Consider the following 57671-nt stretch of genomic DNA (forward strand, 5'->3'; position numbering starts at 1 on the left):
AGTACGGAGATTCCGTACGGGCCCCGGCGCGTGCAGAAACGTCTCAGCCGCGAGGGCTCAGCCGCGCAGCTCCGCCGCGACCAGCTCCGCGATCTGGACCGCGTTCAGCGCCGCGCCCTTGCGCAGGTTGTCGTTGGAGAGGAACAGCGACAGACCGTGGTCGACCGTCTCGTCCTTGCGGATGCGGCCCACGTACGACGCGTCCTGGCCGGCGGCCTGGAGCGGGGTCGGGATGTGCGAGAGCGCGACGCCGGGGGCGCCGGCCAGCAGCTCGCTCGCGCGCTCCGGGGTGATCTCGCGCTCGAAGCGGGCGTTGACCTGGAGCGAGTGGCCGCTGAAGACCGGGACGCGCACACAGGTGCCGGAGACCTTCAGCTCCGGGATCTCCAGGATCTTGCGGCTCTCGTTGCGGAGCTTCTGCTCCTCGTCGGTCTCGTTCAGACCGTCGTCGACGATCGAGCCGGCCATCGGCAGCACGTTGAAGGCGATCGGGCGGGCGTACTTGTCCGGCTCGGGGAAGTCCACGGCCGAACCGTCGTGGGTGAGCTTGGTCGCGTCCTGCTCGACGGCCTTGCGGACCTGCTCGTCCAGCTCCGCCACGCCTGCCAGACCGCTGCCGGACACCGCCTGGTAGGTGGAGACGATCAGCGAGACCAGCCCGGCCTCGGCGTGCAGCGGGCGCAGCACCGGCATGGCGGCCATGGTCGTGCAGTTCGGGTTGGCGATGATGCCCTTGCGGCGGTCGGAGATCGCCTGCGGGTTGACCTCGGAGACGATCAGCGGCACGTCCGGGTCCATGCGCCAGGCGGAGGAGTTGTCGATCACGACCGGGCCCGCGTCGGCGACCTTCGGCGCCAGCGCCTTGGAGGTCGAGCCGCCCGCGGAGAAGAGCACGATGTCCAGACCGGAGTAGTCCGCGGTGGCCGCGTCCTCGATCGTGATCTCGGTGTCCTGCCACGGGAGCGTACGCCCGGCGGAGCGGGCCGAGGCGAACAGTCGCAGCTGCTCCACCGGGAAGTTCCGCTCGGCGAGAATGCCCCGCATCACGCCGCCGACCTGACCGGTGGCTCCGACGATTCCGATCCTCATGGCACTCCTTGTTCGGTACGTACAGCAGCGGAACGGGTGCCGTGAAGGGCACCCGCCCCGTTACTGTCCACTATCTCAGGCCGCTACGACACGACCTTTTCGATGCGTACGCCGCCGCTGCCGGTGACCGTGCCGGCCCCGTTCAGCAGCTGGACCTCGCCGAAGAACTCGCGTCCGGCGGGGGCCGGGCCCACGACCGAGACCTCGGCCGTGACCTGCGTCGATGCTCCGCTACCCAGCTTCACCGCTTTCGATTCGTCCGTCTTGAGCGAACCGAGCGCGGAGGAGTAATACACATCACGGTAGTCGTAGGCGGTGCTGCCCGCGGGGATCGCGTAGCCGTCCACGACGACGGTGTAGGTGCCGGGCGCGGGCTTGGTGACGCTCGCCGCCTCGTCCGAGCCGCCGGTCGCCGACGACGCGACGACCTTGCCGCCGAGCAGGATGCTCAGGTCCAGGTCGGCCTTGGCGTCGGCGGGCGCGCCGATCGCGGCGTCCAGCCGGGACACCCCGCTGCCCACGGCGATCTCGTACCGCTGCGACTCGCCCTCCTTGATCGTCGGGCGCTGCGTACGGGACGAGCCCAGCTCGCCGCCCTTGAGCGTGCCCTCGACGGCGGCGAAGGCGTTGGCGACCTTCCACTGCACCGGGGCGGGCGTGCCGACCTTGGCCTCCGGCAGGACGCGGACGGCCGGGTCGAAGGTGGTGCCGAGGGTGGCCGCGGTGACCGTGTACGGGTTGTCCAGCAGCGGCGAGGTGCGCCGCGACTCGACCTCGATCTCCCAGACGCCGGGCGCCGGGTCCTTGTAGGTGCGCCGCGTCGGGTCGCAGGTGTTGGCCGGGTTCGGGTAGTTCGGGTAGCAGTTCGGGGTGCCGGTCGGGTCGACCGGGACGCCCTGCGGGCTGAGGGCGATCCAGCGCGTCTGGCTGCTGGCCGCGAGCCCGCTCATCGAGACCTGGAGGGCCTTGGCGCCCTTCGGGACGGTGATGAAGTGCGAGGTGGTGGCGTTGCGCTGGACGGTGCCGGACTTGGCGACCGCGTGGCTGGGCGCGGCCAGCGGCTCGGCGGCCACGACGGTGGCGAGGATCTTGCGGTCGACGCCCTCGGTGCGCGGGTCGTCCAGGTCGATGGTGACGCTGTGGATGCCGGCGGTCCGCGGCTTGGCGGTGATCTCGAAGGTCACCGGCCGGTTCAGCGGCAGCCAGATCGCGCCGTCCTCGTCCGGCAGGTCGAAGGTGCCGTCGTTGTTGATCAGGTCCAGCTCGTGCCGGACGGGGCGGTCGGGGCCGGTGGTACGGGTGATGGTCACCTCGTACGTCCGCGACTGCCGCACCTTCAGGCCGCCCTCGCGGTCGTACACGCCGGTGCCGTACCCGGGCGTCTTCAGGAAGTCGGACAGGGCCGTCTTCACGGGGGCGCGGACGGTGTACTCATGGGCGGCGGCGCCGTGCCGGATCGCGGACCAGGCGGCGCGGATGTCCATCAGGCCGGAGCCCTGCTCGTACGACTGGAAGCCCTTGATCTGCTTGGCGGTCGAGGTCAGCGCGGTGCGCAGCTTCGCCGGGGGCAGCGCGACGCGCTGCTGCTTCGCGGCGGACAGCAGCAGGGCCGAGGCGCCGGTGGCCTGCGGCGAGGCCATCGAGGTGCCCTGGAGCATGGCGTAGCCGGGCGGCAGCGCGTAGCCCGCTTCGGCGGTGGGGCCGCCGGGCTCCCAGGTGGGGATGGTGTTGATGGAGGCGCCGGGCGCGGTGATGATCGGCGTGAAGCCGCCGTCCTCGCGCGGGCCGCGGGAGGAGAACGGGAGCATGGCGTACTTCCGCGTCACGGCCGAGCCGTAGTTCGCCGCCCAGGTCTCCTTCGAGATGGACGCGCCGACGCTGATGACCTTGTCGGCCAGGCCGGGGTCGCCGATGGTGTTGGCGCCGGGGCCGCTGTTGCCCGCCGAGATGACGAGCTGGACGCCGTAGGTGTCGATCAGCCGGGTGTACAGCTCGGCGCGGGCGTTGTTGCCGTCGTTGAGCGCGGGCAGGCCGCCGATCGACATGTTGACGATGTCCACGCCGCGCTTGGTGACGAGGTCGATCATGCCCTCGGTGAGCGCGATGTTGGTGCAGCCGCCGCTCCAGGTGCAGGCGCGCGAGGAGACCAGCTTGGCGCCGGGCGCCGCGCCGTTCATCTTCCCGCCGAACAGGCCGTTCGCCGCGGTGATGCCCGCGACGTGGGTGCCGTGCTCGGACTCGACGACGCCGATGTTGACGAAGTCGGCCTTCTTGCCCGTCCAGTCCCCGCCGTACGGGTCCATCGGGACGTCCTTGCGGATCTCGACCGTGAACGGGATGCGCTCGGCGATCGGGGTGCTCGGGTCGTCCTTGCCGAAGTAGCCGATGTCGAAGCCGTCCTTGTACGGCTTCATGGGCGCGTCGTCGGTGAAGTCGCCGTTGCCGTTGAGGTCCACGCGGACCGTGCCGGCGGCCGGGTCGTACAGCACGCCCCACACGTCGGTGGTGTCGCCGTCCCGGTTCAGGTCGCCCTTCATGTCGCCGCCGGTGGTGGCGGCCTCGGCGAACGTGCTGATCCGGTACGAGCCTTCGGGGGCCTTCCAGGTCCGGCCGCCGTAGGTGAAGGACGGGCCGGAGACGGCGGTGGTCATCGGGCGCCAGGTCTGGTCGCCGTCGCTGATCGGGTCGGTGGCCGTCACCCAGTCGACGATCTTGCGCTCGCCGGTGGTGGTCTTCTGCAGCGCGGGGTGCGCCAGGTCCACGCCGGAGTCGAGGATGCCGATGGTCACGCCGCGGCCGTCGGCCTTCGGGTGGTCGCGCACGAAGTCCACCGCGCCGGTCTCGAAGGACGGCTGGTACGGGTTCTTCGCGGGGGTGTCCTTGCCGGGCGCCGGGTAGTTCCCGGCCTGCGGCCGGCCCTTGGCGGCGCGGTCGGCGCCGGGCCGCGGGTCGGGCAGCTTGATCTCCTGCCGGAGGTCGATGGCGTGCACGGACGACAGCTTCTGCATCTTGGCGATGGCCGCGTCGGCCTGGGCGGTGGGCACGGTGGCGCGTACGTAGCCGAGCTTGTCGTCCGTACGCCCGACGGAGGCGCCCTTCAGGGAGTCCAGCCCGGCGGCCGCCTGCTCGGTGGAGCCCGGCGCGGTGGCCAGCATCATCGAGACGAATCGGGCGCCGCCGGACTTGGCGCGGGCGAGCAGCTCGGCGTCCTGCGAACCGAGCTTGTCGTGCGGGGACTTCACAGCGGGCGTGGTGCCGGCGGATATTCGGGCGTCCGCGTCGGTGCCTGCCGCGAAGGCGGCGCCGGCCGCGGTGAGCGCGGGCCCGGCCGCGGTGGCGACGGCGATGGCCGCGACGGCCGCGATCCGGGCCGTGCGTCTTGCCCGGCCCGCGGGCGGGCGTCCTGTGTCGGGGGTCATGGCACACCTCTTCGGGGTGAAGGGTCCGGAAATCGGACCCGTATAACCGCTCAATATGACGTAAGGGGGTGGTGTTTGGGGAGGTACGTGATCACAAGTTTGTGAACATTCGGGTGGCATGTGCGGGGCGTGAAGCCGGTGCCGTCGCCCGGCACCCCGCCGTCCCGGGGCGCCCTCGGCTACCCCGCGAGATGAACCTCCGGTGGCCGCCGCCCGCACCGGGCCCGAGGGCCCGGTGACCATCGGTGGGAGCCGTGATCCCTGTGCGGCGATCGGCGGCCGGCGTTGCGGCGCGGTTCACCCGGGCGCCATGCCCGCTGCCAACGCTCCCTGGTGAGAGGGCAGTTACGGGCGCTTCGCGCCGCCCTCGCCGCCGTCCCGTCCGTACCAGGGAGCTCGTGCATGTCCCGTACACGGTCCGCCGCCCCGACTGCCCCCGCCGCCTCTGCCGCACCCGCCGTCGACCGCCGTGCCTTCCTCGCCGCCACCGGTGCCGTCGGCGCCACGACCGCGTTCGCGCTGGCGTACGGCGACGGCGGTGCCCGGCCCGCCGTCCGCCCTGACACGGCGACAGCCGCCCTCGCCGCCCCTCTCGTCGCCCCGGAACCGGTCATCGCGCCGCCCGTTCCCCGCGTGCCGTACACCGAGGGCACCACCCTCGCCTCGGTGGCCACCCCGGGCGGCGCCGCGACGGGTTACCGCAGACTCGCCGAAGGCCCCGGCTGGGACCGCGTCGTACGCCGCGACCTCGCCGCCGCGCGCCCCGGCCGGGACGACCGGCGCACCGTGCTGGCGGCCTTCGTGCAACTCACCGACCTGCACGTGGTCGATGTACAGAATCCTCTGCGCCACGAATACCTGCGGGTGCGGTCGGCGGGTGCCTGGCGCCCGCAGGAAGCCCTGTCCGTCGCCGGCGCGGTCTCCCTCGTCGAGCGTGTCAACAGCCTGCCGGGCGGGCCCGCCACCGGAGCGCCGCTGTCCTTCGCGATGACCACCGGCGACAACACCGACAACAACTCCAGCATCGAACTCGACTGGTTCCTGACCGCGATGAGCGGCGGCCGGATCACCCCCAACTCGGGCGACCCCCGGCACTACGAAGGCGTGCAGAACAGTGGCCACCCGCTCTACTGGCAGCCGGACAGCGCCCTGCGCGACGCCGACAAACTGCGCGGTTTCCCCGGCGTGCCCGGCTTCCTGGAGGCGGCGACCCGTACGGTCACCAGCCCGGGGCTGCACCTGCCCTGGTACTCGACCGTCGGCAACCACGACTCGCTGCCCGCGGGCTGCTGCGTGCCCGACGACCCGTTCCTGGCCGAGATCGCGACCGGCGGGCGCAAGCTGGAGCTGCTGCCCGCCGACGAGGCCATCCGCGCCTACCTGGCGGTACGCGGCGGCCCCGGCAGGCGGGAGTTCGCACACCTGCTGAAGGCGCACGGGAAGCAGGCGCGCTCCGTCACCCCGGACGAGCGCCGCGTCCCCTTCACCCGCGCCGCATACCTGCGCGCGCACCTCGACCCCCGGCACACCGGCCCCGGCCCGTACGGCCACGGCTACACGGCGGCCGACCTCGACGCGGACCGCCTCTACTACACCTTCCGCATCGCCGAGGACGTCGTGGGCGTCAGCCTCGACACCACCGACCCCGGCGGCCACCACACCGGCTCCATCGGGTCGGGGCAGCTGCGCTGGCTCGATCGCACCCTGCGGGCGCACGCGTACGAGCACGTCCTCGTCTTCAGCCACCACACCAGTACGTCCATGGACAACGCCCTGCCCGACCCGTCCCGCCCGGCCGAACGGCGGCACGGCGGGCCCGAGCTGGTCGCCCTGCTCTCCCGGCACCGCAACGTGCTGGCCTGGATCAACGGGCACAGTCACCGCAACCTCGTCACCCCGCACGGCACGTTCTGGGAGGTCACCACCGCCTCGCACATCGACTTCCCGCAGCTGGCCCGGGTCGTGGAGGTGACGGACAACCGCGACGGCACGCTGTCCCTGTTCACCACGCTCGTGGAGTCGCACGCCCCGCACCGCACGGATTTCGGCGACCTCTCGCAGCGGGGCCTTGCGGCGCTCTACCGCGAACTGTCCTGCAACGCCCCCGGGGCCCGCGCCGATCTCGCCGGCGAGCCGGGCGACCGCAACACCGAACTGCTGCTGAAGCGGCGCTGAACGGTGCTCACACACATGCCCCGCACCGGCCGGGCGGGGGTCAGCGCGGCAGCACCACCACGTACGTCCCCGGCTCCTGGTCGTCCGCCGCCATCAGGGCCGTACGGACCACCGCCGCCTGCTGCTCCGGAGCGTCCCGCAGCTTGCGCGGGGTGACGTGGACGACCGTGATCCCCAGCCGCTCCAGCTGCTCGCGCTTGCGGGCGTACTGCGTCCAGAGCGCGTCCTCCTCCTGGCGCGGCACCCGCGCGTCGATCTCGACGGCCACCGCCTGCTCCGGCCAGTACGCGTCCACCCCGCCCAGATGCGGGCCGCCGGGCAGCCGCAGGTCCACGTTCCACAGCGGGTCCGGCAGGCCGTACTCCCGCACCAGGTCGTACAGCCGGCCCTCGGCCAGCGCGCGGCCCTCCGCCAGCAGCGCGTCCACGGCGTCCACCACGTGCGGCAGGTTCAGCAGCCGGGCCTGGCTGAACTCCCGCACGACGGCCGTCGCTTCGCAGTGGCCGCCGCGTACCGCCTCGGTCAGCAGGCGGCGCACCGTGCAGGCGTCCGAGAGCCCGCCGACGGCGTCGGCCAGCGCCCGGGGGACGGGGGCGACCGGCACCCCGGTGATCTGCTGCGGGCGCGGCATGACCTGGGCGCGGACGACCTGGGCGAAGCCGGTGGTGCGCAGCCGCCGGGTGCGCGGCACCAGGACCTCGATGCGGTCCAGGGAGAGCAGCGGGGGAGCGGAGGAGAAGCGGTGCAGGGCCAGCGCCGCCAGCCCGGTGATCATCGGCTCCTGGCTGGGGGCCGTGCCGCCCTGGGCGGGGACGGCGGGCAGCCGGTTCGCCGCGTAGAGGAGTACGGCGTGCAGCCGCTCCTCGCTGGTGGGCGGCCCGGGGTGGAGCAGGTGCACGCCCGGCAGCACCTGCTGCCAGGGGCCGCCGGGGCGGCACCGTTCGGCGGCTTCCGCGGCGCCGACGCCGTGTTCGCGCAACTGGCGCGCCGTCAGCACGCGGGGTCCGGCGCCGGGCCGGCTGTGCAGGGGGCGGGGGGAGAGCGGGGTGGAGGACTCCCCGCCGGAGGTTGGGGAAGTGTGGTTCATGTCCCGGCCATTCCCGCCGCCGTCCCGCCTCCTAACGCCTGTTACACGCCCGTCGACAAACCCGGACAACGCCGTCCTAAAGTACGGGCGTTCGACTGCCGAAATTGCCTGGTCCGGCCGGAGTTGGCGGCTGCGTACGCACTCGCGCGGACGTCCGGAGCCCGTACGCGGGTGCCCATGGCCGCCGCATACCGGTGCCGATGCAAAGCGTGCACCGGCGCCGCCGGCGCACCCGCGCGCGGAGCCCGACGGCTTCCACGCGCGGGCGCCGACTACTACCGCCCGGCCTGCGCGTCGCAGGCCTGTGCCCGCAGCGCGCGCGCCAGGTCGTCCCGCGCCTCCGACACCAGCCGCCGCAGCGCGGGCGGCGCCTGGAGGTGCCCGGCCAGCCAGGCGTCCGCCGCGTCCAGCGTCTCCTGGTTGTCCTGGTGGAGGGGGAACAGCCCGCGGACCACGGCCATGCCGATCTCGATCGACCGCTCCCGCCACACCCGCTCGACGGCGTCGAAGTACTTCGGCGCGTACGGGGCCATCAGCTCCCGCTGGTTCGACTGGACGAAGCCGGAGATCGTCGCCTCGACCAGCGCGTTGGACAGCTCGTCGGACTCCACCACGTCCGCCCACGCCCGCGCGTTGACCTCGGGGGAGGGGCGGGCGGCCAGGCACCGTACGTGGTGACGGCGGCCGGAGGCGGTGTCGTCGCGCCGCAGTTCGGTGTCGATCGCGGCCTGGTCGGCGACGCCGTGCGCGGCCAGCGGCTCCAGGAACGTCCAGCGCAGCTCCTGGTCCACCTCCAGGCCGTCGATCTTCGCCGTGCCGTCCAGCAGGCCCTGCAGCAGCTGGAGGTCGGCGGCCGTGGCGGCCACCGAGGCGAAGAACCGGGCCCAGGACAGCTGGTGGCCGCTGCCGGGCTCGGCCAGCCGCAGTTCGTGCAGCGCGCCCTGCGCCAGCTCCTGCCCGGCCCGGTCGCGGTGGTCCGCCGCCGTGTAGTGGGTGAGCGCGTAGCGGGCCTGCGCGTGCAGCGACTGGAGCACGCCGATGTCCGACTCGCGGCCCGCGAAGCGCAGTACGAGGTCGAGGTAGTCGCGGGCGGGCATCAGACCGTCGCGGGTCAGGCCCCATACGGCCGACCAGCACAGCGCGCGCGACAGCGGCTCGGTGATCTCGCCGAGGTGGCCGCGCAGCGTGGCCAGCGACCGCTCGTCGAAGCGGACCTTGCAGTACGTGAGGTCGTCGTCGTTCACCAGGATCAGCTCCGGGCGCTCGGCGCCGGTCAGCTCGGTGACGACCGTGCGCGGACCGGCGACGTCCAGTTCGGCGCGCGCGTAGCGGACCAGCTCGCCGTCCGCGTTCTCCCGCCGGTACAGGCCCACGGCCACCCGGTGCGGGCGCAGTTCGGGGCGCTCCGGCGCGGCCTCCTGGAGGATGCTCAGCTCGGTGACGCGGCCCTCGGCGTCGTACGTGGCCTGCGGTGTGAGGGCGTTGACGCCCGCCGTCTCCAGCCAGGCGCGCGACCAGGTCGCCAGGTCGCGTCCCGAGGTCTCCTCCAGGACGGACAGCAGGTCGGTGAGGCGCGTGTTCCCGTACGCGTGCCGCTTGAAGTAGCGCCGCGCGCCCTCCAGGAACGCGTCCCGCCCCACGTACGCCACGAGCTGCTTGAGGACGGCCGCGCCCTTGGCGTACGTGATGCCGTCGAAGTTGAGCTTGGCGTCCTCCAGGTCACGGATGTCGGCCGTGACCGGGTGGGTGGAGGGCAGCTGGTCGGCGCGGTACGCCCAGGCCTTGCGGCCGTTGGCGAAGGTGATCCAGCCGTTGGTGAAGCGGGTGGCCTCCACCAGCGACAGCGCGCCCATGAAGTCGGCGAACGACTCCTTGAGCCACAGGTCGTCCCACCACTGCATGGTGACCAGGTCGCCGAACCACATGTGCGCCATCTCGTGCAGGATGACGTTGGCGCGGCGCTCGTAGGACGCCCCGGTCACCTTGCCGCGGAAGACGAACTCCTCGCGGAAGGTCACGCAGCCGGGGTTCTCCATCGCGCCGATGTTGTACTCGGGCACGAACGCCTGGTCGTACTTCCCGAACGGGTACGGGTAGTCGAAGTGCTCGTGGAAGAAGTCCAGGCCCTGCTTGGTGACGGTGAAGATGTCCGCGGGGTCGAAGTGCCGCGACAGTCCCCTGCGGCACAGCGCGCCGAGCGGGATCTCCAGCTCGGTACCGTCGTCGAGGGTGCGCCGGTAGGTGTCGCGGACGTAGTGGTACGGGCCGGCGACGACGGCCGTGATGTACGTCGAGATCGGCTGCGTCTCGGCGAAGCGGAACGTGCCCGCCTCCGGCTCGCCCTCCTGGGCGCCGTTGCTGAGCACCACCCAGCCCTCGGGCGCCGTCACCTCGAAGCGGAACGGGGCCTTCAGGTCGGGCTGCTCGAAGTTGGCGAACACCCGGCGGGCGTCGGCCGGCTCGTACTGCGTGTAGAGGTAGACCTCGCCGTCTTCCGGGTCGACGAAGCGGTGCAGGCCCTCGCCGGTCCGGCTGTACGCGCACTGCGCGTCGACCACCAGGGTGTTCTGCGCCGCCAGGTCCGCCAGGGCGACCCGGGTGCCGTCGAAGACCTCCGCCGGGTCCAGCTCGCGCCCGTTGAGGGTGACGGCGGTGACCGACGGCGCCACCAGGTCCGCGAAGGTGGCGGCACCGGGCTCGGCGCAGCCGAAGCGCACGGTGGTGCGCGAGCGGAAGGTCCGCGCGGCCTCGCCCTCGCCGACCGCGGAGCGCAGGTCCAGCGCCACGTCGTACCCGTCGACGCTCAGCAGTCCGGCCCGCTCCCGGGCCTCGTCTCGGGTCAGATTCTCACCGGGCACGACGTGACTCCCTCGTCCTCGTCTCGTATATCGAACACTGGGAATCATGGCACGCCGCGTCCCGGTTGAAGCCGGTGACCGATCCTCCGATCGGCCACCGACCCGTACGTCCGAGGAGCAACCGTGTCCGAGACCGCTGCCGGGACCGACAGGACCCCGGCCGACTTCTGGTTCGATCCGTCCTGCCCGTGGGCCTGGCTGACCTCCCGCTGGATGCTTGAGGTGGAGAAGGTGCGCCCGGTGGAGGTGCGCTGGCACGTCATGAGCCTGGGGGTGCTGAACGAGAACAAGCTCGACGAACTGCCCGAGGAGTACCGCGAGAAGAACCGCCCCGGCGGCCCGGCCTGGGCCCCGGTGCGGGTGTGCATCGCCGCCGAGCAGCAGTACGGCCCCGACGCCCTCGCCCGCCTCTACACCGCGCTCGGCATCCGCTTCCACAACCAGGGCCTGCCGCGCACCAAGGAGACGATCACCGCCGCCCTGGAGGAGGCCGGGCTGCCCGCCGCGCTGGTGGACGCCGCGGACACCGACGAGTACGACAAGCAGCTGCGCGCCTCCCACAAGGCGGGCATCGACCTGGTGGGCCAGGACGTCGGCACCCCGGTCATCGCCGTCCCCGGCCCCGACGGCGCGCCGATCGCCTTCTTCGGCCCGGTCGTCACCCCGGCCCCCAAGGGCGAACAGGCCGCCCAGCTGTGGGACGGCACCCTGATGGTCGCCGCCATCCCCGGCTTCTACGAGATCAAGCGGACCCGGACGCAGGGCCCGCTCTTCGACTGACCCGGCGCGGCGCGCCCCGGCACGCCGCCGGATACAGAACGACCCCCGCGAGTCATGTCCTCGCGGGGGTCCTTCCTTGATCCGCCCGCCGGGTGAAGGTTGAGAAGACGATCACGAGGCAGGACGTTCAGCGGGCGCGGCGGGGCGCGCCGGGGGCCGGGCTCAGGGAGCGAGCAGCAGGACGTTGGCGCGCTCCTTGGCGGCCGTGTAGCGCTTGGCCACGTCCTGCCAGTTGACGACGCGCCACATCGCCTCGATGAAGTCGACCTTCTGGTTCTTGTACTGGAGGTAGAAGGCGTGCTCCCAGGCGTCGAAGACCAGGATCGGGACCGAGCCCTGGCCGACGTTGCCCTGGTGGTCGTAGATCTGCTCGACGATCAGGCGGCCGGTGATCGGCTCGTAGGCGAGGACGCCCCAGCCGGAGCCCTGCGTGGTGGCGGCGGCCTTGGTCAGCTGGGCCTTGAACTTGGCGAACGAGCCGAAGTTCTCCGCGATCGCGTCCGCCAGCTCGCCCACGCCGTCCTTGTCCAGCGGCTCGCCGCCGCCGTCACCGGTCATGTTGTGCCAGTAGATGCTGTGCAGGATGTGGCCGGAGAGGTGGAACGCGAGGTTCTTCTCCAGGCCGTTGATCGAGCCCCACTGGTCCTTGTCGCGCGCCTCGGCGAGCTGCTCCAGGGTGTCGTTGGCGCCCTTGACGTACGCGGCGTGGTGCTTGTCGTGATGCAGCTCGATGATCTCGGGGCTGATGACGGGTTCGAGCGCCGCGTAGTCGTACGGAAGTTCCGGAAGATTGTAGGTGGCCATGCCGAGCCCTCCAGCTGCTTACGACCTTTAATTGCAATCGACTTGCAACTGCACGCTACCAGCATGAGTGATCGCGAAGAGGCCATGGGGAGGGGTCTGGGCCAAAAGAAGGAGGCGGTGCCCGACCCCGGTCCGAGGTCCGGCACCGCCTGGAGGAAAAGAGCGGCGCATTCTGGTGAGGTAAGCCTTACCGCACTTCTGCTTTAGGTGAGGTAAGCCTTACTTCCGCTTACCCGGCTTCCTTTTGACGCGCCATTCGCTGCTTGACGAGACCGATCACGATGAGCACCACCGCGAATCCACCGGTGAAGTACAGCTGGACGCGCTGGTTCTCGTCCCGCAGCATCAGCAGCAGCACCGCCACCACACCGGCCAGCGCCACCCACGTCAGCACCGGGAAGAGCCACATCCGTACGACCAGGCGCTCGGGCGCCTCGCGCTCCAGGCGGCGGCGCATCCGCAGCTGCGCGACGGCGATGAAGCCCCATACGACCAGGATCGCCGCGCCCACCATGTTGAGCAGCCACTGGAAGACGGTCTCCGGCCACCAGTAGCTGAACAGCACCGCGAGGAAGCCGAAGGCGGAGCAGAGGACGACCGCGCGGCGCGGCACGCCACCGCTGACGGTGCGCAGGAAGGCGGGGCCCTGGCCGCGGGCGGACAGGGAGTGCGCCATCCGGGAGGAGCCGTAGATGTTGGCGTTCATCGCGGACAGCAGCGCGACCAGGATGACGACGTTCATGATCTGGCCGGCCGCGGGGATGTTCAGGTAGTCCAGCACCGCCACGTACGGGCCGTTCTTGGCGATGTCCGCGTTGTCCCACGGGATGACGGTGACGATGACCGCCATGGAACCGACGTAGAACAGCGCGATGCGCCACATCGCGGTGCGCACGGCGCGGGCCACGCCGCGGACCGGGTCCTTGGACTCGGCGGCGGCGATCGTCACGGTCTCCAGGCCGCCGTAGGCGAAGACGGAGGCCAGCAGGCCGATGACCAGGCCGTCCGAGCCGTTGGGGAGGAAGCCGCCGTCGCCGGTCAGATGCGCGGCGCCGGGGGCGGAGGTGCCGGGCAGCACGCCGAAGATGGCGAGCAGGCCCAGGACGAGGAAGACGCCGATCGCGGTGATCTTCAGCGCGGCGAACCAGAACTCGAACTCGCCGAAATTGCTGACCGCGGCCAGGTTCGCGCCGCAGAAGACCACCATGAACAGCAGCACCCACATCCAGGGCTGCGTGTCCGGGAACCAGCCGGTCATGATCCCGGCGGCGCCGATCGCCTCGGCGGCCACCGCCACGCACAGCTGCGCGGTGAACATCCAGCCGGTGGTCAGGCCCGCCCACGGGCCGATCGAGCGCCCGGCGTGCACGGAGAACGAGCCGGAGGCGGGGCTCGCCGCCGCCATCTCGCCGAGCATCCGCATCACCAGCATGACCAGGCAGCCGGAGACGGCGTAGGCCAGCACGATCGACGGGCCGGCCGCCGCGATGCCTTCCTTGGAGCCGACGAACAGGCCGGCGCCGATCACGCCGCCGAGCGCGATCATCGACAGATGCCGCTGCTTGAGTCCGTTGGACAGCGGGGTGCCGGTTTCCGGAGCCGCCGTGGCGCCGGTGCCCGGCACCTGGCCCGTTTGCTCGCGCTCGGGCGTGGTGGACGAAGGTGTCCGATTCATGGTCGTACCTGTCCCATTTAAGTGAGAGCGGAGCGAGACGATCGACGGAAAACGCGCTCAGTTTGAGTGTCCGTGTCCGCTCAGGGCAACAGTCGTGCAGCAGTTGTTCGGTATTCAGACGTGATCGTGACCGGCCGCATCCACACCGTTGTGACACGTGACCCTGAGTGTTTCCGGAGCGGAAGTGGGGCGGCCGGTTCCGGCCGCGCGCCCCTACCGCGCGGTTCCCGTACGGTCAGCCGCGGGACCGCCGCAGCCGCAGCTCCCGTACGCCCGCGACCGCCAGCACCGCGCCGGTCGCGGCGGCCGACCACAGCAGCTGCGGCCGGGCCCCGTCGTCGGTCAGCATCAGCACCAGCACCGCCGCCATGGCCGCCAGCGCCGTCCACGTCAGATACGGGAACGCCCACATGCGCAGGGTCAGCTTCTCCGGCGCGGTCCGCTCGATCTGCCGCCGCAGCCGCAGCTGCGAGACCGCGATCAGGCCCCAGACGAACAGCAGCACCGCGCCGACCGCGTTGAGCATGTAGAGGAAGACCGTGTCCGGCCACAGCAGATTGAGCAGGACGGACACGAAGCCGAACGCCACCGACGCCAGCACCGCCCGGCGCGGCACCCCGCCGCCCGTCACCTTCAGCAGCGAGCGCGGCGCCTCGCCCCGCTCGGCCAGCGAGAAGACCATCCGCGAGGACCCGTAGAGGTTGGCGTTGAGCGCCGACAGCAGCGCCACGAAGACCACCACGTTCATGATCTGGCCCGCGCCCGGCACGCCGATGGCGTCCAGTACCGCGACGTACGGGCTCTTGCCCGGCTGCATCGACGACCAGGGCAGCAGGGTCACGATGACCAGCATCGAGCCCACGTAGAAGAAGAGGATGCGCCACACCGCGCTGCGCACCGCGCGCGCCACGTTGCGCGCCGGGTCGTCGGACTCGGCCGCGGCGATGGTGACGACCTCCAGGCCGCCGAAGGCGAACGCGACGGCGAGGACACCGGAGACCACGCCCTGCCAGCCGTTGGGCAAGAAGCCGCCCTGACCGGTGAGGTTGGTCAGCCCGACCGGGTCGGTGTCCGGCAGCACGCCGAAGATCGCGAGCAGGCTGAGCACCAGGAACAGCACGATCGCCGCGACCTTCAGCGTCGCGAACCAGAACTCGAACTCGCCGAAGCTCTTGACCGCGGTGAGGTTGGCGGCCGTGAACACCAGCATGAAGATCAGCACCCAGCCCCACTGCGGGACCGCGGGCACCCATCCGCCCGCGATCTGCGCCGCACCGGTGGCCTCCACCGCCAGCACCACCACCAGCAGGAACCAGTACAGCCAGCCCACGCTGAACCCCGCCCAGCGGCCCAGCGCGCGCTCCGCGTGCACCGAGAACGCGCCGGAGGCGGGCATCGCCGAGGACATCTCGCCCAGCATCCGCATGATCAGCATGGCCAGCGCGCCCGCGATCAGATACGACAGCACGATGCCGGGGCCGGCCACCGCGATACCGGCGCCGGAGCCCACGAACAGGCCCGCGCCGATCACCCCGCCCAGCCCGAGCATGGTCAGGTGGCGCTGTTTGAGCCCGGCGGACAGCGGTTCTCGCTCGCCGGCGCCCTCGCCCGGCGGAGGCGTTCCGGTGGCGTTGGGTGCGTCGTGCATGGGCTCGTACTCTCGCAGAGGGTCTTTGGGGGAACCCCACAGGGTCCCGCGTTGTCCCCTCAGTTTCCCGGCCGCCGCGCGCTACCACAAAATGCACACCCGTCCCGGGCGCGGTCCGTGACGAGCATCACGTGACCTGCGAAGACCGCTGACGAGGCGGTTCGGCCCGGAGCTTCGGACGTTGCACGGAACTCTCCAAGCAGACCATTGCGCCTTTGTCGCCGCCACACGATGATCGGCCGTGGGGCGCTGGACTAACGTCAAGGCGTCCTTGGTCTGTCCCCGCTCCACCTCACACCCCGCGGAGTTCCGATGAGCACTGCCGACGCAACCACCAGGCCCGGTGCGGTCCTCGCCGATCTGCTGCCCGCAGCGGACGCCACCCGCGCCCGTGTCCGCGACGCCGCACTGGTCGTCGGCGGCGCCGCGCTCACCGGCATCGCCGCGCAGATCGCCGTCCCGGTCCCCGGCTCCCCGGTCCCGGTCACCGGCCAGACCTTCGCCGCCCTGCTCGTCGGCGCCTCGCTCGGCGCGGGCCGTGGTTTCGTCTCGCTCGCGCTGTACGCGCTGCTCGGCATGGCGGGCCTGCCGTGGTTCGCGAACGGCGCCTCCGGCGCGGGCGGCGCGACCTTCGGATACGTCCTCGGCATGCTGCTCGCCGCGACCGCGGTGGGCGCGCTGGCCCGCCGCGGCGGCGACCGCGGCGCGCTGCGCACGGCCGGCACGATGGCGGTGGGCACCGGCCTGATCTACGCGGTCGGCGTGCCCGTCCTCGCGCTGAGCACCGGTATGTCGCTCGGCCAGGCCGTCGTGGCCGGTGTCGTCCCCTTCCTGATCGGCGACGCCCTCAAGGCCGCGCTGGCGATGGGCGCGCTGCCCACCGCGTGGAAGCTGCTCGGCCGCCGCGGCTGACCCCGCGCGCGTCCCTCCGTACGGACCGGGCCCCGCACCACCACCTCGCGTGGCGGTACGGGGCCCGGACGCGTTCCGTATCCGTACGCTCCCGGCTCACCTGCGGTTCGACCGGCGGGTGGTGACCCACACCCCGGCACCGCCGAGGAGCAGCAGGCCCGCGGCGGCGCCCGCCAGCGGGAGGACCGACGGGGTGCCCGTCTCGGGCAGCCGCTCCTCAGGAGCCGCGGACGCCGACTCCGACGGCGCGGAGGTGGAGGTCGACGAGCCGGCCGGCACGTTCACCGTGTTCAGCATCAGCGGGGTGTCGGGTGCGTCGGACACCGGATTCCGGGTGCCGAAATTCACCGGTCCCTGCTGCCACAGCAGCGTTTCGGTATTGCCCAGCGTCACCGGCAGACAGATCTGCCCCTGCTTCTTCAGATCGAAATGCGCGGTGACGTCGAACGTACGGCTCTTTCCGCTCGCCAGGGAGTCGATCGCACAGGAGTACGCGCTGTTCGCCCCTTCCGGCAGACGCGCCTCGGGGACCTTCGTGCACCCGGCGACGTTCTTGACCGTCAGCCCCTGGAAACCGGCGACCGTCAGCCGGATGGCGCCGGTGGCCGCGCTCCCCTTGTTGGTGACCTCGGCGGCCAGCTTCGTCGCCCCGGTGCTGTTGCTGACGGAAATCCGTTCCGGCAGTTCGGTGGTGATCCGATATCCGGCCGGAGCGCTCGGACCGGCCTTGCCGCCCGCACTGCTGCCCGGTACGGGATCGGCCGCCAGGGCCGAGGAACCGACCGGCAGCGCCACCGCGGCCGCCACCGCGGCCACCGCGAACGCGCGTTTTCCCTGTCGGGCTGTGTACATTCTTGAACCCCCCTTTTCCACATCCTCGGCTGAGGTATTTGATGGGTACCACAAGATTCCGCGGGTGCTGTGGGGGCTGGGCATGGTGGGGAATGCGAGCGAGGTGGGGCCCGGGCGTTTGGCGGCCGGCCGGTACCGCCTGCTGGAATTGATCGGACGGGGCGGAATGGGCCGGGTCTGGCGGGCCCGGGACGAAATTCTCGACCGGTGTGTCGCGGTCAAGGAAATACGTATCGACGAACACGCGGGCGAGGAAAGTGTGGTGCAGCGCGAACGCAGTCTGCGCGAGGCCCGCGCCACCGCCCGGATCGACCATCCGAACGTGGTGCGGGTTCACGACGTGGCCGAGGAGGGCGACCGGCTGTGGATCGTCATGCAGCTGGTACTGTCCCGCTCCCTGGAGCAGATCCTCGCCCAGGACGGCCCGCTGGCCCCGGCCGCGGCGGCCCGGGTCGGCGCCGGACTGGCCCGCGCCCTGCGCGAGGTGCACGCGGTCGGCGTGCTCCACCGGGACATCAAGCCCGGCAACGTCCTGATCGACGAGCGCGGCGCGGTGGTGCTCACCGACTTCGGGATCGCGGCGATGCAGGACGCCACCGCGCTGACCATGGCCGGGATGCTCATCGGCTCCCCGGACTACATGGCGCCCGAGCGGGTGGCGGGCCAGGAGCAGGGGCCGCCCTCGGACCTGTGGTCGCTGGGCGCCACCCTGTGCGCCGCGGTGGCGGGGCAGTCACCGTTCACTCGCGCCACGACCCTCGCCACGCTGCACGCGGTGCTCCACGAGGAGCCCACCATCCCGCCCGCCGCGGGCCCGCTGCGCGAGGTGCTGGTCGCGCTGCTGAACAAGGCGCCCGAGGCGCGCCCCACGCTCGACGAGGTCGAGGCGCGGCTCGAACCGCTGGTGCGGCAGGCCGCGGCGGCGGCGCCGACGGCCCCGATGAGCGCGGCGGAGGCCGTGGACGTCCGTACGCCCACCGTGGCCGACCCGGCGCCGGACCGCGCCGAGGTGGTGGACGTCGCCACCTTTCCCACCCGTCTGCCGCCGGGGGAGGAGCGGGAGGGCGGGGAACGGGAGGAGTCGGGGCGGAAAGTGCCCGAGTGGGAGGAACCGGAGCAGAAGGAGCCGGAGCGGGAGCAGGAGCAGAAGGAGCCCGAGCGGGAGGAACCGGCGAAGGGCGCCGGTGTCCGCGCGGAGCCGGGCACCGAGGCGGCCTCTCCCGGCGCCCCGGCCGTGGAGCCCGTCGGCACCCCGCCCGTGGAACCCGTCGCCGGCCCGCCCACGGGCCCCCTAGGCACCCCGGCCCCGTCCGGCCGCCGCCCCCGCCGCAGGCGCACCACCCTGCTCGCCTCCGCCGGAGCCCTCGCGTCGGCCGCGGCGGTGGTGGTGGTCATCGTGGTGACGCAGGGCGCGGACCCCGGTGGCACGGCCGGTAGCGGTAGCGGGGGCCCCGCCACCGCCGGCGCGAGCACCGGTACGGGGTCCTGGAGCGACGGCCCGGCCGCCACGGCCGGTCCCCGCCGTACCGAGAACGGCTTCAGCTGGGTCCCGCCCGCGGGCTGGAACCGCACCGAGGAGTCCACCAGCGACGTCACGTACAGCACGAAGGACGGGTCCACGCTCGTCTCGGCGCGGCAGGACCCGTCCTCCGGCGGTGATCTGCTGACGGTCTGGCGGCAGTACGAGGCGCAGCAGCACGACGTGCCGGGCTACCGCCGGACCAGGCTGGAGCGCACCACCTTCCAGGGGCACCCCGCCGTCGTCTGGGAGTTCGCCTACACCCGGGACGGCAAACCGGCGCACGGGCGACAGCTCGGCTTCCGTGCCGGGAACCGGACCTACCAGCTCAACCTCTGGTACCTGGACACGGCCGAGGCCGCCGCCCTGCGCGCCTACGACCGGGTCAAGGAGTCCTTCCGCGCGTCGCCCTGACCCTCCGGGCCGCCGTCCACGCCGCCGGCACCGTCCGCGGCCCGCCGCCGGCGGTCCAGCACCAGCCCGACGGCCAGCACGACCACGGCCGCGACCACCGACAGGACCATCTGCTTGCGCCCGTCGGGGTTGTAGAACATGTAGCCGACGACGAAGAGGATCAGTGCGATCGTCGCGTACGTCAGATACGGGTACAGCCACATCCGTACGGTCAGCCGCTCCGGCATGTCCCGCTCGATGACCTTGCGCATCCGCAGCTGCGAGAAGCAGATGACCAGCCAGACGAAGAGCGCGACCGCGCCGGAGGAGTTCAGCAGGAACTCGAAGACGGTGTCCTTCGAGGTGTAGCTGAAGATCGTCGCGACGAAGCCGAAGGCGACCGAGGCCCAGATGGCGGTCGCCGGGACGCCGCCCTTGTTCACCCGGGCGAAGGACTTCGGCGCGTCGCCGCGCTCGCCGAGCGAGAACGCCATCCGGGAGGCCGTGTAGAGGCCGGAGTTCAGACAGGACAGCACGGCGGTGAGCACCACGACGTCCATGACGGTGCCGGCCGCCGGGATGTCCAGCGACTTCAGCACGGCGACGTAGGGGCTCTTGTCGAGCGCCGGGTCGTTCCACGGCAGCAGCGTCACGATCACCGCGATCGAGCCGATGTAGAAGAGCGCGATCCGCCAGATGACGCTGTTGACGGCCTTGCGGACGGCCTGCACCGGGTTCGGCGACTCGCTGGCCGCCAGGGTGACGATCTCGCTGCCCATGAAGGAGAAGACCACCAGCAGCATGCCGGAGAGGATCGCGCCGGGGCCGTTCGGCAGGAAGCCGCCGTGGCCGGTCAGGTTCGACAGGCCCACCGCGTGGTCGCCGGGCGGCAGCCCGAAGATCGCCAGCGCGCCGATCACGATGAACACCACGATCGCCACGACCTTGATCCCGGCGAACCAGAACTCGAACTCGCCGAACGAGCCGACGGAGATCAGGTTGGTGCCGGTCAGCACGATCATCACCAGCAGCGCCCACGCCCACTGCGGGACGGCGGGGACCCAGCCGGTCAGGATGGAGGCGGCGGCGGTCGCCTCGACGGCCAGCACGACCGACCAGAAGAACCAGTACAGCCAGCCGATGGTGAAGCCCGCCCAGCGGCCCAGCGCCCGGTCCGCGTACGCGGAGAACGAGCCGGAGGTGGGGGAGGCGGCGGCCATCTCGCCCAGCATCCGCATCACCAGGACGACCAGCAGACCGGTCAGCGCGTACGAGAGCAGGATGCCGGGGCCGGCGGCGGCGATGCCCGCGCCGGAGCCCACGAACAGGCCCGCGCCGATCACGCCGCCGATGGCGATCATCGACAGATGGCGGTTCTTGAGTCCTGCCTGAAGACCGTCGGGAGACTGGCCTCCGCCGGGGCCGCCACCGGGGCCACCGGCGGCCTTGCCCGCTTTCATGGTCGGCGGATGCGCGCCCATGTGCACCGTCCTTGTGTGGTTCTCGCCGTCGAGTCCCCGCATTAGAACCGTGTTAACGGCCGTTTTGGAAGATCTGAATCCGGATCGTTGCGTGGATCTCATTTCCGCACGTCGCCGCGTGTACACCGCACGTATGCCGGTGCAGGGGCCCGGCGACACCTACCCCGGGCCCGGCGGACCACACGCTCGTGCAACACTCAGCACATGCGCGTGTATCTCGGCTCCGACCATGCCGGTTTCGAACTGAAGAACCACCTCGTGGAGTGGCTCAAGGCCAACGGCCACGAGCCCGTCGACTGCGGTCCGCACATCTACGACGCCGTGGACGACTATCCGCCGTTCTGCCTGCGCGCCGCCGAGCGGACCGCGGCCGACCCGGAGAGCCTGGGCGTCGTCATCGGCGGTTCCGGCAACGGCGAGCAGATCGCCGCCAACAAGGTCAAGGGCGTACGGGCGGTGCTCGCCTGGAGCGAGGAGACCGCCAAGCTGGGCCGCGAGCACAACAACGCCAACGTGATCTCGGTCGGCGGCCGGATGCACACCCAGGACGAGGCGACGCGGTTCATCGCGGCGTTCCTGGCCACGCCGTACTCCGGCGAGGAGCGGCACACCCGCCGCATCGACATGCTCTCCCACTACGAGAGCACCGGCGAGCTCCCGCCCATCCCGGCCCACCACCCCCAGGGCTGAGCCCACCCGCCGCACCGCCCGCGCCGCCACCGGCGCGGGCGGACGCCGTACGGATTCGACCCACCCCGCCCGAGGAGGCACCGGCCCATGCCCGAGGGGCACACGATCCACCGCCTCGCGCTGGACCACCGTGCGCTCTTCGAGGGCGCCCCGGTCCGGGCGAGCAGCCCGCAGGGCAAGTTCTCCGACAGCGCCGCGCTCGTCGACGGCCTGGTGATGACCACCGCCGAGGCGCACGGCAAGCACCTCTTCCTCGGCTTCGGCCCCGCCGGGTGGGTCCACATCCACCTCGGCCTCTTCGGCAAGCTGGCCTTCGGCGACGCCCCGGCGCCGCCGCCCACCGACACCGTCCGGCTGCGGCTGGCCAACGACACGGCCTACGCGGACCTGCGCGGGCCCACCGCGTGCGCGCTGCTCACCGACGCCGAGAAGCAGGCGGTACACGAGCGGCTCGGCCCCGACCCGCTGCGTGCCGAGGACGACGGCGAGCGCGCCTGGGCGCGGATCTCGCGCAGCCGTACGTCGGTCGCCGCGCTGCTGATGGACCAGAAGGTGATCGCGGGCGTGGGCAACGTCTACCGCGCCGAGGTCCTCTTCCGGCACGGCATCGACCCGTACCGGACCGGACGTGATCTGCTCCGCTCCGAATGGGACGCCATCTGGGCGGACTTGGTCGCTCTGATGCGCGAAGGCGTCCGGCACAACCGCATCGACACGGTGCGCCCCGAACACCTCCCCGAGGCCATGGGCCGCCCGCCCCGCGTCGACGACCACGGCGGCGAGGTCTACGTCTACCGCCGCGCCCGCCAGGAGTGCCACATCTGCCGCTCCGAGATCCGCACCGCGGCGCTGGCCAACCGCAACCTCTTCTGGTGCCCCACCTGCCAGCCGAAGTAGGGCCCGATGGCACGAGAGGGCCCGGTGACACGCGGGCCCGGTGACACGCGGGTCCTAGCCCGAACCACCCTCAGAACCCGTGCGGCAGCCACGGCTTCACGTGCGACCCGAACGCCACCGACGCCTCCCGCAGCGCGCCGGGCCGCAGTTCCCGCACCCGTCCCGCCGCCGCCAGCGCCTCCAGCGTGAAGCCGCCCAGATACGCGGCGCCCAACTCCCGTACGGACAAAGCCAAATCGGCCGGACCCGTGGTCCGCCCGCAGACGGCGCCCTTCCCGTCGCCGGTGAGCCGCCACCGGCCCTCGTTCCACGGGCAGAAGGGGTCGGCCACGTCGAGGACCACGTCCAGCGGCGTCGCGTACGTCCGCGCCGCGAGCGCCTCGCCGACCTCCACCAGCCGCACGAACAGCGACTCGCGCACCGCGATCCGGCAGCGCCGCATGTCCCCGACCAGGTGCAGCAGCGGATCGTCGGCCGGGCGGTTGCGCACCGTCAGCCGCGACGTCAGGTCGATGCCGAACAGATAGCGCCACAGGGCCGCGTAGACGACCGGGTCCAGCGCCTCGACGTCGCGCAGGACCACCGTCCCGTCCGGCCCGCCCCCGTCCCAGCCGGCCTTGACCGCGTAGCGCGCGTAGCCGCGCACCTCGCCGTCCACCTCGGCCAGGACGCACAGCAGCGGGCCGGCGCCGTCCCGGTCGGCCTCCGGGTCCAGCAACGGCAGCCGCTCCCAGCCGGGCTGCCGTACGAGCATCCCGGGGCGGCCGGTGACCAGCTGTTCGTACACCTTCTCGCAGTCCGTCAGCCCGGATTCCGGGTCGACCAAGCGCAGCCGTACGGCGTCGGCGCCGGCCGGGGCGGCGACGGACAGCCGCAGCGTGTCCAGCGACAGGCTCACCGCCTCGGACGCCGTGCCGTACCCGAAGCGCCCGTAGATGGCCGGTTCGGAGGCGGTCAGCACGGCCAGCGGCTCGTGGCGCGCCCGCACGTCCGCGAGCTGACGGCGCATCATCTCGCGCAGGATGCCGCGCCGCCGGTGCGTGGGCTGCACGCTGACCAGCGTCACACCGGCCGCCGGGACGACGGCGCCGCCGGGCACCGACAGCCGGAAGGTGAACGCCCCCGCCGTGCCGACGACCTCGTTCCCGTCCCGGACGGTCAGGGCGCGTCCGGGCTCCCCGAGGTCCCGCCACAGGGCGCGTTCCTCAGGGGCCTCCGGCGTGCCGCCGAACGCCCGTTCCAGCTTGTCGTACCAGTCGTCCCACTCGTCCGGGCGCAGCTGCCGCAGCTCGGTCGTCATAGGCCATGGGTAGCAGGACGCGTTCCGGCCGCGCGACCGCTTTTCGAACGCGGTTGCCCGGTGATTGCGCCAGGCGGCGTGCCGCGAATCGACGCGCCGCCGAACGGGTGGATAAGGTCCCAGAACAATGGCGAGCAGCTCGGGAGCGGAGTCCCTGACGGCCCGGTGGCGCAAGGCGGTGCACCGGACCCGCATCAGCGTGCGCAAGGCCGGGGTCGACTACTTCCGCGGCGACGGCTCGGACTGGATCGCCCTGGTCGCCCTTCTGATCGCCGTCCCCGCCATCGCCTGCGGCACCATCTGGCGGCCGGACTGGATCGCGCCCACCGCGCTGGTCCTGCCGGTCATCGCCGGCGGGCTGCTGCTGCGTCCGGCCAACCTGCTCGCACTGTACGGCACGTCCGCCGCCGCGCTGATCGTCGAGGCGTCGCTGCTCGGCCCGTACGACCAGGGACGCGACCGGATCACTCCGGGCACGGTCCTGGTGGTCGCGGCGGTCGGCCTGTCCGGGCTGCTGATCGCGCAGTTCCGCAGCCGGGTCGGTGTGCCGTGGCGGCGCGGCGGCACGATGCTCTTCGACCTGCGCGAACGCATCCGCGTCCAGAGCAAGCTGCCCAAACTGCCGAGCGGCTGGCACCGGGAGATGGCGCTGCGCCCGGCCGGCGGACAGTCCTTCTCCGGCGACTTCGTCGTCGCCTCCCGCACCCACGGCGGCAACATCCTCGAAGTGGTGCTGACCGACGTGTCCGGCAAGGGCATGGACGCGGCCTCCCGCGCGCTGCTGCTGTCCGGCGCCTTCGGCGGCCTGCTCGGCTCGCTGCCGCCGCACGGCTTCCTGCCCGCCGCCAACGGCTATCTGCTGCGCCAGGACTGGGACGAGGGCTTCGCCACCTCCATCCACCTCGTGCTGGACCTGGAGTCCGGCGACTACGAGCTGCTGTCCGCCGGGCACCTGCCCGCGCTCCAGCTCAGCGCCGGTACCGGCCGCTGGGAGGAGAAGGCGGCGGAGGGGCCGCTGCTCGGTGTGTACGACGGGGCCCAGTTCGACCCCGTCAAAGGGACGCTGCGCCCCGGCGACGTGCTGATGCTCTTCACGGACGGCCTGGTCGAGGCCGCCGACCGGGACATCGCCGAGGGCATCGACCGGCTGACCGGCGAGGCCGACCGCTACGTGGCCCGCGGCTTCGCCGGTGCCGCCTGGCATCTGATCGAGGCCGTGGCCAAGGACGTCAACGACGACCGCGCGCTGCTGCTGATCTGCCGCGACTGAACCGTACGGTGGTCCCGACGCCCGGACCGGCACACGGAGGACCCATGGCAGACACCCTCACCTTCCGCTACGCCACCTACCTCGCCAGTGCGCCGGACAAGGTCTGGCACGCCCTGACGGACCCCGGTCTGACGGCCGCGTACTGGGGACACAGCAACGTCTCCGACTGGCGGCCCGGCTCCCGCTGGGAGCACCGGCGCACCGACGGGTCGGGCGTCGCCGACGTCGAGGGGACGGTCGTGGCGAGCACGCCGCCCACGCGGCTGGTGACCACGTGGGCGGAGCCCGGCAAGGGCGCGGACCCCGCCGGGCCCGGCGTCTCCACGGTGACGTTCGGCATCGAGCCGTACGAGGAGATCGTCCGGCTGACCCTGACGCACGAGGGCCTGGCCGACGAGGGCGAGCGGGAGGCGGCGGCCCAGGGCTGGTACGCGGTGCTGGCCAACCTCAAGACACTCCTGGAGACGGGCCGACCGCTGCCGAGCGCGCCCTGGACGATGCCGTGACCGTCCAGGGCCCGCGCGAGAGGCGCCGCGCGGCGGGCCCGGCCGGCGGCGCCGCGCGTCAGGCCTGACCGGCGGCCGACGTGGCGGGCCGCCCGTCGGCCGGTGGCGCGTCGGGAGTCTGCTGTCCGCTGCCCGGCAGGAGCCGCGCCAGCCACGCGGACCGGCCGGCCGCCAGCGGCCCCAGGACGGCCAGGATCAGGACGTATCCGGCGATGAACGGCGCCAGCCGCTCGTCCAGTCCGGCGCCCGCCGCCATCGTCGCCAGGATCAGGGCGAACTCGCCGCGGGCGAGCAGCGCGGTGGCGATGTTCGCGGCCGGGCCGGGGCCGAAGCCGAAGATCCGGGCGGCGACCACGCCCGCGACCACGTTCATCAGCAGCGTCAGCGCCACCGCGATGAGCACCGGCCACACCACCGAGGGCAGGTCGCCGGGGTCGATGGACAGCCCGAAGGCGAAGAAGAAGATCGCGCCGAAGGCGTCCCGCAGCGGGTGCACCAGTTCCATGATCCGTTTGCCGGAGCTGGTGCTGCCCAGCATCAGGCCGACCATGAACGCGCCGATCGCGTCCGCGACGCCGAACCACTCCGAGATGCCCGCCACGAAGACGGCGGCCCCGAGGAAGGAGATGACCAGCAGCTCGTTGTCCTTGGTGGCGATCAGCTTGCCGATCGCCGCCGTGCCCCAGCGGGCGACCACGGCGAGCAGCAGCAGGAAGCCGAAGGCCTTGCCCGCGTCGAGGGCCGCCGAGGCCATCGAGTCGGCGCCGGAGATCACCGGCTGGAGGGCGGCCAGGTACAGCGCGAGGAAGATGTCCTCGACCACGATGATGCCGAGGATCGGTTTGGTCTCGGGGTTGCCGAGGCGGCCGGTGTCCATCAGGACCTTGGTGACGATCGCCGACGACGAGATGCCGAGCACACCGGCCAGGACGAGCGCCTCGGAGGTGCCCCAGCCGAGCGCGAAGCCGAAGCCGAGGCCGGCGCCGACGTTCAGCGCCAGGTAGGCGGCCCCGGCGAGGGCCATGTTGCGGCCGCCCTCTTTGAGGTCGTCCATGTGGAATTCGAGGCCGAGGTAGAAGAGCAGCAGCACCAGGCCGAGCAGGGAGAGCATCTCCAGCTCGTGGGGGTCGTCGACCAGCGCGATGCCGGGGGTGTGCGGGCCGAGCAGTATTCCGGCCAGGATGAACAGGGGGATCGTGGGCAGTCCGATGCGGCTGCCCAGGCGGGCGAGGACGGCGGCGGCCAGAAAGGCCCCGCCCATCGCGAGGAGGGTTTCTGCGTGTCCGATGGCTCCTCCAGAGGTTCGGCCGGACGGTGTTCGGTCAAGGGGGAGTCAAGAAAGCGTTAGTAGTTAGTTTACCAAACGACTTTTCCGGTCCGGCGCCCCCGTGCTCGCCCACTGCCTCGCCGGCTCCTGCCCACGTCTTCACCGACCCGCCTCCGGGACCTTCCCGGGCCTCCCGTCGAGAGCCCTGCCGGGGGTTTTCCCCACCCCGGAGCCACCGGCAGCCGCCATGGCCCAGGTTCACCCCCGCTCCGTACGGTCGAGGGGTTGACCGGACGTACGAGACGAGGGACGGCGCCATGGGCCGGCGGGACCAGCACGGGGACGGGCGGGGGCAGGAGGGCGGCGGCCACGCCGTCGAGCTGCGCGGCGTCCGGCGGCAGTACGGGCGCGGAGCGGGCGCCGTACACGCCCTGCGCGGCATCGACCTCGACCTGCCGCACGGCACCTTCACCGCCGTGATGGGCCCCTCCGGCTCCGGCAAGTCCACGTTCCTGCAGTGCGCGGCGGGCCTGGACCGCCCGACCGGCGGCACGGTCCGCGTCGGCGGCACGGACCTCACCCGGATGCGGGAGAACCGGCTCACCGCGCTGCGCCGCGAACGCCTCGGCTTCGTCTTCCAGGCGTTCAACCTGCTGCCGTCGCTGACCGTCGAGCAGAACGTCTCGCTGCCGATGCGGCTCGCGGGCCGGCGCCCCGACCCGCGGCGTACGGCGCGGGCACTCGCCCAGGTGGGCCTCGGCGCGCACGCGGGGCGGCGCCCCGGCCAGCTCTCCGGCGGTCAGCAGCAGCGCGTCGCCATCGCCCGCGCGCTGGTCACCGGGCCGGACGTGGTCTTCGCCGACGAGCCGACCGGCGCGCTCGACGCCGGCACCGCCGCCGAGGTCCTCGGCCTCCTGCGGCACGCGGTCGACGGCCTCGGCACCACGCTCGTCATGGTCACCCACGACCCGGTGGCGGCCTCCTGGGCCGACCGGGTCCTCTTCCTCGCCGACGGCGCGCTCGCCGGCGACCTGGAGCGGCCCTCGGCCGGACAGGTCGCCGCCCGGATGGCGGCCCTCACCGGCGCCGCCCGGCGGACGGCCGCGGCCTGAGGGCGGGCGGCGTCGGGCGTCAGCCCCGGCCCGCGGCCTCCTTCCTGAACGCCCACGCCATCCTGGGCTCCACCACGCACCGCAGGGCCCTGCGGACCGGCGGCGTGCACAGCGCGGTCACCACGGCCGCCGCCGTCAGGCTCACCACGACCTCGCCGAGCGGCGAGTGCGGCCACGCGTAGTCGTCGAACCAGCCCCAGAAGCGCGAGCCCTTGGTGAGGAAGCCGTGCAGCAGGTAGCCGTACAGGGTGCCGGCGCCCAGCACCGTGAACCACGTACGGCGGGCCGGCACCCAGGCGAGGAAGCAGCCGACCAGGACCACCGAGCAGCCGAACATCGCGAGCGTCATCACCACCCCGGCCCCCCAGGAGGCCCCCAGCTCCTGCGCGCTCTCCCGGTGGTAGAACCACGCCGACGTCATCCGCGGCACCGCCCAGTACGCCAGCACCAGGGCGCAGGCGAAGACCGGCACCGCCGCGATCCGTACGGCCCGCCGCCGCACCAGCGCGAAGTGCTCGGGCCGCAGGTTCAGGCCCAGGACGAAGAACGGCAGGAACTGCAGCAGCCGTTGCATGTCCAGGTCGTTGCCGACCTCCGGCGACACGGACGCCATCGCGGCCACGGCCAGGGCCAGCGGAACCGGCCACCGCACGATCCGCCACAGGGGAGTGGTCAGCCGCCACACGAACAACGCGGCCAGGAACCAGGTCAGATACCAGGGGTCCAGGAGGCTCAGCGGCATATCCGGTTCGTGGCCCGCCCAGCGCGCGAAGAGCGTATAGGCGGTCTCGAAGACGATGTACGGCACCACCACACCGGTGATCAGCCGTTGCAGGCGGTCCGGGCGCAGGTCGAAAGTGCGCGAGAAATAGCCGGAGATGATGATGAACGCCGGCATGTGGAAGGCGTACACCGTCATGTAGAGCGCCCCGGCGGCGCGGCTCTGGCCGGTCAGCGGTTCCCAGGAATGTCCCATGGCGACCAGCACGATCGCCAGGTACTTCGCATTGTCGAAGAAGGCGTCCCGGCCGCCCCCGGCGGGCTGCCCGGTCTCCGCCGCGTTCCGCCCGGCGCTGCGCCGGGCCCGCTCCGGTGCGCCCGTGGCGGAGGGCGCCGGGGCCGGACCGGGGGGTTCGGCGGCCGGGGGAAGCACACGTCGCGGGGTCGGCGCAGCGGGAAACATCTGACGCACCATAGTGGCGGCAAGGGAATGCGTAAAACCATCTCCGCCGAATGCGCAATACCGGCGTGGCGCGGCGGGGAATTCCCTTCCGGAGATGGGGCCGCGGGCGCTTTCGGCGCACTTTCGTGCATTTTCCGGAGGGCCGGTGAATATCTGTCGCGGGGTGCGTCATCCGCTTATGCGAGGGCATATGCCCCGCCGCGGACCCGGGGGTGTTGTCCGCTTCGCGACTGGTATGTCGGTGCCGCGGACGTCCGGCGGCCCACTCGCGTCACGCGAATTCACGTACGCACAAAAGGCGTCCGGCCGGTGCGGCGAGATCCGGCCAGGCGCCGCGCACGGTTCCGGCGGCGCCGAGGAATACGGCCCGCGGCCCCAATTCCCGGGCGGCGGACCGCCGTCCGTCCGCGCCCGGCCGCGCGGTCGTCCGGTTCGCAGGCAAAGCCTTGGCCGATGATTCGCCACCCGCCTCCACTGGGCAAGGACTTGGTGGCACGATGGTGCCGAGCGGGGCGTGCGCGGCTGCACGCTTCCATGGCCGGCCAGGCGTTCCGACCGAGGGTGTGATCAGTTGTGGCTCTTTCGCTGTCCGTCGTGCTGTTGTTGGGCATCATCATGATCGTGTTGATACGCGGCAAGTCACTCAAGGCGGGACCGGCGCTCGTGGCCATCCTCTTCGGCTTCTTCCTCGCCTCCACCGGCATCGCGCCGTCCATCAACCGGTTCCTGAACTCGGTGGCCGAGACGATCAACAACATCAGCTTCTAGCGCATCGCGGGCCCGCGCCCCGGCACCCGCAGTGCACGGGCCCGACCGGCACGTCAGCGGTCGTCGCGTCCGCTCCGCGCGACCGCCTCACGTACGGCCTCCTCGCTGCGCCCGACCAGCGCCGTGCCGTCGTCCGCCGTGATGATCGGCCGCTGGATCAGCCGGGGGTGGCCGGCCAGGGCCTCGATCCACCGCTCCCGCTCGGCGTCCGTACGCCCCCAGTCGCCGATCCCCAGCTCCTTCGCCTCGGCCTCCTGCGTACGCGTGATGTCCCACGGCTCCAGCCCCAGCCGGTCCAGGACGTCCCGTAACTCGGCGGCGGTCGGCGGCTGTTCGAGGTAGCGCCGCACCGTGTACCGCGCCCCTTCCCCGTCGAGCAGGTCGACGGCGGAACGGCACTTGGAACACGCGGGATTGAGCCAGATCTCCATGCCGTCACCTTAGTGACGCGCACCCCGGGCCGTCCCTCCTCGATTGCGGGACGACCGGAAACGCGGGGCCCGTGCAGGGCCGGGAACGACCGCGGGCCCGGTCCGGAGGTGATCCTCACGGCCGGGCCCGGGGCTCGGAGCGGGCGACGGGAATCGAACCCGCGTAGCCAGTTTGGAAGACTGGGGCTCTACCATTGAGCTACGCCCGCGTGCGCCGCCGGTCGGGTGACCTCGGCACGCAGTGCATCGTAGCGGGTCACCCGGGTCCGCCGCACACCCCGCCCCGATCCCGCCCGCCGCGGCCCGCCGTCCCGGCCGCCCGAGCACCCCTTTCGCGCCCCATGCGCCCCGTCTGTGCGGCTCGCGCCCCTGGATACCCGGCAGCCGTACCCCCCAGGGCCATGTACCCTACGTGTCGCACCGACGGGGTGTGGCGCAGCTTGGTAGCGCGTCCGCTTTGGGAGCGGAAGGTCGTCGGTTCGAATCCGGCCACCCCGACCAGCAGATTTCTGCGCGTTTTTCAGCCGTACGGCGTCCCGGCCCGTTCTTCCGGCCGGTCCGCGGCGTTCCCGGGGCCGTGTGCCCCGGCCGCACGGCCCCGCTCCGGGCCCCGTGCCGACGGGCCCGTAAGGGCTCCATCAAGATCACATTGCGGCTGCCAACCCGCTTGCGGTTACTATGCAAGCTGCGTGCCCGTGTGTCTTTCTCCCGGGCGCGGTCCGCAGGGCGCCTGGGCTCCAGGCGCCGGCAGATCTCAAGCAGAACCCCAGAAGTCAGCCCCAAGGAGACCGAACCGTGAAGAGCGCCGTGGAGACCCTGAACCCGACCCGGGTTCGGCTCACTGTCGAGGTGCCCTTCGAGGAGCTCAAGCCCAGCCTCGACGCGGCGTACAAGAAGATCAACCAGCAGGTCACGGTGAAGGGCTTCCGCCAGGGCAAGATCCCGGCCCGAGTCATCGACCAGCGGTTCGGTCGCGGCGCCGTGCTGGAGGAGGCCGTCAACGACGCGCTCCCGAAGTTCTACACCGAGGCGGTCAACGAGGGTGAGCTCAACGTCCTCGGGCAGCCCGAGGTCGACATCACCGAGCTGAAGGACGGCGAGCTGCTGGCCTTCACCGCCGAGGTCGACATCCGCCCGGCCATCGAGATCCCGGACTACTCCGGCATCGAGGTCGAGGTCGACGCCATCGAGGTGTCGGACGAGGACATCGACAAGTCCGTCGAGCAGCTGCGCGAGCGCTTCGCCTCGACCTCCCCGGTCGAGCGCGCCGCCGAGGACGGCGACGTGCTCACCGTCGACCTGGAGGCCAAGGTCGACGGCGAGGTGCTGGAGGACGGCGTCGCCCAGGGCGTCAGCTACACCATCGGCTCGGGCGAGCTGCTGGACGGCATCGACGACGCCGTCAAGGGCCTGAAGGCCGGCGAGTCCGGCACCTTCACCTCCGAGCTGAAGGGCGGCTCGGCCGCCGGCAAGGAGGCCGAGGTCAAGGTCGACGTCACCGCCGTCGCGGCCCGTGAGCTGCCCGCGCTGGACGACGACTTCGCCCAGCTGGCGAGCGAGTTCGACACGCTGGAGGAGCTGCGCGCCGACAGCGCCAAGCGGCTCGCCCAGATGAAGAAGTACGACCAGGCCACCCAGGCGCAGGAGAAGGTCCTCGACGAGCTGCTGAAGCTGGCCGAGGTCCCGATGCCGGAGAAGCTGCTCGCGGACGAGATCGAGACCCGCAAGCACAACCTGGTCAACCACCAGCTCGGCCAGATGGGCCTGGACCTCGCGAAGTACCTGGAGATCCAGGGCAAGACCGAGGAAGAGTTCGACGCCGAGACCAAGGAGCAGGCGGAGAAGGGCATCAAGACCCAGTTCATCCTGGACGAGCTGGTCAACAAGGAGAAGCTGAACGTCAGCCAGGAGGAGCTCACCGAGCACCTCATGCGCCGCGCGCAGTCCTCCGGCATGTCCCCCGACCAGTTCGCGCAGGCCGTCGTCGAGGGCGGCCAGGTGCCGATGCTCGTCGGCGAGGTCGCCCGCGGCAAGGCCCTCGCGGTCGTCGTCGAGGCCGCCACGGTCAAGGACACCAACGGTGAGGTCGTCGACCTGGACGACGAGGACGAGACGGCCGAGACCGTCGAGGCCTCCGAGGCCGAGGGCACCGACGCCGAGCAGGCGGAGAAGGCCGAGAAGACCGAGGGCTGAGCCCCGGCCGTCCCGGTGGCACGGGCGGCTCCGGCCGCCCCGTAGCGCCAGTAGTACGTACGGGCCCGAACACGCCACGCCCGCGTGTTCGGGCCCGTACGTCGTCAGGGCCCGCGCACGCCGGTGAGCCTGCGCTCACAGCGAACAGTTGACAATGCGGGATGGCGCCCGCCGACCAGCGCGTTAGGGTCCGTAGATACGAGGGCAGGGGAGTAGCCGAAACGGCGCCGGCGCAAGCACGCCGCGCCCTCCCCGCGCCCCAGAAGACGACGCTGAGACGGCCCCGAGCCGTCCGACAACGAGCAGGTGGACACGTGACGATCCCGATGCCTTCCGCCGCCGCTGAGCCGACCATCGGTGGCCTCGGCGACCAGGTCTACAACCGGCTGCTCGGCGAGCGGATCATCTTCCTCGGCCAGCCGGTCGACGACGACATCGCCAACAAGATCACCGCGCAGCTGCTGCTCCTCGCCGCTGACCCGGACAAGGACATCTTCCTTTACATCAACAGCCCGGGCGGCTCGATCTCGGCCGGCATGGCGATCTACGACACCATGCAGTACATCAAGAACGACGTGGTCACCATCGCCATGGGCCTCGCCGCTTCGATGGGCCAGTTCCTGCTGAGCGCCGGCACCCCGGGCAAGCGCTTCGCGCTGCCGAACGCCGAGATCCTCATCCACCAGCCCTCCGCGGGCCTGGCGGGCTCCGCGTCGGACATCAAGATCCACGCCGAGCGGCTGCTGCACACCAAGAAGCGCATGGCCGAGCTGACCGCCCAGCACACCGGTCAGACCGTCGAGCAGATCACCCGCGACTCGGACCGGGACCGCTGGTTCGACCCGCAGGAGGCCAAGGCGTACGGCCTCATCGACGACGTCATGACCACCGCGGCGGGCGTTCCGGGCGGGGGCGGCACCGGGGCCTGAGCCCCGTACCACTCGCCGAGCAGCCGACCCCAGCCCCTTTGACCGCCACCAGGACGGTGAACCTCCAGATGAACAACTTCCCCGGCCGTAGCCTCTACGAGCGCCACGACGCCCCGCAGGCAGAGTTCCAGGGCCAGCCCGCCGAGTCCCGTTACATCGTTCCGCGCTTCGTCGAGCGCACCTCGCAGGGCGTGCGCGAGTACGACCCGTACGCGAAGCTCTTCGAGGAGCGCGTGATCTTCCTCGGCGTGCAGATCGACGACGCGTCGGCCAACGACGTCATGGCGCAGCTGCTGTGCCTGGAGTCGATGGACCCCGACCGGGACATCTCGATCTACATCAACTCGCCCGGCGGCTCCTTCACGGCGCTGACCGCGATCTACGACACGATGCAGTTCGTCAAGCCGGACATCCAGACGGTCTGCATGGGCCAGGCGGCGTCCGCCGCGGCCGTGCTGCTCGCCGCCGGCACCCCCGGCAAGCGGATGGCGCTGCCCAACGCCCGCGTGCTGATCCACCAGCCGTACAGCGAGACCGGCCGCGGTCAGGTCTCCGACCTGGAGATCGCCGCCAACGAGATCCTGCGGATGCGCACGCAGCTGGAGGAGATGCTCGCCAAGCACTCCACCACGCCGATCGAGAAGATCCGCGACGACATCGAGCGCGACAAGATCCTGACCGCCGAGGAGTCCCTGGCGTACGGTCTCGTCGACCAGATCGTCTCGACCCGTAAGACGGCCGCGTCGGTCTGATCGCGTACCGTCGCGAAGTGAGCCGGTGACACGCCCCCTTGGACCGGGTTGACCGAGTCGGTCCAAGGGGGGCCCGTACGGGGGGCCCGGCAAGGTACCGTCGATAGGCAAGCACCCGGGTCCGCGGAGCAATGCGGATCCCAGGCGAAGGGGAAGCACCTCGTGGCACGCATCGGTGACGGCGGCGACCTGCTCAAGTGCTCGTTCTGCGGGAAGAGTCAGAAGCAGGTGAAGAAGCTCATCGCGGGACCTGGTGTGTACATCTGCGACGAGTGCATCGACCTCTGCAACGAGATCATCGAGGAGGAGCTCGCCGAGACCTCCGAGGTCCGCTGGGAGGAACTGCCCAAGCCCCGGGAGATCTACGAGTTCCTGGAGAGCTACGTCGTAGGCCAGGAGCCCGCCAAGAAGGCGCTCTCGGTCGCCGTCTACAACCACTACAAGCGGGTCCAGGCGGGTGAGAACGGTGGCGCGCGCGGCGGCGACGACGGCATCGAACTCGGCAAGTCCAACATCCTGCTGCTCGGCCCCACCGGCTCCGGCAAGACCCTGCTCGCGCAGACGCTCGCCCGGATGCTCAACGTCCCGTTCGCCTTCGCCGACGCGACGGCGCTGACGGAGGCCGGCTATGTCGGCGAGGACGTCGAGAACATCCTCCTGAAGCTGATCCAGGCCGCGGACTTCGACATCAAGAAGGCCGAGACCGGCATCATCTACATCGACGAGATCGACAAGGTCGCCCGCAAGAGCGAGAACCCGTCGATCACCCGCGACGTCTCCGGCGAGGGCGTCCAGCAGGCCCTGCTGAAGATCCTGGAGGGCACCACCGCCTCGGTCCCCCCGCAGGGCGGCCGCAAGCACCCCCACCAGGAGTTCATCCAGATCGACACGACGAACGTGCTGTTCATCGTGGGCGGCGCGTTCGCCGGTCTGGAGAAGATCATCGAGGCCCGGTCCGGCGCCAAGGGCATCGGCTTCGGCGCCAACATCCGCTCCAAGCGTGAGATCGAGTCCAAGGACCAGCTCCAGGACGTCATGCCGGAGGACCTGGTGAAGTTCGGGATGATCCCGGAGTTCATCGGCCGGCTGCCCGTCCTGACCTCGGTGCACAACCTCGACCGCGAGGCGCTCCTGCAGATCCTCCTGGAGCCGCGCAACGCGCTCGTCAAGCAGTACCAGCGCCTGTTCGAACTGGACGGCGTGGAGCTGGACTTCGACCGCCCGGCGCTGGAGGCCATCGCCGACCAGGCGATCCTGCGCGGCACCGGCGCGCGCGGCCTGCGCGCCATCATGGAAGAGGTCCTCCAGTCGGTGATGTACGAGGTCCCGTCCCGCAAGGACGTGGCCCGCGTCGTCATCACCGAAGAGGTCGTCCACTCGAACGTGAACCCGACGCTGGTGCCCCGCAACCGCGGCGGCGAGTCCGGCGAGCACCACGAGAAGAGCGCGTAGCCGTCCGTTCCCCCCGTACGGACGACCGGGGCCGCCCCGCGACAGTGATCGCGAGGCGGCCCTCGTGCGTGTCCGGGTCCCGGCTACCGCGGGGCGCGGGTCTCGTCGCGCACCACGGCGGTGGTGTCCGCGTACCGCGACAGGTCGATGTCGGAGGAGGAGCGCAGCGCGCCGTTCATGTAGAGCAGGACCGCGGCGGTCGAGCCGTCGGCCCAGCCGCACACCGGCGCGTAGCCGAACTGGGAGCTCCGTACGACCTCGCAGTCGATCTTGACGCTGCCGCCGGCCTTGGCGGGCCGGAACGTCTCGCGCTCCCGCACGACCGTGGTGCCGCCGCTGGAGACACCGCTGAACATGCCGTCCACCACACTGTCGGGGTCGGAGATCGCACCGTAGCCGCCGGAGATCATCAGGCCGGTGGTCCGGCTGTCGCGGGTGCCCCGGTAGCGGGCGATCTCCTGCGTCATGCCGGGCGGCGGCGCCCCCAGCTTCAGGCCGTCGCGCTGCAGCGCCTCCTTGTCCTTCTCCAGGGTGTACGCGCCGTCGTCGACCGTCCTGGGCGTCGTCAGCCGCATCCGCCGGCCGCCGTCCCGCGCGGAGGGCTTCTCCTCGGACGTGTCGCCGCTGTCCGAACCGGCCGTGGGTGCGGCGGAGTTACTGCCGTCGGCCTGCGTGCGGCCGCCGTTGTCGTCGCCGGACGTGAGCATGACGGCGCCGCCGATGATGGCGCCCACCAGCACGACGCCGGCCGCCACCCCCGCGATGATCTTGCCGGTGCTGCCGCCTCCGGGCGGGCCGGGCGGGCCGGGCGGCGGGAACTGCGGGGGCTGCATGGGCTGCTGCGGCGCGCCGTATCCGTACGGGCCCGGCGGCGGTCCCTGAGGAGGGCCCTGGGGAGGCCCTTGGGGCGGCCCTTGCGGAGGCCCCTGGGGCGGCGGCCCGAAGCCGCCGCCCTGCGGCTGCGGCTGCCCGCTGTTCCCGTACGGCCCCTGCGGCGGCTGTCCGCTGCTCCCGTAGGGGCCCGGCGGCGGTTGGTTGAAGCTCATGGAGTGTCCTCCCCCTGGGGTGGTGCGGGCGCGGTGGTTACTTCTCGTGCCGCACGGCGTCGCGGATCTCGCGGGTCTTCTCGGAGAGCTGCTGGGCGGAGAAGGCCGCGCCGGTGGCATTGGCGGGCGCCTCCAGCCCGTTGTTCACGACCACGCCGACCGCGCTGGAGTCGCCCCAGGCGCACCACGTCACCGTGGCGGTCGCGGAGAGGCCGCCCCGCGACGCGGTGCTCTTGAGCGCCTTGCACTTCATGACCGAGCCGTCGAACCCGTCGGGGGAGTACTCCTGCACCGGCGTGACGGTCTCCACCTTCGTACCCCTGGTGTCCGTCTTGTCGAGCTTCCTGTCGAACTGGGCGAACATCTTGTTCACCGCGCTCTTGGGGTCGGCGACCTTGCCGTAGACACCGGTGACGATCAGCGGCTGCTTCCTGCCGTTCGCGTAGGTGCCCTGGACGCCCTTGGCCTCCGTGATGCCCATGGCCTTCGTCTCGGCGTCGCCGGCCAGGTCCTCGTTCTTGTCCTCCTTGCCCTCCGCCTTCTTGAACGTCCCGCCCAGGAGGTCGGCCGGCAGGGAGATCGTGTACGGCTTCACGTCCCCGCCCGGCCCGAACGCGTAGTACGCGCCGACGCCGATACCCGCCACCGCCGCCACCGCGATGACGCCGAGGGTGATCTTCACGCCCTTGCCCTTGCCGCCGTTCGGCGGCGGCTGCTGCCCGTAGGGAGCCTGCTGCCCGTAAGGGGCCTGCTGGCCGTACGGCCCCGGCTGCTGAGGCTGGCCATAGGGGGCCTGCGGCTGCTGGGGAGCCTGCTGCGGGTAGCCGTAGGGCTGCTGCGGGGGGACCTGACCGCCCTGCTGCGGATAGCCGTACCCGGGCTGCCCGACCGGCTGCGGCGCGGGCTGTCCGTACGGGCCGGGCTGCTGGGGCGGCTGTCCGTACGGGCCGGGAGGCGGCTGGCTGAAGCTCATGGAGCGGGTTCCCCTCGTGGCAACTGACGGCGCCCGATGACGCCCGTCACAGTTGATGTCTATGCGTCGCCAACATCCTGTACGACGCCACCGACAGCCGGTGCTCCGGGGGCCAAACCGATTCGAGACTGCGACATCCTCGCCCGTACACTGAGCGTCGTGACCGAGAACACTCAGCAGAGCCCCCGAAACGGCGGGCCGAACAGCAGCCCCACTGAACTGCCGACCCAGTACGCGCCGGCCGAGGTAGAGGGGCCGCTGTACGAGCGCTGGGTGGAGCGGGGGTACTTCGAGGCGGACGAGAAGAGCGACAAGCCGCCGTACACGGTCGTCATCCCCCCGCCGAACGTCACGGGCTCGCTGCACCTCGGGCACGCCTTCGAGCACACCCTCATCGACGCCCTCACCCGCCGTAAGCGGATGCAGGGCTACGAGACGCTGTGGCAGCCCGGTATGGACCACGCGGGCATCGCCACCCAGAACGTCGTCGAGCGCGAGCTGGCCAAGGAGGGCGCCTCACGCCACGACCTGGGCCGGGAGGCGTTCGTCGAGCGGGTGTGGCGCTGGAAGGGCGAGTCCGGCGGGCAGATCTCCGGGCAGATGAAGCGCCTGGGTGACGGCGTCGCGTGGTCGCGCGAGCGGTTCACGATGGACGAAGGCCTGTCCAAGGCCGTCCAGACGATCTTCAAGCGGCTCTACGACGACGAGCTGATCTACCGCGCCGAGCGCATCATCAACTGGTGCCCGCGCTGTCTGACCGCCATCTCGGACATCGAGGTGGAGTACCAGGACGACGAGGGCGAGCTGGTCTCGATCCGTTACGGGGAGGGTGACGCCTCCATCGTCGTGGCCACCACCCGCGCCGAGACGATGCTCGGTGACACCGCCGTCGCGGTCCACCCCGACGACGAGCGCTACCGCCACCTGGTCGGCACGGAGATCGAGCTGCCGCTGACCGGCCGCCGCATCCCGGTCGTCGCGGACGAGCACGTCGACCCGGAGTTCGGCACCGGCGCGGTCAAGGTCACCCCGGCCCACGACCCGAACGACTTCGAGATCGGCCGTCGGCACGACCTGCCCAACCTGGCGGTGCTGGACGAGCGCGGCGTGATCACCGCGCACGGCCCCTTCGAGGGCCTGGACCGCTTCGAGGCCCGCTCCGCGATCGTCGCGGCGCTGCGCGCCGAGGGCCGCATCGTGGCCGAGAAGCGCCCGTACACCCACTCGGTCGGCCACTGCTCGCGCTGCAAGACGACCATCGAGCCCCGGCTGTCCATGCAGTGGTGGGTCAAGGTCGGCCCGCTGGCCAAGGCCGCCGGTGACGCGGTCCGCGACGGCAAGGTGGACATCCACCCCAAGGAGATGGAGTCCCGCTACTTCGGCTGGGTCGACAACCTTCATGACTGGTGCATCTCGCGTCAGCTGTGGTGGGGCCACCGCATCCCGGTCTGGTACGGCCCGAACGGCGAGGTCGTCTGCGTCGGACCGGACGACGAGGCCCCGACGGGCGAGGGCTGGACGCAGGACACGGACGTCCTGGACACCTGGTTCTCGTCCGGCCTGTGGCCGTTCTCCACGCTCGGCTGGCCCGAGAAGACCCCGAGCGTCGAGAAGTTCTACCCGAACTCGGTTCTGGTCACCGGCTACGACATCCTCTTCTTCTGGGTCGCCCGGATGATGATGTTCGGCCTGTACGCGATGGACGGCACCCCGCCGTTCAAGACCATCGCCCTGCACGGCATGGTCCGCGACGAGCGCGGCAAGAAGATGTCGAAGTCCTTCGGCAACGCGGTCAACCCGCTGGACTGGATGGACAAGTACGGCTCGGACGCCGTCCGCTTCACCCTGGCACGCGGCGCCAACCCCGGTACGGACGTGCCGATCGGCGAGGACTGGGTCCAGGGCTCGCGCAACTTCGCCAACAAGATCTGGAACGCCACCCGCTTCGCGCTGATGAACGGCGCGACCGTCGAGGGCGAGCTGCCCCCGGCCGAGCAGCTGTCCGCGACCGACCGGTGGATTCTCTCCCGGCTCAACACGGTCGTCGCCGAGGTGGACGCGTACTACGACGACTACCAGTTCGCCAAGCTGTCGGACGCCCTCTTCCACTTCGCCTGGGACGAGGTCTTCGACTGGTACGTCGAGCTGTCCAAGACGACCTTCATGGCAGGCGGCCCGGCCGCCGACGCCTCGCGCCGCGTCCTCGGCGAGGTGCTGGACGTCACGCTGCGGCTGCTGCACCCGATCGTGCCGTTCGTCACGGAGACGCTGTGGACCACGCTGACCGGCCGTGAGTCGCTGGTCGTCGCCGACTGGCCGGCCGACAGCGGCTTCCGCGACGCGGCCGCCGAGCGGGAGATCGAGACCGTCCAGCAGGTCGTCACCGAGGTCCGCCGCTTCCGGTCCGACCAGGGCCTGCAGCCCGGCCAGAAGGTTCCGGCGCAGCTGGACCTGGCGGGTACGCGGCTCGCGGCCCACGAGGCCGCGATGCGTTCGCTGCTGCGCCTCCAGCCGGCCGGCGAGGCCTTCACCGCCACCGCGTCGCTGCCGGTCGCGGGCGCGACCGTGGCGCTGGACCTGTCGGGCGCCATCGACGTGGAGGCCGAGCGCAAGCGGCTGTCGAAGGACCTGGCCGCGGCCGAGAAGGAGAAGGCCCAGGCCAACGGGAAGCTGGGCAACGAGGCGTTCCTGGGCAAGGCCCCGGACCACGTCGTCGCCAAGATCCGTACCCGGCTGGAGACGGCCGAGGCCGACATCGTGCGCATCAGCGCGCAGCTGGCGGCCCTGCCCAAGGCGTAGTGCCGGGCGCCGGGGCGCTCCCCGGCGCGTGGCCGTCCGCAGGCCCCTCGTCCGTACGGGCGGGGGGCCTGCGGCGTCCCGAGCCGCGCCGGTCGCCGCGTTCCCGTACCGGCCACAGCAGGACGTACGCCGTGGACGCCGCCACGAACGCCAGGCGGATCAGGCCGCGGGCCGAGTCGTCGGGCACCGCGAAGACGCTGCCGTACAGGATCAGCAGCGCCAGCCAGCTCCACCAGGGCACGAGCCGCCGCTGTCCGATGACGTCCCACAGCAGCGTGCCGAGCAGGACGGACGCGGTGTAGTACGTGTAGACGCTGGGGTCCAGGACGATACGGGCGTTCGCGCCGAGCAGGACGACGGCGGCCCAGCGCCCCCGCCACACCGCCAGACAGCCCAGCAGCAGGCCCAGCGCGAACTGCGCGGGCCGGTCCCAGCCGGGTGTCTCGGGATCGGCCACGCCCAGCCAGCGCAGCGCGGACGCCGGATGGTTGGGGATGGCGAACTTCGCCGCCGAGAACGAGTGGAGGTCACCGATGAAGAACGGCAGCCAGGCGACCGCGACCAGCCCCGCCGTCCAGAGCCCCGCGCGCAGCCACTTCTCCCTCGGGAGCGCGAGCAGCAGCGGTACGAAGGCCAGCGCCGTCGGCTTGGAGTCCATCGCGAGGGCCAGGAAGACGCCGGTCAGCGCGGCGTTGCCGCGGGTCACCGACCGTACGGCCAGTGCCGTGAAGAACAGCGCGAGCACGTCGTCCAGATGCCCGAAGCGGACCGAGACCTCGATCCACATGGGGATGAACGCCAGCCCGGCTATCAGGACGCGCTGCCGCAGCCGCTGGTGGTTGGTTCCGGTGCCCAGGAAGTGGTAGGCGGCGCTGCGCCCGGCCAGCACCACGATCACCAGGCCGAGCAGCGACATCAGGGCGGCGGCCAGGAACTGGCCGGTGTGCTCGGGGAACGGGTTGAACAGGCCCGCCACCAGGAAGCTGATCGGGCCCATCTGGAGTTCGGGGTGGTGGGCGTAGAGGTTGAGGCCGCCGGTGCCGTCGCCGGAGGAGCCCTGGTAGATCAGCTCGCCGCCGGTACGCAGGTAGTGCCAGGAGAAACCGCCGTTCGGCTCGACCACGACGAACCACAGCACGGTCCACGCGGTGAGCAGCACCAGGTGCATCCGCTGACTGATTGCCGGCACGCTCTTTCAGCTCCCGCTCTGCCCGGTGTACCCCGGCGGTCACGCGCCGCCGCTCCGAGGCCTGTCTTCCGGTGTCCTTCTCGGATCCTTGTGTCGGTCAAGGCTCACAGAGCCCGCCGGGGAAGATGTCGGCAGGGGGTGGTGCGTTGCCCCGGGGCGGCGATCAGAGGCGTGCGTCACGGTGGGACGGTGGCCGCCGGGGTTCTCATCCGCCTCTCATGGAGACGGTGGAGCATGGGCCCGCAAACGGGAGTTTCCGGCGAAACGTACGTATCCAGCACGCGCCGTCCAGTGACGAGGAGCCGCGCCACCCATGAACAAACCCCTGCGCCGAGTCTCGGTCTTCTGCATCCTGCTGGTACTCGCGTTGCTGGCGTGGGTCACGTGGCTGCAGGGCGCCAAGGCGTCCACGTTCTCGGACGATCCGCACAATCCGCGTAATTCCATAGCCAAGTACGCGAATCCGCTGGGCAACATCCTCGTCGACGGCCGGCCGGTGACCGGCTCCACCGCCACCGACGGCACCCTCAAGAACAAGCGGACCTACCAGAACGGCCCGCTCTACGCCCCCGTCACCGGCTTCACCTCGCAGATCTTCGGCAGCAACCAGCTGGAGAGCCTGTACGGCGACCTCCTCGACGGCTCCGACAGCCGCCTGCAGAACCCCGGCGACGCGCTGACCCGCCAGCGGCCCAAGGGCGGGGACGTGGCCACCACCATCGACGCCAAGGTGCAGCAGGCCGGTTACCAGGCGCTCCACGGCAAGACCGGCGCCGCGGTCGCCCTCGACCCGGCCACCGGCAAGATCCTCGGCATGGTCAGCACCCCCTCGTACGACCCGGGCAAGTTCGCCGGCTCCGACGGCTCCGACCAGAAGGCGTGGAAGGACCTGTCCGCCGACAAGAACCACCCCGAGATCAACCGCGCGCTGCGCCAGCCGCTGCCGCCCGGTTCGACCTTCAAGCTGGTCGTCGCGGCCGCCGCCCTGGAGAACGGCCTGTACTCCTCCGTGGACGAGAAGACCGGGAGCCCCGACCCGTACACCCTCCCGAACACCCACACCCAGCTGAAGAACGAGAGCGCCTCCGCCCCCTGCGAGAACGCCACCATCCGCACCGCGCTGCAGTACTCCTGCAACACCGTCTTCGCGAAGATGGCCGCCGACCTGGGCCAGGACAAGGTGCGTGCGCAGGCCGAGAAGTTCGGCTTCAACGACGGCAAGCTGGACACCCCGGTCCGGGCCGGCAAGAGCCTCTACCCGCAGGGCATGGACAAGGCGCAGACCGCGCTGTCTGGCATCGGCCAGTTCGACGACACCGCGACGCCGCTCCAGATGGCCATGGTCTCCGGCGCCATCGCCAACGGCGGCGAACTCCAGAAGCCGCAGATGGTCGACAAGCTCACCGACAGCGGCGGCAACACGCTCCAGCAGTACGAGCCGGAGGAGTACGGCAAGGCCGTCTCGCAGCGCACCGCCGAGCAGCTCCAGTCGTCCATGGAGACCGTCGTCAACGAGGGCACCGGCTCCAAGGCCAGGATCGACGGCCTGACGGTCGGCGGCAAGACCGGCACGGCCCAGCACGGCGTGGACAACAAGGGCACCCCGTACGCCTGGTTCGTCTCCTACGCCAAGGACGGCAAGGGCCACCAGGTGGCCGTCGCCGTCATGGTCGAGGACAGCGACGCGGCCCGCAGCGAGATCTCGGGCGGCGGCCTGGCGGGCCCGGTGGCCAAGGCGATGATGAAGGCGGCGCTGTCGTAGCGGTCCCGGCCGCGGGCGGTCGCCGCCCGGCCGCAGGCCGCCACCCACCGCTGTCGGTGGTGGCTCGTAGACTGGAACCGTGAGCGACGACCGCCCCCGAAACGACGACCCCGACCCGATCCCCGGCCCGGACGGCCCGGCCGACCCCTTCGAGGAGATGGTGGAGGCCGAGACCGGCCGGGACCCCGACCTCGCGGTGATCGAGGCCGGCAGCCGTACCCTGCGCGCACAGGCCGGTCCGCCCCAGGGGGACGGCATTCCCGCCCGTCCCGAGGACCCTGAGGTGGACCGCGCGCTGCGTGAGGTGGAGGCAGAGCTGGCCGGCCGCTGGGGCGAGACCAAGCTGGACCCGTCGGTGCAGCGCATCGAGGCGCTGATGGACGTCCTCGGTTCGCCGCAGCGCGCGTATCCGTCCATCCACATCACCGGCACCAACGGCAAGACCAGCACCGCCCGCATGATCGAGGCCCTGCTGTCCGCCTTCGACCTGCGCACCGGCCGCTACACCAGCCCGCACGTGCAGTCCGTCACCGAGCGGATCAGCCTGGACGGCGCCCCGGTCTCCGCCGAGCGCTTCATCGAGACGTACCGGGACATCGCGCCGTACGTGCAGATGGTCGACGACCGCGAGCAGTACCGCCTGTCCTTCTTCGAGGTGCTCACCGCCATGGCGTACGCGGCCTTCGCGGACGCCCCGGTGGACGTGGCGGTCGTCGAGGTCGGCATGGGCGGCACCTGGGACGCGACGAACGTGATCGACGCGGACGTCGCCGTCGTCACGCCCATCTCGCTGGACCACACCGACCGCCTCGGCGACACCCCCGAGCTGATCGCGGGCGAGAAGTCCGGGATCATCAAGAAGGACGCGACCGTCGTCCTGGCGCAGCAGCCGGTGGACGCGGCGTCCGTGATGCTCAAGCACGCGGTCGAGGTGGACGCCACGGTCGCCCGCGAGGGCATGGAGTTCGGCGTGCTCAGCCGCGAGGTCGCGGTGGGCGGCCAGCTGCTGACGCTGCGCGGCCTCGGCGGCGAGTACGCGGAGATCTTCCTGCCGCTGTACGGCGCCCACCAGGCGCACAACGCCGCGGTGGCGCTGGCCGCGGTGGAGGCGTTCTTCGGCATCGGCTCCGAGCACGCCCGCACGCTGGACATCGACACCATCCGCTCGGCGTTCGCCGCGGTGGCCTCGCCCGGCCGCCTGGAGGTCGTGCGCAACAGCCCGACCGTGATCCTGGACGCCGCGCACAACCCGGCGGGCGCGCGGGCCGCGGCCGAGGCGGTCAGCGAGGCGTTCGGTTTCAGCCGACTCGTGGGAGTGGTCGGCGCCAGCGCGGACAAGGACGTACGGGGCTTCCTCGAAGCCTTCGAGCCGATCTTCGCCGAGGTCGTGGTGACCCGTAACTCCAGCCACCGCGCCATGGACCCGGACGAGCTGGCGGCCGTCGCGGTGGAGATCTTCGGCACCGAGCGGGTGCAGGTCGAGCCCCGGCTCGACGACGCGCTGGAGGCGGCGATCACCCTCGCGGAGGAGGAGGGCGAGTACTCCGGCGCCGGCGTGCTGGTCACCGGCTCCGTGATCACGGTCGGCGAGGCCCGGCTGCTCCTGGGAAGGAACTGACCATGCGCACGCTGTGTGCGAGCACGCTGATCGGCGAGTTCTTCGTGATCGGCTTCGCCGGTCTGGTCGCCATGCAGACCTCCGGCCACTCCACGGCCACGGTCTGGACGGTCAGCGGCGTCGCGATGCTGCTGTGCGTCCTGCTGTGCGGGGTGCTCACCCGGCCCGGCGGTGTGCAGCTCGGCTGGGCCCTCCAGGTCGCCCTGATCGCCAGCGGCTTCGTGGTGGGCACGATGTTCTTCCTCGGGGCGGTCTTCGCCGCCCTGTGGTGGGCGTCGGTGCACTTCGGCCGCAAGATCGACGAGGCGAAGGCCCGCTGGGCGGCGATGGCCGAAGAGGGCCCCCAGGCCGGGACGGCGCCCGGTACGGCCTGACCGCGGCCGACCCTGGCCGACCGCGGCCGACCGTGACCGACGCGGTCGGCCCGTCCGGTCCGGGTGCGGACGTACGCCCGACGTACGGATGCGCGCCCGGCCCGGCCCGGATCGGACGTCCGCGCGGGCCACGGTCGACCGCGTCGGTCACCCGTGCGAAAACCGCGCCCGCGTCACCCGTTCGGCCCCCTGACCGGCTCCGGTACCGCGTACAGCCCAGTGCCGTCACCCATGTAGCCTCAGGGCACCTGCCGTCTGTCGCTCGTACCCCAAGGAGCCCCTCCCGTGAGCCAGCGCACGCTCGTCCTCCTCAAGCCCGACGCGGTCCGCCGCGGCCTGGTCGGTGAGATTCTCGGCCGTATCGAGCGCAAGGCGGGCTGGACGATCAGCGCGCTGGAACTGCGCACGCTGGACCGCGCGATCCTGGAGCAGCACTACGCCGAGCACGTCGGCCGGGACTTCTACGAGCCGTTGGTGCAGTTCATGTCGTCCGGCCCGGTGGTCAGCCTGGTCGTCGAGGGCGAGCGGGTGATCGAGGGCGTACGGGCGCTGGCCGGTCCCACCGACCCGATCAAGGCGCCCGCCGGCTCCATCCGCGGCGACTTCGGGACCATCACCCGGGAGAACCTGGTCCACGCCTCGGACTCGGAGGAGTCGGCGGAGCGCGAAATCAAGATTTTCTTCCCGGGTCGTTCCTGACTCTTCCTCACCGGGACCCCCGGTGACCTGGGGCGACCGGCCGGGAGCCGGTCGCCTCGCGGTATCCGCGCTCCGAACGGGGGAACGCTTCGGCGCGACACGACGTCCCCATTGAGGGGGGCGGGTCCGTGTTCCGCCGACAATGGCGAAGGAACCCCGCACCGCGTTCGAGCGGTGGGGACTTCGTGACTACGATGGAGCTTCCGCGCCCCGGCGCACCACACCTGCCGACCTCAAGTAAGCATTCGCTCCAGTTGGGAAGGCCAGACGTATCCTCATGGGGAACAACATGTCGTTCATCGGCCGTGACATGGCTGTCGACCTCGGGACCGCCAACACGCTGGTGTACGTCAGGGGTCGTGGCATCGTCCTCAACGAGCCGTCGGTCGTGGCCATCAACACCAACACCGGCGGCATCCTGGCCGTCGGGGCCGAGGCGAAGAAGATGATCGGCCGCACCCCCGGCAACATCGTCGCGGTGCGTCCGCTGAAGGACGGCGTGATCGCCGACTTCGAGATCACCGAGCGGATGCTCCGCTACTTCATCCTCAAGATCCACAAGCGCCGTTACCTGGCCCGCCCGCGCGTGGTCGTGTGTGTCCCCTCCGGCATCACCGGAGTCGAGCGCCGCGCGGTCATCGAGGCGTCCACCCAGGCCGGCGCCCGCCAGGTGCACATCATCGAGGAGCCGATGGCCGCCGCGATCGGCTCCGGCCTGCCGGTCCACGAGGCCACCGGCAACATGGTCGTGGACATCGGCGGCGGCACGACCGAGGTCGCGGTGATCTCGCTCGGCGGCATCGTGACGGCCCAGTCGATCCGGGTGGCCGGCGACGAGCTGGACAACGCGATCATCCAGCACATCAAGAAGGAGTACAGCCTCCTGCTGGGCGAGCGCACCGCCGAGAGCATCAAGATCACCATCGGCTCGGCCTACGACCTGGAGCAGGACGAGCACACCGAGATCCGCGGCCGCGACCTGGTCTCCGGACTTCCCAAGACCGTCGTGATCTCCGCGGCCGAGGTCCGCAAGGCGATCGAGGAGCCGGTCAACTCCATCGTCGACGCGGTCAAGACCACGCTCGACAAGTGCCCGCCCGAGCTGTCCGGCGACGTGATGGACCGCGGCATCGTGCTCACCGGCGGCGGCGCCCTGCTCCGCGGCCTCGACGAGCGCCTGCGCCGCGAGACCGGCATGCCGATCCACATCGCTGAGGACCCGCTCGACTCCGTGGCGCTCGGCAGCGGCAAGTGCGTCGAGGAGTTCGAGGCGCTCCAGCAGGTCCTGGACTCCCAGCCGCGCCGCTGAGGAACCCGACATTCCGCCGTACGGGCGGCTGATCGTCCGTACGGCGGATCGTTGATATACAAGCACCACGCCCCGACGGGCGAGACTTGCGTATAAAGGCACAACGCACTCCCCAGCGCGACCGGCGCGGGCCCGCAGCCGGCCGGTCCTACGAGGAAGGACACGGCCGCCGCACGTGAGGGACACACGAGAGAGCCGGCTGCTACTGGTGCTGCTGGTCGCGATCGCGTTCGCGCTGATCACGGTGGACATCCGCGGTGGCGAACGGTCCCCGCTCGCCGGTGCCCGGCAGGCCGCCGCCGCGGTCTTCGGGCCGGTCGAGAGCGGCATCGCGACGGTCGTCGACCCGGTGGGCAACGCGGTCGGCGCCGTACGGGACTCCGGCGAGCGGCACACCCGTATCAGCGCACTGGAGCGGGAGAACGCCGCGCTCAAGGCCAAGCTGGGCTCCTCCGACCGCAACCGCAACCGGGCCGCCGAGCTGGACCGGATGCTCAAGACCGCCGGCACCGGCCAGTACGGCATCAAGGGCGCCCAGGTCATCGCCATCGGCGCGGCGCAGGGCTTCTCCTGGACCGTCACCATCGACGCCGGCTCCCAGGACGGCATCGCCCGCGACATGACCGTCCTCAACGGCGACGGACTGGTCGGCCGGGTCACCACCGTCGGCCGCACCACCGCCACCGTCCTGCTCGCCAACGACCCGGACTTCACCGTCGGCACCCGCATGGAGAAGACCAACGAGATCGGGTTCGCCACCGGCCAGGGCGGCAACTCGCTGCGCGTGCAGCTCCTCAACGGCAAGGCCGAGGTGAAGAAGGGCGACCGGCTGGTCACCTTCGGCTCCAGCGCCGACAAGCCCTTCGTGCCCGGCGTCCCGGTCGGCCAGGTCGTCAAGGTCGACCCGTCCAACGGCGACCTGACCCGCTCCCTCCAGGTCCGCCCGTTCGTCGGCTTCTCCAAGCTGGACGTCGTCGGCATCGTCGTCCAGCCGCCCCGCGAGGACCCGCGCGACACGGTCCTGCCGGCCAAGCCCGCCAAACCCAGGCCGACCCCCACGGTCACCGTCACGGCCACCCCCACCGCGAGCGCCTCTCCCAGGAGCTGACCGATGCGCATCAAGAGGACCCTGCTCTCGGCCGCACTGGTGGTCGTGGCCCTGCTGGTCCAGGTCGGCGTACTGGCCCGGCTCCAGCTGCCCGGCGCCACACCGGACCTGCTGCTCCTGGTCGTCCTCGGCCTGGCCCTGGTCTACGGGCACGTGAGCGGCGCCCTGGTCGGCTTCTGCGCCGGCCTGCTCGCCGACCTCGCGCCGCCCTCCGACCACGCCATCGGCCGCTACGCCCTGGTGCTGTGCGTCATCGGGTACGTGGCCGGGCTGACCAAGCCGGACAGCGGGCAGCACCGCTCGGCGACCATGCCGCTGGTGGTCGTCGTCGGCGCGGCCCTCGGCTCGACCCTGCTGTACGCGGGCGTCGGCTCGCTCGTCGGCGACTCCGCCGCCCGCCATGTGGGTCTGGGCTGGCTGCTGTTCACCGCGACGCTCTACGACCTGCTGCTCGCCCCGTTCGCCGTACCCGCGGTCATGGCCCTGGCCCGCAGGACGGAGCACGACCCGCTGGCCGCGGACGCCGCCGGCGGCCAGGGCGGCTCCGGCAAGGGCGGCAGGAGCGCCTACGGCTGGCTCAGCTCCGGCACCGGCCTGAAGGCCAGCCGCTCGATGCGCACCAATCTCCCGTCCAAACCGGCCCGGATCGGCGGCCAGCGCGGCGGACTGCTCGGCAGGTCGGCCCGTAACAAGGCCGGACGCATCAAGGGGGTCAAGCGACTGTGACCAATATTGCGGAGACCGGCCGTACCTCACGCGTCAGAATCCGGCTGATCGCCATCCAGATCCTCGTCTTCTCCCTGCTGCTCACCCTCGGCGGCCGGCTGTGGTACCTCCAGATCCGCAACGGCCAGGAGTACGCCGACGAGGCCCGCAACAACCACGTCCAGCAGGTCGTCGACCCGGCCACCCGCGGCTCCATCCTCGACGCCCGCGGCATCCCGCTCGCCGACAACCAGACCCGCCTGGTCGTCTCCGCCAACCGCACCGACCTGCTGAAGATGAAGGACGACGGCAAGGCCGTGCTCGGCCGCCTCGCCAAGGTCCTCGGCATGACGGAGCAGGAGATCCGCAACAAGGTCCGGCTGTGCGACGCCAAGACCCCGCAGCCCTGCTGGAACGGCTCGCCCTTCCAGCCCATCCCGATCACCGACGAGGCCACCACCCAGCAGGCCCTCCAGATCCGCGAACGCTCCGAGGACTTCCCCGGCATCTCCGCCGAACCCACCGCCGTACGCCGCTACGCCGCGCCCGGCAAGGCGCAGACCGCGCAGGTCCTCGGCTACCTCTCGCCGGTCACCGACGAGGAGATCCAAAAGGCCAAGGACACCCGCTCGCCGCTGCTGCGCTCCGACCAGATCGGCCGGTCCGGGCTGGAGCGCACCTACGACAGCCAGCTGCGCGGCAAGGCGGGCGTGACGCGCTACGAGGTCGACAACCTCGGCCGGGTCATCGGGAAGGCCAAGAGCGACAAGGCCGTCCCCGGCTCCAACGTCGTGACGAGCATAGACGCCCGCGTCCAGGCCATAGCGGAGAAGGAACTGGCGCAGGCGATGAAGGACGCCCGCGACACGCACGACAAGAACACCGGCACCAACTACAAGGCCGACGCGGGCGCCGTGGTCGTCATGGAGAACAAGACCGGCCGGGTCGTCTCCATGGCCTCCAACCCGTCCTACGACCCCAACGCCTGGGTCGGCGGCATCTCCGGCAAGGACTACGCGCAGCTGACCGGCAAGGACTCCAACTACCCGCTGCTCAACCGGGCGATCCAGGGACAGGCGGCGCCCGGCTCGATCTTCAAGGTCATCTCCACCTCGGCCGCGGTCAACGCCGGATACGACTTCGACGGCACCTACCCCTGCACCGCCTCCTTCAACATCGGCGGCCAGGTCTTCAAGAACTTCGAGTCCAAGGGCTACGGGCCGATCAACCTCGGCCGCGCGCTGGAGGTCTCCTGCGACACCGTCTTCTACAACCTCGCCTACCAGCAGTGGCAGAAGGACGGCGGCAACAAGCCCAAGAACCCGGCGGACTGGTTCTACAAGACGGCCCACCAGTTCGGCCTCGGCAAGGAGACCGGCATCGACCTCCCCAACGAGGTCACCGGCCGCGTCCCGGACCGCCAGTGGAAGAAGCGGTACTGGGAGGCGAACAAGGACAGCTGGTGCAAGCAGGGCAAGACCGGCGACGACTACGTCTCGAAGATCGCCAAGGAGAACTGCGAGTCCGGCATGAAGATGCGCGCCGGTGACTCCGTGAACTACTCCATCGGCCAGGGCGACACCCAGGTCACCCCCATACAGATGGCGACGATCTACGCGGCGATCGCCAACGGCGGCACGCTCTACAACCCGACCGTCGGCAAGGCCGTGGTCAGCCCCGACGGCAAGCACATCGAGAACATCGCGCCCAAGGCGCACGGGAAGCTGCCGGTGAACGCGAAGACCCTGTCCCAGATCGACGGCGCGCTGGCCGGCGTCGCCACCCGCGGCACCGCCGCCTGGCGCTTCCAGGGCTGGCCGCAGGACAAGATCCCGATGCATGCCAAGACCGGTACCGCCGAGGTCTACGGCAAGCAGACGACGGGCTGGTTCGCCACGTACACCAAGGACTACACGATCATCATGACCATCTCCCAGGGCGGTACGGGCTCGGGGTCCGCCGGCCCCGCCGTACGCAAGATCTACAACGCGCTGTACGGGGTGGACGACAAGGGCAAGATCGACGCGAAGGCGGCGCTGCTGCCGAAGCCGCAGACCGAGCTGCCCAGGATTCTCGGCGACGGCACGATCCAGGCACAGCCCATCAAGCCCGTCGCCGCCGCACAGAAGCCGCCCGCCGCGGCCGGAAGGCGGGGCCAGTGACCGGTTCGCACACCGCGGGCGGCTTCACCGTCCGCCGCTACAGCCCCGACCGCGGCGCCTGGGGCAGGCTGACCGCGCGCGACTCGGTCGTGCGCCGGCTGGACTGGGTCATGCTGCTGTGCTGCCTGGCGCTGTCCCTGATCGGCGCGGTGCTGGTGTTCTCCGCGACCCGCAACCGCACCGAGCTGAACCACGGCGACGAGTACGGCTATCTGCTGCGCCACCTGCTGAACACCGGCATCGGCCTGGCCCTGGCGGCCGGCGCGATCTGGCTCGGCCACCGCACGCTGCGCGGGGCCGTACCGATCCTGTACGGCGTCTCGCTGCTGCTGGCCCTGCTCGTCCTCACCCCGCTGGGCGCCACGATCAACGGCTCCCGCTCCTGGCTGGCCATCCCCGGCGGGCTCTCCCTCCAGCCCGCCGAGTTCGCCAAGATCACCATCACGCTGGGGATGGCGGTGATCCTGGCGGGCCGGGTCGACGCGGGCGACCGCCCGCACCCCGACCACCGCACCGTCGTACAGGCCCTCGGCCTGGCCGCCGTCCCCGTCGCCATCATCATGCTGATGCCGGACCTCGGCTCGGTCATGGTCCTCGGCGCGATCATCCTCGGCGTCCTGCTGTCCTCCGGTGCCTCCAACCGGTGGATTCTCGGCCTGCTGGGCGCCGGCGTCATCGGCTGCGTCGCCATCTGGCAGCTCGGCCTGCTGGACGACTACCAGATCGCCCGCTTCGCCGCCTTCGCCAACCCGAACCTGGACCCGGCGGGCGTCGGCTACAACACCAACCAGGCGCGGATCGCGATCGGCGGCGGCGGGCTGACCGGCTCCGGCCTGTTCCAGGGCAGCCAGACCACCGGCCAGTTCGTGCCGGAGCAGCAGACCGACTTCATCTTCACCGTCGCCGGCGAGGAGCTGGGCTTCCTCGGCGCGGGCCTGATCATCGTGCTGCTGGGCGTCGTCCTGTGGCGCGCCTGCCGCATCGCCCGCGAGGCCAGCGAGCTGTACAGCACGATCGTCGCGGCGGGCTGCATCGCCTGGTTCTCCTTCCAGGCGTTCGAGAACATCGGTATGACGCTCGGCATCATGCCCGTGACCGGACTGCCGCTGCCGTTCGTCTCGTACGGCGGTACGTCCATGTTCGCGGTCTGGATCGCCATAGGGCTGCTCCAGTCCATCCATGTGCAGCGGCCGGTGTCGGCCTGACCCGTCGGCCGGCCGTACGTCAGCGGCCGGACGCGGCGCTGTAGGAGCTGTAGGCGACGAGGGCGGCGAGCACCGCGGCGCTCGTCACCGTGGCGAGGGCGATCCAGAGGGCGATCCTCGCCCTGCCCGTCCGCTTACGGGCCGGCCGCGGGGCCCGGCCCGGCTCCGGCGCGTACGGCGCCGCCGGGGCGGCGCTGACGGCGATATCCGCCAGTAACCGGCGGCAGGCGGCGGCCAGTTCGGCCGTGCCGCTGGACAGCCGCAGTACCGTTTCCGCCCGTGCGGGGGCGCTCGTACCGCCGTCCAGGATGCGGCCCGCCCGTATGAGTACCTCGCCGCGGGTCCCCGTGGCCGACAGGCTGATCCACCGCTGGACGTGCTCGCCCCGTATGACCACGCCGCCCGTCCGGTCCCGGTAGACCGTGTGCTGCTGCCACAGGATGGCGGCCAACTGGCGCGCGGTGTCCGTCAGATGCGCGAGCATCGTTCCCCCTGCCGTGATGTGCGCGAACCGAGGACCGCACTGTACCCGCAGGCGGTGACAGGGGGCGCGCCCGCCCCGGTGGCGGGGCGGGCGCTTCGGTTCAGATCACGGTGACTGCTGGAGGCGCAGCAGGGACGCCGTCAGCTGGTCCACCTCCTCGGGGGTGTTGTAGAGAGCCAGGGAGGCGCGTACGGCGCTGTCCAGGCCGTAGTGGGCCAGGGCCGGCTGTGCGCAGTGGTGGCCGGAGCGTACGGCGATGCCGTCCAGGTCCAGGGACTGCGCCACGGCCGTCGGGTCGTGGCCCGCCAGGGTGAACGCCAGCACCCCGATGCGGTCCGGCGCTTCGCCCAGCAGGCGCAGGCCGGGCACGGTGGCGAGGGCCTGCCGCGCGTAGGCCAGCAGGTCGGTCTCGTACGCGGCGATGGCCTCGTGGTCGAAGGACGACAGCCAGTCGAGGGCCGCGAGCAGCCCGACCACGCCGGAGATGTGACCCGTACCGGCCTCGAAGAGGTGCGGCGCGGGCGCGAACGTCGTGCGGTCGAAGGAAACGGACTCGATCATGTTCCCGCCGCCCTGCCACGGCGCCATGGACGCCAGCAGTTCGGGCTTGGCGTACAGCGCGCCGATGCCCGTGGGCGCGAACAGCTTGTGGCCGGAGAAGGCGTAGAAGTCGGCGTCCAGAGCCTGCACGTCGACCGGGAAGTGCGCCACCGCCTGCGCGCCGTCCACCAGCACCTTGGCGCCGTAGCGGTGCGCCAGCGCCGTCATCTCCGCCACCGGCGGTACGGTGCCCAGCACGTTGGAGGCATGGCTGACGGCCACCAGCCGGGTACGGGAGGACAGCAGGTCGGCGTAGGCGAACTGGTCGATCTGCCCGTCCGGCAGCAGCGGGACCGGCACCACCCGGGCGTGCGTCTCGGCGGCGAGCTGCTGCCAGGGGACGATGTCGGAGTGGTGCTCCAGCACGGGGACGAGGATGTCGTCGCCCGGCCCGACGTTGGCCCGGCCCCAGGTCTGGGCGACCAGGTTGATCGCCTCGGTGGTGCCCCGGACGAAGACGATCTCCTCGGGGGACGGGGCGCCCAGGAAGTCCGCGACGGCGGCCCGGCCCGCCTCGTACAGGGCGGTGGCGTCGCGGGCCATGGTGTGGGCGCCGCGGTGGATGTTGGAGTTGGCCGAACCGTAGAACGCGGCCAGTGCCTCGATCACCTGGCGCGGCTTCTGGGTGGTGGCGCCGTTGTCGAGCCAGACCAGCGGACGGCCGTTGACCAGCCGGTGCAGGATCGGGAAGTCCCGCCGCGCCATCTCGGGGGAGAAGGCGCCGCGTTGGGCTCCCGGGAACTGCCGGGCGGCGGAGGCGGAGGGGTCGGTGGTGGGGGTGGTGGGGGCCGCGCCCGGGGCCGTTTCCGCGCCCGGGACCGCGCCCGGGGACGGGACCGCGCCGGCGGCCGGTACCGCGCCCGTACTCGGCGGCGTGCTCGTAGTCGGGACCGCGCTCATGCCCGGGACCGCGCTCATGCCCGGGGCGGTGTCGAAGCCGAGGTAGTGCTCGGCTTCAGGGACCGTGGTTGCCGTACCGGGGACGGCACTTGACGCGGCGCCGCCCGTGCCGGAGCCCGCGCTCGGAGCCGGTGGCATTCCCGGCAGACCCGCCATGGCCGCGTCCGGTACAACGGTCGCCCCCGCGCCCGGAGCCGCGCCCATGCTCGGTGCCGTGCCCGATGCCGTGCCCGCGTCCGTGGCCGAGGGCGTCCGTACGGCCGTGTCCGGGCCGGTGGCCGGGGCCGTCGTGTCCGCGGCCGCGGTCCGTGTCCCCTGGCCCAGGAGCGCGCTCAGCGGTGCCGCGAGCCCCGTGATCTCAGGAGTAGTCATGGTACTTGGACACCTCGACGTTCTGCAGGACGGCGAGGGCGTCCTCCACCAGGACGGCGGTGTTGAAGTAGGCCGTGACCAGGTAGGACGTGATGGCCTTCTGGTCGACGCCCATGTTCCGGATGGACAGGCCCGGTTCCGCCTCGTCCGGTACGGAGGCCGGGCGCAGGCCCACCACGCCCTGCTCCGCCTCGCCCACCCGCATCAGCAGGATCTCCGTCGTACCCGCGCCGTTGATGCTCACCTTGTCGGACGGCAGCAGCGGCACGCCGCGCCAGGTCAGCAGCGGACTGCCGAACCGGGTGTCGGTCACCGGGGGCACACCCCGGCGGGTACATTCGCGGCCGAACGCGGCGATCGCCCGCGGGTGCGCGAGGAAGTACGCGGGCTGCTTCCACACCTTCGCCAGCAGCTCGTCCAGGTCGTCGGGCGTCGGCGCCCCGGTGCGCGGCTGCACCCGCATCCCCGGCGCGACCTGGTTGAACAGGCCGAACTCCGGGTGGTTGAGCATCATCGACTCCTGCCGCTCGCGCAGTGCGTGCACGGTCAGGTTGCTCTGCGCGCGGGTCTGGTCGATGGGCTGGTTGTAGAGGTCGGCGACGCGGGTGTGCACGCGCAGCACGGTCTGGGCCAGGCTCATGTGGTACTCGCGCGGCGTGTCCTCGTACTCCACGTACGTGCCCGGCAGCACCGGTTCGCCGACGTGCCCGGCGGACAGGTCGACCGGCGCCTCGGCGCCCGGCGTCGGCATCTCGCCGGAGCAGTAGGACTCCAGTGTGGTGCGCAGCGACTCGTCGCGGTCGGCCAGTTCCGCCAGTTTGGCGCGGCTGATGCACAGCGCGACACCGGGGGTCAGGGTGCGCACCCGGTACGGCTGCGACTCGCCCTTGGCCCAGGCCTCCAGGTCGAAGAACTGGCCGTCGCCGACGATCTCCAGGAGCGCGTCCTCGCCGTAGCGGCCGGTCACCCGCTTCTCGGCGCGGCCCCGTACGAGCACCCAGAGCCGGTCGGCGTTGTCGCCCTCGGAGCACAGTAACTGCCCGGCCTCGAAGCTGACTTCGTCGCAGGTCTCCGCCAGCTCGCGCAGCTGTCCCTCGTCGGCCTGCCGCAGGAACGGCAGTTCCCTGAGGTCCTCGGGGACGATGCGGTGGCTGTCGCCCTCGGAGAAGGTGCTGATCCGGTCGTCGCCGAGGATGAAGGTGCGGCGGCGGTTGACGCGGTAGACGCCGGCCTCGACGTCCACCCACGGCAGGGCGCGCAGCAGATAGCGCGGGGTGATGCCGCGCATCTGGGGCGTGGTCTTGGTGGCGGTGGCGAGTTGCCGTGCCGCGTCGGGACTGAGGCTCTGGCGGCCGTTGGTGGTCATCGGTTCCTCCTCGTGAACGGGCGCACGGACCTGTCGCGGCCCTGGTGGCCGCCACGGTCCGCACGGGATGCGGGACCGATCGTCTGAGTGGCATCTGCCGACGGCAAGACGGCGTATTTCCGCAACCGGCCGGAAAGGAGCTATCCGACATTCGCAGGTGTTCGTACAGAGATGAACTGTTTTTGCCCCAGGTGCGCCGTGGCCAGCCCGAAGCGCTCCGGCCATGCCGCGCGCTCCCGCGCGAACGTCCGGTCGGGGACTGCCTCCGGGCCCCACACGCGGCTAGATTCGATCCATGGCGGACACCGTGCGGGAAATCGAGCGGAAGTACGAGGCCGACGACAGCACCGACCTGCCCGACCTGACCGGCGTAGCCGGGGTCGCGGCCATTGCGGACCAGGGCACCGTCGTCCTGTCCGCCACCTACTACGACACCCCTGACCAGCGGCTCGCCGCCGACGGCATCACGCTGCGGCGGCGCACCGGCGGCGGTGACGCGGGCTGGCACCTGAAGCTGCCGGTCGCGCCCGGCGTACGGGACGAGGTGCGGATGCCCCTGGCCGACCGGCTGCCGCACAAGCTCGCGGCACTGGTGCGCTCGCGGGTGCGTGGCGCGCGCCTGGCGCCGGTCGCGCATCTGCGGACCCGGCGCACGCTGCGGGTGCTGGAGGACGCGGGCGGGGAGCCGCTCGCCGAGGTGGCGGTCGACGAGGTGGTGGCGCATCGGGTGGACGGCGCGGGCGCCGGAGGGCAGGCGCCGGGCTCGTACGGGACGGAAGCGGTATGTGCCGCGGATGTGGCGTACGAGGCGCAGGACGGGGACGAGGCGCGGCCGGGCCGGGTGGCTGCCGGTGTCCGCTGGCGCGAGATCGAGGTGGAACTGGTGGGGGACGGGGCTCCCGGCCTCCTGGACGCCGTGGAGGAGGTTCTCGCGGCGGCGGGGGTGCGGCCCGCGAGCTCGGCGTCGAAGCTGGCCCGCGCGCTGGCCGAGACCGCGCCCGGGGGCGCCGCCGAGGCACGGACCGCGGCCGGGCGGCCGGGCGGGCAGGCCGGGTCGGCGAAGCAGCTGAAGAAGATCCGTAAGGCCAGGAGCGCCGAGAAGCCCAAGAGCGTGAAGAAGGCCAGGAAGTCCAAGAAGGCCAAGACGGACAAGAAGGCAGAGGAGCCCGGGAAGCCCGGGGCCGCCCCCCGTACGGCCGGCGACGCCGTCCTCGCCTACGTCCGCGAGCAGGTGCGCACCCTCGTCGAGCTGGACCCGGCCGTCCGCCGCGACGTACCCGACTCGGTGCACCAGATGCGCGTCGCCACCCGCCGTCTGCGCAGCGTCTTCCGTTCGTACGGCGCGGTGCTGAACCGGTCGGTGACCGATCCGCTGGGTGACGAACTGAAGTGGCTGGCGGGCGAGCTGGGCGTGGACCGGGACCGCGAGGTGCTGGCGGCGCGGCTGCGCGCGGGGCTGGCGGACCTGCCGCGGGAGCTGCGGCTGGGGCCGGTGGCGGCGCGGCTGCGCCTGTGGTCGCAGCGCCGCCGCCTCGGCTCGCGCCAGACGCTGCTCGCG

Annotated in this window: 44 protein-coding genes and 2 tRNA genes (1 of these 46 running past the window's edge); 26 read left to right on the forward strand and 20 right to left on the reverse strand. The window is 71.6% G+C overall.

Features of this window, described 5'->3' with window-relative positions:
• Positions 1 to 57: 57 nt before the first annotated feature.
• Together ACFV57_RS01895 and ACFV57_RS01900 are read right to left on the reverse strand one after the other, a co-directional pair.
• Positions 58 to 1089 carry an aspartate-semialdehyde dehydrogenase gene (locus tag ACFV57_RS01895; protein WP_385224643.1) on the reverse strand — a complete coding sequence of 344 codons (1032 nt, stop codon included), beginning with the start codon at positions 1087 to 1089 and terminating at the stop codon, positions 58 to 60.
• 83 nt (positions 1090 to 1172) lie between these two features.
• Positions 1173 to 4508: a S8 family serine peptidase gene (locus tag ACFV57_RS01900; RefSeq protein ID WP_385224645.1), complete on the reverse strand. Its 3336-nt coding sequence runs from the start codon at positions 4506 to 4508 to the stop codon at positions 1173 to 1175.
• 402 nt (positions 4509 to 4910) lie between these two features.
• Here ACFV57_RS01900 and ACFV57_RS01905 point away from each other — a divergent pair, with 402 nt between their 5' ends.
• A complete protein-coding gene (locus ACFV57_RS01905) occupies positions 4911 to 6683 on the forward strand; it encodes a TIGR03767 family metallophosphoesterase (protein ID WP_385224647.1) in 1773 nt (590 codons plus the stop codon).
• A gap of 40 nt (positions 6684 to 6723) precedes the next feature.
• Here the strand turns inward: ACFV57_RS01905 and ACFV57_RS01910 are convergent, their stop codons facing one another.
• Entirely contained in the window at positions 6724 to 7770 is a 1047-nt protein-coding gene (locus tag ACFV57_RS01910; protein WP_385224649.1) for a hypothetical protein, read from the reverse strand.
• 275 nt (positions 7771 to 8045) lie between these two features.
• Positions 8046 to 10628, reverse strand: coding sequence for an aminopeptidase N (pepN, locus tag ACFV57_RS01915; RefSeq protein WP_385224651.1), 2583 nt, complete (start codon positions 10626 to 10628; stop codon positions 8046 to 8048).
• A 123-nt stretch (positions 10629 to 10751) separates the two neighbouring features.
• On the opposite strand from pepN, the gene ACFV57_RS01920 reads away from it, so the two are divergent.
• Complete coding sequence (locus ACFV57_RS01920) at positions 10752 to 11408, forward strand: DsbA family protein (protein ID WP_385224653.1); 657 nt, start codon at positions 10752 to 10754, stop codon at positions 11406 to 11408.
• A gap of 162 nt (positions 11409 to 11570) precedes the next feature.
• On the opposite strand, the gene ACFV57_RS01925 is transcribed toward ACFV57_RS01920, so the two are convergent.
• From ACFV57_RS01925 to ACFV57_RS01935, 3 genes are all read right to left on the reverse strand, one after another.
• Complete coding sequence (locus ACFV57_RS01925) at positions 11571 to 12212, reverse strand: superoxide dismutase (RefSeq protein WP_385224655.1); 642 nt, start codon at positions 12210 to 12212, stop codon at positions 11571 to 11573.
• Positions 12213 to 12441: 229 nt separating this feature from the next.
• The gene (locus ACFV57_RS01930; RefSeq protein ID WP_385224657.1) at positions 12442 to 13887 is read right to left on the reverse strand and encodes an amino acid permease; all 1446 of its coding nucleotides are present in this window, start codon (positions 13885 to 13887) and stop codon (positions 12442 to 12444) included.
• 235 nt (positions 13888 to 14122) lie between these two features.
• Entirely contained in the window at positions 14123 to 15535 is a 1413-nt protein-coding gene (locus tag ACFV57_RS01935; protein ID WP_385224659.1) for an amino acid permease, read from the reverse strand.
• Between the two features lie 312 nt (positions 15536 to 15847).
• Between ACFV57_RS01935 and ACFV57_RS01940 the strand changes: the two genes are divergently transcribed.
• The gene (locus tag ACFV57_RS01940; protein WP_385224661.1) at positions 15848 to 16447 is read left to right on the forward strand and encodes a biotin transporter BioY; all 600 of its coding nucleotides are present in this window, start codon (positions 15848 to 15850) and stop codon (positions 16445 to 16447) included.
• A gap of 96 nt (positions 16448 to 16543) precedes the next feature.
• Here ACFV57_RS01940 and ACFV57_RS01945 read toward each other — a convergent pair whose 3' ends face one another.
• Entirely contained in the window at positions 16544 to 17299 is a 756-nt protein-coding gene (locus ACFV57_RS01945) for an LPXTG cell wall anchor domain-containing protein (protein WP_385224663.1), read from the reverse strand.
• A gap of 64 nt (positions 17300 to 17363) precedes the next feature.
• On the opposite strand from ACFV57_RS01945, the gene ACFV57_RS01950 reads away from it, so the two are divergent.
• Positions 17364 to 19232 (forward strand): protein kinase, encoded by a 1869-nt coding sequence (locus ACFV57_RS01950; protein WP_385224665.1) that lies wholly within the window; start codon positions 17364 to 17366, stop codon positions 19230 to 19232.
• Here ACFV57_RS01950 and ACFV57_RS01955 read toward each other — a convergent pair.
• Positions 19193 to 20692, reverse strand: coding sequence for an amino acid permease (locus ACFV57_RS01955; RefSeq protein ID WP_385224667.1), 1500 nt, complete (start codon positions 20690 to 20692; stop codon positions 19193 to 19195). The two genes, ACFV57_RS01950 and ACFV57_RS01955, sit on opposite strands and share 40 nt — an antisense overlap.
• Before the next feature lie 204 nt (positions 20693 to 20896).
• Here ACFV57_RS01955 and ACFV57_RS01960 point away from each other — a divergent pair, with 204 nt between their 5' ends.
• Together ACFV57_RS01960 and ACFV57_RS01965 are read left to right on the forward strand one after the other, a co-directional pair.
• The gene (locus tag ACFV57_RS01960; RefSeq protein WP_385224669.1) at positions 20897 to 21382 is read left to right on the forward strand and encodes a ribose-5-phosphate isomerase; all 486 of its coding nucleotides are present in this window, start codon (positions 20897 to 20899) and stop codon (positions 21380 to 21382) included.
• Between the two features lie 87 nt (positions 21383 to 21469).
• The gene (locus ACFV57_RS01965; protein ID WP_385224671.1) at positions 21470 to 22279 is read left to right on the forward strand and encodes an Fpg/Nei family DNA glycosylase; all 810 of its coding nucleotides are present in this window, start codon (positions 21470 to 21472) and stop codon (positions 22277 to 22279) included.
• Between the two features lie 70 nt (positions 22280 to 22349).
• On the opposite strand, the gene ACFV57_RS01970 is transcribed toward ACFV57_RS01965, so the two are convergent.
• Complete coding sequence (locus ACFV57_RS01970) at positions 22350 to 23579, reverse strand: GNAT family N-acetyltransferase (protein ID WP_385224673.1); 1230 nt, start codon at positions 23577 to 23579, stop codon at positions 22350 to 22352.
• 127 nt (positions 23580 to 23706) lie between these two features.
• Between ACFV57_RS01970 and ACFV57_RS01975 the strand changes: the two genes are divergently transcribed.
• Positions 23707 to 24849, forward strand: a complete 1143-nt coding sequence (locus ACFV57_RS01975; protein WP_385224675.1) for a PP2C family protein-serine/threonine phosphatase — start codon at positions 23707 to 23709, stop codon at positions 24847 to 24849.
• A gap of 44 nt (positions 24850 to 24893) precedes the next feature.
• Positions 24894 to 25355: an SRPBCC family protein gene (locus ACFV57_RS01980; RefSeq protein ID WP_385224677.1), complete on the forward strand. Its 462-nt coding sequence runs from the start codon at positions 24894 to 24896 to the stop codon at positions 25353 to 25355.
• A 58-nt stretch (positions 25356 to 25413) separates the two neighbouring features.
• Here ACFV57_RS01980 and ACFV57_RS01985 read toward each other — a convergent pair whose 3' ends face one another.
• Entirely contained in the window at positions 25414 to 26616 is a 1203-nt protein-coding gene (locus ACFV57_RS01985; protein ID WP_385224679.1) for a cation:proton antiporter, read from the reverse strand.
• A 323-nt stretch (positions 26617 to 26939) separates the two neighbouring features.
• Here ACFV57_RS01985 and ACFV57_RS01990 point away from each other — a divergent pair, with 323 nt between their 5' ends.
• Positions 26940 to 27734, forward strand: coding sequence for an ABC transporter ATP-binding protein (locus tag ACFV57_RS01990; RefSeq protein WP_385224681.1), 795 nt, complete (start codon positions 26940 to 26942; stop codon positions 27732 to 27734).
• A gap of 19 nt (positions 27735 to 27753) precedes the next feature.
• Here ACFV57_RS01990 and ACFV57_RS01995 read toward each other — a convergent pair whose 3' ends face one another.
• Positions 27754 to 28917 carry an acyltransferase family protein gene (locus ACFV57_RS01995; RefSeq protein ID WP_385224683.1) on the reverse strand — a complete coding sequence of 388 codons (1164 nt, stop codon included), beginning with the start codon at positions 28915 to 28917 and terminating at the stop codon, positions 27754 to 27756.
• Between the two features lie 573 nt (positions 28918 to 29490).
• Between ACFV57_RS01995 and ACFV57_RS02000 the strand changes: the two genes are divergently transcribed.
• Complete coding sequence (locus ACFV57_RS02000; RefSeq protein ID WP_030020551.1) at positions 29491 to 29685, forward strand: hypothetical protein; 195 nt, start codon at positions 29491 to 29493, stop codon at positions 29683 to 29685.
• A gap of 53 nt (positions 29686 to 29738) precedes the next feature.
• Here ACFV57_RS02000 and ACFV57_RS02005 read toward each other — a convergent pair whose 3' ends face one another.
• Both ACFV57_RS02005 and ACFV57_RS02010 read right to left on the reverse strand, forming a co-directional pair.
• Positions 29739 to 30116, reverse strand: coding sequence for an arsenate reductase family protein (locus ACFV57_RS02005; protein ID WP_385224685.1), 378 nt, complete (start codon positions 30114 to 30116; stop codon positions 29739 to 29741).
• A gap of 138 nt (positions 30117 to 30254) precedes the next feature.
• A tRNA-Gly gene (locus tag ACFV57_RS02010) sits at positions 30255 to 30325 on the reverse strand.
• Positions 30326 to 30540: 215 nt separating this feature from the next.
• Here ACFV57_RS02010 and ACFV57_RS02015 point away from each other — a divergent pair.
• The 5 genes from ACFV57_RS02015 to clpX all read left to right on the forward strand — a co-directional run bounded on the left by ACFV57_RS02015 (position 30541) and on the right by clpX (position 35442).
• A tRNA-Pro gene (locus ACFV57_RS02015) sits at positions 30541 to 30617 on the forward strand.
• Positions 30618 to 30911: 294 nt separating this feature from the next.
• Positions 30912 to 32309 carry a trigger factor gene (gene tig / locus ACFV57_RS02020; RefSeq protein WP_385224687.1) on the forward strand — a complete coding sequence of 466 codons (1398 nt, stop codon included), beginning with the start codon at positions 30912 to 30914 and terminating at the stop codon, positions 32307 to 32309.
• 326 nt (positions 32310 to 32635) lie between these two features.
• Entirely contained in the window at positions 32636 to 33238 is a 603-nt protein-coding gene (locus ACFV57_RS02025; RefSeq protein WP_385225124.1) for an ATP-dependent Clp protease proteolytic subunit, read from the forward strand.
• 68 nt (positions 33239 to 33306) lie between these two features.
• Entirely contained in the window at positions 33307 to 33990 is a 684-nt protein-coding gene (locus ACFV57_RS02030; RefSeq protein WP_053697267.1) for an ATP-dependent Clp protease proteolytic subunit, read from the forward strand.
• A 162-nt stretch (positions 33991 to 34152) separates the two neighbouring features.
• On the forward strand, positions 34153 to 35442 hold the full coding sequence (gene clpX / locus ACFV57_RS02035; RefSeq protein WP_030020546.1) for an ATP-dependent Clp protease ATP-binding subunit ClpX: 1290 nt from the start codon (positions 34153 to 34155) through the stop codon (positions 35440 to 35442).
• 83 nt (positions 35443 to 35525) lie between these two features.
• Here the strand turns inward: clpX and ACFV57_RS02040 are convergent, their stop codons facing one another.
• Together ACFV57_RS02040 and ACFV57_RS02045 are read right to left on the reverse strand one after the other, a co-directional pair.
• On the reverse strand, positions 35526 to 36488 hold the full coding sequence (locus tag ACFV57_RS02040; RefSeq protein ID WP_385224689.1) for a hypothetical protein: 963 nt from the start codon (positions 36486 to 36488) through the stop codon (positions 35526 to 35528).
• 37 nt (positions 36489 to 36525) lie between these two features.
• Entirely contained in the window at positions 36526 to 37461 is a 936-nt protein-coding gene (locus ACFV57_RS02045) for a hypothetical protein (protein WP_385224691.1), read from the reverse strand.
• A gap of 159 nt (positions 37462 to 37620) precedes the next feature.
• Here ACFV57_RS02045 and ACFV57_RS02050 point away from each other — a divergent pair, with 159 nt between their 5' ends.
• The gene (locus ACFV57_RS02050) at positions 37621 to 40260 is read left to right on the forward strand and encodes a valine--tRNA ligase (protein WP_385224693.1); all 2640 of its coding nucleotides are present in this window, start codon (positions 37621 to 37623) and stop codon (positions 40258 to 40260) included.
• Here the strand turns inward: ACFV57_RS02050 and ACFV57_RS02055 are convergent.
• The gene (locus tag ACFV57_RS02055; protein ID WP_385225126.1) at positions 40226 to 41428 is read right to left on the reverse strand and encodes a hypothetical protein; all 1203 of its coding nucleotides are present in this window, start codon (positions 41426 to 41428) and stop codon (positions 40226 to 40228) included. The two genes, ACFV57_RS02050 and ACFV57_RS02055, sit on opposite strands and share 35 nt — an antisense overlap.
• Positions 41429 to 41762: 334 nt before the next feature.
• On the opposite strand from ACFV57_RS02055, the gene ACFV57_RS02060 reads away from it, so the two are divergent.
• The 9 genes from ACFV57_RS02060 to rodA all read left to right on the forward strand — a co-directional run bounded on the left by ACFV57_RS02060 (position 41763) and on the right by rodA (position 52391).
• Positions 41763 to 43211, forward strand: coding sequence for a peptidoglycan D,D-transpeptidase FtsI family protein (locus tag ACFV57_RS02060; RefSeq protein WP_385224695.1), 1449 nt, complete (start codon positions 41763 to 41765; stop codon positions 43209 to 43211).
• A gap of 79 nt (positions 43212 to 43290) precedes the next feature.
• Positions 43291 to 44829 (forward strand): bifunctional folylpolyglutamate synthase/dihydrofolate synthase, encoded by a 1539-nt coding sequence (locus ACFV57_RS02065; protein WP_385224697.1) that lies wholly within the window; start codon positions 43291 to 43293, stop codon positions 44827 to 44829.
• Between the two features lie 2 nt (positions 44830 to 44831).
• A complete protein-coding gene (locus ACFV57_RS02070; protein WP_385224699.1) occupies positions 44832 to 45203 on the forward strand; it encodes a DUF4233 domain-containing protein in 372 nt (123 codons plus the stop codon).
• A gap of 285 nt (positions 45204 to 45488) precedes the next feature.
• The gene (ndk, locus tag ACFV57_RS02075) at positions 45489 to 45902 is read left to right on the forward strand and encodes a nucleoside-diphosphate kinase (protein ID WP_385224701.1); all 414 of its coding nucleotides are present in this window, start codon (positions 45489 to 45491) and stop codon (positions 45900 to 45902) included.
• A 289-nt stretch (positions 45903 to 46191) separates the two neighbouring features.
• Complete coding sequence (locus ACFV57_RS02080; protein WP_003985182.1) at positions 46192 to 47211, forward strand: rod shape-determining protein; 1020 nt, start codon at positions 46192 to 46194, stop codon at positions 47209 to 47211.
• Between the two features lie 175 nt (positions 47212 to 47386).
• Positions 47387 to 48319, forward strand: coding sequence for a rod shape-determining protein MreC (gene mreC / locus ACFV57_RS02085; RefSeq protein WP_385224703.1), 933 nt, complete (start codon positions 47387 to 47389; stop codon positions 48317 to 48319).
• 3 nt (positions 48320 to 48322) lie between these two features.
• Positions 48323 to 49045: a rod shape-determining protein MreD gene (gene mreD, locus ACFV57_RS02090; protein ID WP_385224705.1), complete on the forward strand. Its 723-nt coding sequence runs from the start codon at positions 48323 to 48325 to the stop codon at positions 49043 to 49045.
• Entirely contained in the window at positions 49042 to 51186 is a 2145-nt protein-coding gene (gene mrdA, locus ACFV57_RS02095; protein WP_385224707.1) for a penicillin-binding protein 2, read from the forward strand. The genes mreD and mrdA overlap by 4 nt, the downstream gene beginning before the upstream one ends.
• Positions 51183 to 52391 carry a rod shape-determining protein RodA gene (rodA, locus tag ACFV57_RS02100; protein WP_385224709.1) on the forward strand — a complete coding sequence of 403 codons (1209 nt, stop codon included), beginning with the start codon at positions 51183 to 51185 and terminating at the stop codon, positions 52389 to 52391. Before mrdA ends, rodA begins: the two co-directional genes overlap by 4 nt.
• A gap of 19 nt (positions 52392 to 52410) precedes the next feature.
• On the opposite strand, the gene ACFV57_RS02105 is transcribed toward rodA, so the two are convergent.
• From ACFV57_RS02105 to ACFV57_RS02115, 3 genes are all read right to left on the reverse strand, one after another.
• The gene (locus ACFV57_RS02105; RefSeq protein ID WP_385224711.1) at positions 52411 to 52875 is read right to left on the reverse strand and encodes a hypothetical protein; all 465 of its coding nucleotides are present in this window, start codon (positions 52873 to 52875) and stop codon (positions 52411 to 52413) included.
• A gap of 105 nt (positions 52876 to 52980) precedes the next feature.
• The gene (locus ACFV57_RS02110) at positions 52981 to 54747 is read right to left on the reverse strand and encodes a SufS family cysteine desulfurase (RefSeq protein ID WP_385224713.1); all 1767 of its coding nucleotides are present in this window, start codon (positions 54745 to 54747) and stop codon (positions 52981 to 52983) included.
• The gene (locus ACFV57_RS02115; RefSeq protein WP_385224715.1) at positions 54734 to 56113 is read right to left on the reverse strand and encodes a family 2B encapsulin nanocompartment shell protein; all 1380 of its coding nucleotides are present in this window, start codon (positions 56111 to 56113) and stop codon (positions 54734 to 54736) included. Before ACFV57_RS02115 ends, ACFV57_RS02110 begins: the two co-directional genes overlap by 14 nt.
• 295 nt (positions 56114 to 56408) lie before the next feature.
• Here ACFV57_RS02115 and ACFV57_RS02120 point away from each other — a divergent pair, with 295 nt between their 5' ends.
• On the forward strand, positions 56409 to 57671 hold the 5' portion of the coding sequence (locus ACFV57_RS02120) for a CHAD domain-containing protein (RefSeq protein WP_385224717.1). The gene runs 516 nt beyond the window's last position; only the first 1263 of its 1779 coding nucleotides appear in the window; it begins with the start codon at positions 56409 to 56411; its stop codon lies beyond the right edge, outside the window.

The sequence above is a fragment of the Streptomyces sp. NPDC059788 genome (assembly GCF_042732265.1).
GTDB lineage: Bacteria > Actinomycetota > Actinomycetes > Streptomycetales > Streptomycetaceae > Streptomyces.

What these genes read in the sequence shown, in the direction of transcription:
- ACFV57_RS01895 (WP_385224643.1), bottom strand. Translation starts at nt 1,089, where the DNA reads ATGAGGATCGGAATCGTCGGAGCCACCGGTCAGGTCGGCGGCGTGATG.
- ACFV57_RS01900 (WP_385224645.1), bottom strand. Translation starts at nt 4,508, where the DNA reads ATGACCCCCGACACAGGACGCCCGCCCGCGGGCCGGGCAAGACGCACG.
- ACFV57_RS01905 (WP_385224647.1), top strand. Translation starts at nt 4,911, where the DNA reads ATGTCCCGTACACGGTCCGCCGCCCCGACTGCCCCCGCCGCCTCTGCC.
- ACFV57_RS01910 (WP_385224649.1), bottom strand. Translation starts at nt 7,770, where the DNA reads ATGAACCACACTTCCCCAACCTCCGGCGGGGAGTCCTCCACCCCGCTC.
- ACFV57_RS01925 (WP_385224655.1), bottom strand. Translation starts at nt 12,212, where the DNA reads ATGGCCACCTACAATCTTCCGGAACTTCCGTACGACTACGCGGCGCTC.
- ACFV57_RS01930 (WP_385224657.1), bottom strand. Translation starts at nt 13,887, where the DNA reads ATGAATCGGACACCTTCGTCCACCACGCCCGAGCGCGAGCAAACGGGC.
- ACFV57_RS01935 (WP_385224659.1), bottom strand. Translation starts at nt 15,535, where the DNA reads ATGCACGACGCACCCAACGCCACCGGAACGCCTCCGCCGGGCGAGGGC.
- ACFV57_RS01940 (WP_385224661.1), top strand. Translation starts at nt 15,848, where the DNA reads ATGAGCACTGCCGACGCAACCACCAGGCCCGGTGCGGTCCTCGCCGAT.
- ACFV57_RS01945 (WP_385224663.1), bottom strand. Translation starts at nt 17,299, where the DNA reads ATGTACACAGCCCGACAGGGAAAACGCGCGTTCGCGGTGGCCGCGGTG.
- ACFV57_RS01955 (WP_385224667.1), bottom strand. Translation starts at nt 20,692, where the DNA reads ATGGGCGCGCATCCGCCGACCATGAAAGCGGGCAAGGCCGCCGGTGGC.
- ACFV57_RS01960 (WP_385224669.1), top strand. Translation starts at nt 20,897, where the DNA reads ATGCGCGTGTATCTCGGCTCCGACCATGCCGGTTTCGAACTGAAGAAC.
- ACFV57_RS01965 (WP_385224671.1), top strand. Translation starts at nt 21,470, where the DNA reads ATGCCCGAGGGGCACACGATCCACCGCCTCGCGCTGGACCACCGTGCG.
- ACFV57_RS01970 (WP_385224673.1), bottom strand. Translation starts at nt 23,579, where the DNA reads ATGACGACCGAGCTGCGGCAGCTGCGCCCGGACGAGTGGGACGACTGG.
- ACFV57_RS01975 (WP_385224675.1), top strand. Translation starts at nt 23,707, where the DNA reads ATGGCGAGCAGCTCGGGAGCGGAGTCCCTGACGGCCCGGTGGCGCAAG.
- ACFV57_RS01980 (WP_385224677.1), top strand. Translation starts at nt 24,894, where the DNA reads ATGGCAGACACCCTCACCTTCCGCTACGCCACCTACCTCGCCAGTGCG.
- ACFV57_RS01985 (WP_385224679.1), bottom strand. Translation starts at nt 26,616, where the DNA reads ATGGGCGGGGCCTTTCTGGCCGCCGCCGTCCTCGCCCGCCTGGGCAGC.
- ACFV57_RS01990 (WP_385224681.1), top strand. Translation starts at nt 26,940, where the DNA reads ATGGGCCGGCGGGACCAGCACGGGGACGGGCGGGGGCAGGAGGGCGGC.
- ACFV57_RS01995 (WP_385224683.1), bottom strand. Translation starts at nt 28,917, where the DNA reads ATGTTTCCCGCTGCGCCGACCCCGCGACGTGTGCTTCCCCCGGCCGCC.
- ACFV57_RS02005 (WP_385224685.1), bottom strand. Translation starts at nt 30,116, where the DNA reads ATGGAGATCTGGCTCAATCCCGCGTGTTCCAAGTGCCGTTCCGCCGTC.
- ACFV57_RS02025 (WP_385225124.1), top strand. Translation starts at nt 32,636, where the DNA reads ATGCCTTCCGCCGCCGCTGAGCCGACCATCGGTGGCCTCGGCGACCAG.
- ACFV57_RS02030 (WP_053697267.1), top strand. Translation starts at nt 33,307, where the DNA reads ATGAACAACTTCCCCGGCCGTAGCCTCTACGAGCGCCACGACGCCCCG.
- ACFV57_RS02040 (WP_385224689.1), bottom strand. Translation starts at nt 36,488, where the DNA reads ATGAGCTTCAACCAACCGCCGCCGGGCCCCTACGGGAGCAGCGGACAG.
- ACFV57_RS02045 (WP_385224691.1), bottom strand. Translation starts at nt 37,461, where the DNA reads ATGAGCTTCAGCCAGCCGCCTCCCGGCCCGTACGGACAGCCGCCCCAG.
- ACFV57_RS02055 (WP_385225126.1), bottom strand. Translation starts at nt 41,428, where the DNA reads ATGCACCTGGTGCTGCTCACCGCGTGGACCGTGCTGTGGTTCGTCGTG.
- ACFV57_RS02060 (WP_385224695.1), top strand. Translation starts at nt 41,763, where the DNA reads ATGAACAAACCCCTGCGCCGAGTCTCGGTCTTCTGCATCCTGCTGGTA.
- ACFV57_RS02070 (WP_385224699.1), top strand. Translation starts at nt 44,832, where the DNA reads ATGCGCACGCTGTGTGCGAGCACGCTGATCGGCGAGTTCTTCGTGATC.
- ACFV57_RS02080 (WP_003985182.1), top strand. Translation starts at nt 46,192, where the DNA reads ATGTCGTTCATCGGCCGTGACATGGCTGTCGACCTCGGGACCGCCAAC.
- mreD (WP_385224705.1), top strand. Translation starts at nt 48,323, where the DNA reads ATGCGCATCAAGAGGACCCTGCTCTCGGCCGCACTGGTGGTCGTGGCC.
- ACFV57_RS02105 (WP_385224711.1), bottom strand. Translation starts at nt 52,875, where the DNA reads ATGCTCGCGCATCTGACGGACACCGCGCGCCAGTTGGCCGCCATCCTG.
- ACFV57_RS02110 (WP_385224713.1), bottom strand. Translation starts at nt 54,747, where the DNA reads ATGACTACTCCTGAGATCACGGGGCTCGCGGCACCGCTGAGCGCGCTC.
- ACFV57_RS02115 (WP_385224715.1), bottom strand. Translation starts at nt 56,113, where the DNA reads ATGACCACCAACGGCCGCCAGAGCCTCAGTCCCGACGCGGCACGGCAA.